Genomic DNA, 54,153 nt, shown 5'->3' on the forward strand with positions numbered 1-54,153 from the left:
TGACGGGGTCGAGGGACGGCTGGAGTTGACCCAGCGCGACCGCGACGGCTGGCGGGGGGTAAGCGGCGCGCAATATTTCCGCCGAGACTTCGAAGCGGTCGGCGCCGAAGCCTTCCTGCCGCCGAACAAGACCAACCAACTGGGCCTCTTCACCTTGCAGGAATTCGCGGTTGGGCGGTTGGGATTGGAAGCGGCGGCGCGGTACGAGCGCACCCACGTCCGCTCCAACGAGATCGGCGTCGAGCGGCGGTTCAACACCTTTTCAGCGGCGCTCGGTGGCAACGTCGAGGTGGCGCCACGCACCAAGATCGGGGTCAACATCTCGCGCACCACGCGCGCACCATCCGCCGAGGAACTGTTCTCCAACGGTCCGCACATCGCGACGCAGGCGTTTGAAATCGGAGATCCTTTTCTGAAGGTCGAACGAAGCCTGGGTGGAGAAGCTTATGTGCGGGTCGACCGGGGCGCGTTCAGCCTTGGTCTGACCGGCTTCGTCAACCGCTTCAACGATTTCATCTTCGAAACCGCGACCGGCGAGGAAGAGGATGAATTGCCGGTGTTCCGCTACTTCCAGCAAGACGCGACCTATAAGGGTGTCGAGCTGGAAGCATCGGCGCGGCTGTTCGAGATGGCTGGCTATCGGATCGTCGCCGACGTGGTGGCCGATTACGTCCGCGCGGGGATCAAGGGAGGCGGACCGGTTCCCCGCATTCCGCCGCTGCGGCTGCTCGCCGGGCTGGAAGCGCAGTCCGGCAAGCTGGACGGCCGGGTCGAGGCGGAGTGGGTCGACGATCAGGACCGGGTCGCGGCATTCGAGACGCCCACCGACGGGCACACCCTGGTCAATGCGTCCCTGGCGTGGCGTCCCTGGGGCCGCGGTAACGAGACCAGCGTGGTTCTGGCCGCCAACAACATCTTCGACGTGGACGCGCGGCGGCATGCGAGCTTCACCAAGGATTTCGTGCCGCTCGGCGGACGCGACATCCGGCTGTCGGCGCGCTTCAGCTTCTGACCAATGCGGGCTAGGGGTGGGTGATGTTTGTCACCCACCTCGAATGTTCGCTGACCGGCGAGCGCTACGACGCCGGTCAGGTCCACAATCTCTCGCGCGCCGGGCGGCCGCTGCTGGTGCGCTATGACCTGGATGCTGTTCGTGCGGCACTATCCCGGGAGACGATCGCCGGACGTCCGGCTGGCATGTGGAAGTGGCGCGAGCTGCTTCCACTGCCACCCGGATCCGAGCCGGTCAGCCTGGGCGAGATCGAGACGCCGCTTATACCGCTGACGGGACTGGCGGCGCGTGAAGGTTCTGCAGCACCGCTGGTCAAGGACGAAGGGCGGCTTCCGACCGGATCGTTCAAGGCGCGCGGGCTGGCGATGGCGGTCAGCATGGCGAAGCATTTCGGAATCGAGCGGATCGCGCTGCCCACCAATGGCAATGCTGGGGCGGCGCTGGCGGCGTATGCCGCGGCGGCCGGGATGAGGACCACGGTGATCTGTCCAGCCGAAACCCCGCTGCTCAACGTCACGGAGACTGCGGCTTACGGGGCAGACGTCTATGTCGCGGACGGGCAGATCGACGAATGCGGCCGGCTGATCGGGGAAGGGGCCGTGGCTGGCAAGTGGTTCGACTGCTCGACGCTCAAGGAGCCCTATCGTGCCGAAGGCAAGAAGGTCATGGGGCTGGAGCTAGCCGAACAGCTCGGCTGGACGTTGCCGGATGCCATCTTCTACCCGACGGGCGGCGGGACCGGCCTCATCGGCATGTGGAAGGCGTTCGACGAGCTTGAGAAAGCGGGGCTGATCGGGCCGGAGCGGCCGCGGATGATCGCGGTCCAGGCCACCGGTTGCGCGCCGATGGTCCGGGCGTGGGAGAATGGCGACGAGTTCGCGGAGCGGTGGGAAGGCGCGGCGACGATGGCCACGGGGATCCGGGTGCCCAAGGCGGTGGGCGACTTCCTGATCCTGCGCGCGGTGCGGGAAAGCGGCGGTGCTGCAGTTGCGGTGGAGGAGGAAGCGATCGCGGCGGCGGTCGAGGACGCGGCGCGCCACGACGGCATGCTGCTGTGCCCCGAAGGAGGTGCCGTGCTGGCCGGCTGGCGGGCGGCGCTGGAGCGCGGGCTGGTCGGACGCAACGAGCGGGTCGTGCTGTTCAACTGCGCGGCGGGCAACAAATATCCGCTGCCGGACCGCTCCAAGCGGATCGCGCTGGCAACCGCCAACGCCGCTGAGCTCTAGGGCCCACATATGGTAAGACCCGCCAACCTGAGTTGGCGGGTCCCCATACTTCCTCTCGATCTCTCAATCGGAAGTACAGACGCACTATAGCCCCACGCTGCCTGAAGACCAAGCAGGACGGGGGGCTATAACTTTGTGACTATGAGGCAGACGGCGATGGCGCCGAGCCGCGAGGGGCTTCATCTGATTGATGGTGCCGGCTGAGGGATTTGAACCCCCGACCTTCGGTTTACAAAACCGCTGCACTACCACTGTGCTAAGCCGGCTCGAGGCGCCTCATGCGTCAGACGATGCCGAAGGTCCAGCCCTCGGTTTGCGCCAGGGTGGGAGTGAGCCCTTGCGGCGCGAAGGCGCTCGGATGCACGCAATGGGCGCGCATTCCGGCGGCGGTGACCAGCGCATCGGTCTGATGGTCGCTCGGTTCGAACCGAAGCCGCGCCGGGGGGCTGCCGAGGCCTTGCAAGGCGCGGTTGAGGTCGGCGCGGGTGCGGAGCTTGGTACCGCTCATTCCCCCATTGCGCAGGTAGATGCGGGTGTAGATTTCGACCACCGCGCTTCCCTCTCCCGTCAGCGGGTCCATCGGCCAGATCGCGACCTGGCCATCGATCCGGTGGAGCAGGCGCATGCCTGAAAAGCTCGCCTTGGCGACCTGCGCGGCCCCAATTGCGTCGTACGCGCTGGCGGTCTTGCGGCCGCCCTGCGCGTTCAGCCGAGCGTCGCACTGCCGGAAGCGGACGAAGTCGGCTTTCACCCCGTCGGCGATGCCAAAATAAAAGTGACGGCGGTGGACCCGCTCGAGGAAGCTGGCCGCGCCTAGGTCCTCGTCAGGCGCCATGCGATCCACGTAGGCCCAGAACTCTCGGGCGGTGTCGGGGACGTCCGGCTCGCCGGGCAGGTAGGCGCCGCGCTCGGCGTGTGGCGGGGCGAAGCTGAAGTCGAAGCCGAACAGCGTCGGCTCGCGCGCGGCTCTGGCGAGCAGCCAGTCGGCGACCTCCTCCCGGGACCAGACGTGACCCGGTCGCACAAGGCGCGGGGCGGATGTGCCCCGTGCCTCGGCGATGGCGATCCCCTTGTGCCTGCATCCCTTCGCCCCCGACCAGTCGATCGCGACGAAGGAGGTGAACCGGCTCACACCAGGGGAGGCTGGCGGTCATCCGGCTTGGGCGGGCTGATACCTTCGAGCCGCGGGGGCGCCGGGGGAACCCGGGGACCGGAGCCGAGCCGATCTGCATAGTGGCTGAGGATCCGCCCAGCGGCCTCACGCCCGCCGAGGCCGAATGCAAGCGCTGTCGCAACTGCGGCAGACCCCAGGATCAGGCCGAATGCCAGGATCACGATCTCGTTTGCCAGGCCCATGAAGGTAAGGCCGATGGCCGTGAAAAGCGCGATGATCGCGTAGCGGATGATGGTCTGGGCATAGCCGCCCTCACCCGTCGAACTGCCGACGAGATTGGCAATGATGCGCGCCAGGAAGATGCCGGCGACGATGATCAGGGTGCCGAAGATCACCTTGCTGCCAAGCTCGGTGACCTGGACAAGGAAGATGGCCACGGTATCGCCGCCCAGCTGCTTGGCCGCTTCGATCGCGGCCGCGAGCATGATTGCGATAAAGCCGACGTTGGCGACAATGCGGCTGGGGGCAGTGGTCGCCGGGACGATCCCCGTGGAGCGGATGGCATCGTCGAAGCCGGTCGGTGGCAGGATGCCCTCGATGATCGTCTTCAGGAATTTGGCGGCGACGAACGCAATTCCGAGCCACAGGGCCGCGGTCAGGATGCGCGGGATGGCAGCGCTGATCTGGTTCAGCATGTTGATCGCCGGCCCCGAGATCGCCTCGATGCCGAGCACCTGCAGAGCGGCGATCGCGACGGGGATGATGATCAGGGCGAAGACCAGGATGCCGGCGGCCCGTGCCAGGGTGGCGCGGGTCGGAGCGGGCGCTGCGCCCGGCGGAACGGCCGCGGCGTCGGTCCGAACGGTGCTGGGGTGATCGCCAAGTCCGGCCTTGGCCATCCACCCATCGACGTTGGCGGCGCTGAGCAGGCTTTCGACCAGCCGTCGGGCGATCCGCGCCACGATCAGGCCGACAAAGAAGATCAGCCCGGCACCGAGCAGGCGCGGCAGGAAATGGAAGATGTCGTTGGTCAGCGTGTTGATCGGCTGAAGGATCTGGCCGACGCCGAGATATTGCAGGGCGGCCATGATGCCCACCAGCCAGATGATCAGCTTGGCGATGGTGCCGATCTGCTGGCCGACCGTTTCATGCTGGTTGCCGGGCGTATGCTTCTGCAGGGCGGGGGTACGCGAGACGGCCTTGGCCAGCGCCCATTTGACGGCACGGGCGACGACCCATGTGACCAGCAGGATGGCAACTGCGATGAGAACCCGAGGCCCCCACAAGGTCATCTGGTCCTGCCAATATTCGGCCGGTGGTGCCTGGTACATAAAGGTCCCCTCCTGTTCACTCGCGCGGGATCAACTGCCGTTCGCGCTCCTAGTTTCGCGCATTTCCTGCCAGAAGCGAAGCCTCTCGCGCACCTTGGCCTCGAAGCCGCGTTCCACGGGCTCGTAGAAGGTCTGCGGGGTTAGTTCATCGGGCCAATAGTCCTGCCCGGAAAAGCCGCTCTCCTGATCATGGTCATAGGCGTAGCCGCGGCCGTAACCAATGTCCTTCATCAGCCGGGTCGGTGCGTTGAGGATGTGAGCCGGCGGCAGGAGCGATCCGGTCTCCTTGGCCGAGCGCCAGGCGGCTTTCTGGGCCTTGTAGACGGCGTTCGATTTGGGTGCGACCGCCAGGTAGAGGCATGCCTGGACGAGCGCCAACTCGCCCTCCGGGGAGCCGAGGAAGTCATAGGCGTCCTTGGCAGCAAGGCACTGGACCAGGGCCTGCGGGTCGGCGAGGCCGATGTCCTCAACCGCAGCGCGGGTAAGCCGGCGGAGGAGGAACAGGGGCTCCTCGCCGGCGGTGAGCATCCGCGCCAGGTAGTAGAGCGCCGCCTGCGGGTCGGAGCCTCGGATGCTTTTGTGAAGGGCGGAGATGAGGTTGTAATGGCCCTCGCGGTCCTTGTCGTAGACGGCCATGCGGCGCTGAAGGAAAGCGGCGAGGGCGGCCGGGTCGAGATCATCCGGGACTGCGACGTCGAACAGGGTTTCTGCCTGATTGAGCAGGAACCGGCCGTCTCCATCGGCGCTTGCAACCAGGGCGTCGCGGGCTTCCCGCGTGAGCGGAAGCTTTCGGTCGAGCAATTCCTCGGCCCGGCTGAGCAGCTTGCACAGTGCCTGATGGTCCAGCCGGTGGAGGATCAGCACCTGGCAGCGGGACAGCAAGGCGGCGTTGAGTTCGAAACTCGGGTTCTCGGTGGTTGCACCGACGAGTGTGACGGTGCCGTCCTCGACGAACGGAAGAAAGCCATCCTGTTGGCTGCGATTGAAGCGGTGGATCTCGTCCACGAACAGCAGGGTGCGCTGGCCCGCGCGGGCAGCGGTCTTCGCTTCCGCGAAGATCCTCTTCAGATCGGCGACTCCGGAGAAGACGGCGGACAAGGCCACAAAACGAAGCCCCACCGCATCAGCTAGCAGGCGGGCGATGCTTGTCTTGCCGGTTCCGGGCGGGCCCCACAGGATCAGCGACGACAGCTTTCCCGCCGCAACCATTCGCCCGATCGCTCCGTCTGGACCGGTGAGATGGTCCTGGCCCACGACCTCGTCCAGCGCGGCTGGACGTAGGCGGTCGGCAAGCGGCGCGGAGTTCGCCGGCGGCACAGCCTCTGGCAGGTCGGCTTCAAACAGGTCGGCCATGACCGCAGCATAAGCAGGGCAATCACTGCCCGCCAGCCGCCTTGCACTCGCGGTATGTCTAAGATATATCTGAAGCGTTCTGAGAAGGAGCATGACGATGGGCTGGCATGGGCGTTGCGGTTCGCACTCCGGGGGGCCGGGGATGTTCTTCATGGGGCGGCGCGGCTTCGGGGCGTTCCGACCCGGGCACTTCCATTTCGATTTCGGAGATGGACCTGGCGGCTGGGGCGGGGGGCCGAACGGACGCGGTCGTCGCCGGATGTTCGGCTCGGGCGAGCTGCGTCTGGTCCTGCTGAAGTTGATCGCCGATGAGCCGCGGCATGGCTACGACCTCATCCGGGCAATCGAGGAGATGACCCACGGCGACTACGCGCCCAGCCCGGGGGTGATTTATCCGACCCTGACCATGCTGGGCGACATGGCACTGATCGAGGAGCAGGCGGCGGAAGGATCGCGCAAGAAGTTCGCGGTGACCGACGAGGGCCGCAAGCACCTCGAGGAGAATGCCGACGAAGTAGAGGCCCTGTTCGAGCGGCTCGAAGAGCATGGCTCGTCGCGGCGGCGGTCCAGCCGACCGGAGATCGGCCGGGCGATTGGCAACCTCATGACCGCGCTACGCAACCGGGTGGCGCACGAGGGGTGGAACGAGGACCTGCTGAACGAGGTGACGGATATTCTCGACGATGCGGCCAAGCGGATCGAGCGGCTCCGCTCGGCCTAGCCCTTGATGCGGGCCAGCCGGGCGCGGCGCTCGATCGCGCGGAAATAGGTCCGCACCACCGCCGAATTGATGTGATCCCAGCTCTGCGTGATCGCGAACTCAAGGCCCGCCTCGCCATGTCTGCGGCGCAGATCGGGATCGCTGGCGTAGGATTGGAGGGCATCGGCAAAGGCCTGGAAGTCTCCTGGCTCGGCGAGCACGCCGGTATGTCCGTCGCGCACCAGATTGGTCGCGCCAGTCGCCTCGGCGGCAACGACCGGCAGGCTGCAGGCCATCGCTTCCAGCGTGACGTTGCCGAAAGTCTCCGTGACCGACGGATTGAGGAAGACGTCGGCGGAGGCGAGGGCCCGGGCAAGCTCTGGGCCTTCCTGGTGACCGACGAAGATGCCGGACGGAAGCCGCTCTTCGAACCACGGGCGTGCCGGTCCTTCGCCGATGACGATCACGCGATGGCGGACCTTGCGGCGGGCAAGCTCGTCGATCGTGTCGGCGAACACATCGAGACCCTTTTCCATGACGATGCGACCAAGAAAGGCCACCAGCAGTTCGTCGTCGGCAACTCCCAAGCTGCGGCGGAAGTCCATGTCACGCCGTTCCGGATTGAACTGCTCGCGATCGACGCCGCGCGCCCAGATCGCGATATTGCGGTTCATCCGCTGCGCCCGGAGCACGGCCGCGGTGGACTCGGCGGGCACAAGCAGCCCGTCACAGCGCCGGTAGAGACGCCGGAGGAGCGCTCGCACGGCGGGTTCCAGCAATTCCAGATGATAGTAGGTGAGGTAGGTCTCGAACCGGGTGTGGACCGAGGCGATCGCCGGGATCTGCCTGCGGCGCGCCCAGGTGACCGCGCGATGTGAGGAGATGTCAGGACTGGCGATGTGGAGGATGTTGGGCGCGAATGCGTCCATGTCCCGCCGGACCTTCGCCGGAAGGCCGAGTGGAACCCGATATTCCTTCCGCCCCGGGGCGGCGATCGAGGGCAGTGAGACCAGCTCGCCGGTCGGCTCGAACGCGGGCTGTTCGACGGTGGGCGAGTAGATGCGCACCTCCGCTCCCTGGCGGAGCAGATAGGCGACAAGGCGGTTCAGGGCCTGGTTCGCCCCGTCACGCACATAATTGTAGTTGCCCGAGACGAGGGCGATCCGCAGGTCACTGGCATCCATGCGGGCGGCTTTAGCGACGGCCCGGCGGGAGGTCCAACGTCAGGGTCGGCGTTTGCCCGGGTCGTTGCTGCTCCCCCGGAGCAGCACTGCCAGGCCGACTACCAGGACTATTCCGATCAGCCGAGCAATGGCACGAAGCCTAGGATGCCGATCGCCGAGCCGCAATCCAGGAGCTGCCTTCCGCCAGTGGTTGCGCCGACTTCGCGCCTGCTGGTGCTCGGCAGCCTGCCGGGCGAAGCCTCGCTCGCGGCCGAGCGCTACTATGCGCACTCCCGCAACCAGTTCTGGCGTCTGATGGAGGGCGTTCTGGGCGAGCCACTCACCACGCTTTGCTATGAGGAGCGGCTGGCGGTTCTCGGACGCCGCGGGGTGGGCTTGTGGGACACGGTCGGCTCCGCCCGCCGTCGGGGGAGCCTCGACGGCGCCATGCGCGAGATCGCCGCCAACCCGCTGCCCGACCTGCTTGCCGCCTTGCCGGAGCTCCGGGCGGTGGCGTTCAACGGCGGGACGGCGGCGCGGATCGGCCGCCGGCAGCTGCCCGGAGCGGAGGTCGCGCTCATCGATCTGCCGTCCTCCAGTCCGGCGTTGACGCTTCCTTTTGCCGCAAAAGCAGAGCGCTGGGCGGTGCTTCGCGATTATCTGTGACCGGAGCAATTGACAGCTATGCCCGCGCTGCGGAAGGCAGGCGCATGGCAGACGAAGACGCACCCAAGGACGCCAGCCTCTCCATGGTCGATGAGGCCCTCGTCGCAGGCACCATCGCCAATACCAACGGTCTGTTGGTCATCGTGGCCAAGCTGGTCGCCCGCGGCGTATTCAGCGCGGAAGACCTCAAGGCCTTTTCCGACAGCTACTCCAAGCCGCTCGACCACGAAGGCATGCGCGAAAACGAACTGGTCAGCCAGATGCAGGACCAGATGGAATCGACGCTGGCCGAATTGATGCGGTTTCTGAGCGAAAAGCACTGACTCGAGCCCAGCGTGAGCCTATATCAGGCTCATGCCCGTGATTTCCGGCATCTTCCTGTTCCTGGTGACCGTCGCGCTGATGGAAGGCTTCGCCTACGTCATGCATCGTTGGGTAATGCACGGGCGGCTCGGCTGGGTGCTGCACGAGAGCCATCATCGCGAACGCACCGGACGCTTCGAGTTCAATGACCTGTATGCGGTGATCTTCGCCGTTCCGTCGATCCTGCTGATCTACCTCGGAACACTTGGTTCGTGGGGCGACTGGGCAGTGTGGGTCGGCGCGGGGATCGCCGCTTACGGGGCGATCTACTTCGGCTTCCACGACGTGATCGTACATAGCCGCGTGGCCCATCGGATCGTGCCTCGCTCGCCTTATTTCAAACGCATCGTCCAGGCGCACCGGATCCACCATGCGGTGGAGACCCGCGAAGGCACCGTCAGCTTCGGCTTCCTCTACGCGCCGCCTGTGGATCGACTGAAGGCAGTGCTCGGTGAACGCGGCCGGGCCGGCGTCAGGGCGCCGAAGGGGAGCGGGGCCGCGTCCACAGGCCGGCACGGGACATCGGCCTGACCGGCATCAGCGCTTCCCAGAACGCCTCCATCACCAGCGCCGCTTTCTCCGCCTTGGAGGTGGACACACGCTGATCCCAGGCGCGGGGGCCGAGCGCCGTGACCCGGGTGGCGATCTCGCCATAGATACCGCTGGCGGAAAGGACCGCCCAACGACTTCGGAAGGGGAGCCGGGCGGCCCCAGTCTTCGCCGAATGGCGGTAACGATCCGCCAGCTCCGAAAGCCGCCGCGCGATCCGGGCGAGGGCGGGGCGGTTTCGTGGATGAGCGAGTGAGTTGCGCTGGAGCCCTTCGGCTTCGAGCCAGTCCCAGGGCAGGTACAAACGTCCGACTGCCGCATCGTCGACGATGTCGCGGGCGATATTCGCCAGCTGAAAGGCGATGCCCAGGTCCGCGGCCCGGTCGAGCGTGTCGGTATCGTCGCCCGCCACGCCCATGACGTGCGCCATCATGACTCCGACTGCCCCGGCCACCTGGTAGCAGTAGGACAGCAATTCTTCTTCGTCGGCCGGCTGCCAGCCGGTGGCGTCGCGCCCGAAGCCGGCAAGATGATCGCGCGTCAGCGCGGATGGAATGCGGCACTCTTCCGCCACCAGCCGCAGGGCGTCGAAAGCGACGAGCCCGGTCGGCTCCCCGGCCAGGGCGCGGGCGGTCTTCTCATGCAGGAAGGCAATCCTCGCCCCCGGATCGACAGGTGCAGCGGCGTCATGGCCCAGCGTCTGCCCGTCGGTGACGTCGTCGCACGCGCGGCACCAGGCGTAGAGCAGCCAGCTTCGTTCGCGCGTGGGCTGGTCGAACAGCTGGCTGGCGAAGCGGAAGCTTTTGGACCCGACGGAAATGCTGGCGAGCGCAGCTTCGACCAGCCTCGCGCGTTCGGCGTCGCTCGTCATGCAAGCATCAGTCCCGCAGTCGCCTCCGCGCTTCCGACCACGCCGGGGATGCCCGCTCCCGGGTGGGTCCCAGCCCCCACGAAATACAGGTTGCGGATCTTGTCGTCACGGTTGTGCGTGCGGAACCAGGCGCTTTGCCACAGCACCGGCTCCAGGCTGAAGGCGGAACCCAGGTGCGCGCCCAAGTCGCGCCCGAAGTCAGTGGGGGTATAGTGAAAACGGGTGCGGATGCGCTGGCGAACGTCGGGGATCATCCGCTCGGCGATCGTGTCCAGGATGACTTCCGCATAACGCTCGCCCTCGCGGTCCCAGTCGACCTTGGCCTTGCCCATGTGCGGCACCGGGGCGAGCGCGTAAAAGGTCGAGCAGCCGGCCGGCGCCATCGCCGGATCGGTCGCGGTCGGGTGATGGACGTACAAGGCGGGGTCGGTGGCCAGCTTGCCGTGATTGTAGATGTCGCCGAGCAGTCCGCGATAACGGGGTCCGAACAGGATGCTGTGGTGCTGAATGTCAGAGAAGGTGCCCTCCAGCCCGAAGTGCAGCACGAACAAGCCGGGGGAGTAGCGCTTGCGCTGGAGGGCGCGCACCTGGGCCGGGCCTCGCGGAGAGCCTTCGATGAGGCCGTAGCTGTGGACCACGTCGCCATTGCTTGCGACCGCGTCCGCCTCGCCCCGCCATCCAGAGCGGCAGCGGACGGCGCGCGCGCGGTCGTTCTCCACCTCGATCTTGACCACCGGATCGTCCAGCCGGAGCGCGCCGCCCAGCCGCTCGAACAGCCGCACCATTCCCGCGATCAGCCGGTTGGTCCCGCCCTTGGCGAACCACACGCCGCCGTCGCGCTCCAGCTTGTGAATCAGGGCATAGATGGACGAGCAGGTCATCGGATTGCCGCCGACAAGCAGAGTGTGAAAGCTCAGCGCCTGGCGCAGATGTTCGTCTTCGACGTATCCCGAGACGATGGAATAGACCGAGCGCCACGCCTGATATTTCGCAAGCGCCGGCGCGGCCTTGAGCATGTCGACCGGCGACTGGAAGGCCTTGGTGCCAAGCTTCAGATAGCCTTCGCGAAACACGCCTGCCGAATAGCGCAGGAAATGTTGGTATCCCTCCCAATCCCGGGGGTTCAGCCGCTCGATCGAGGCCCGGAGTTGCTCGTCGTTATTGGTGTAATCGAACACCGTGCCGTCGGGCCAATCGAGGCGGTAGAAGGGCGTCACCGGGACCAGTTGGACGTCCCGAGCCATGTCCTGGCCCGACAGGCCCCACAGGCGCTGCAGGCAGTCGGGATCGGTGATGACCGTCGGACCGCCGTCGAACACATGGCCGTCCCGCTCCCATACGTAGGCCCGTCCGCCCGGCTTGTCGCGGGCCTCGACGATCGTGGTCTGGATGCCGGCCGATTGCAGGCGGATGGCGAGCGCAAGCCCGCCAAACCCTGCGCCGATCACGATTGCAGTCTTCACACCCTCTCCAACATCACCCGAAAAGCGCGTGTAACTGATACGGGCGGCCTGCCGGCAAGGATGCGGACCCGGTCCGCCATTGTGCTCCGGCCCGAGTAGAACCGCGCGATCAGCGGCGCAGGGAGCCGATAGAAACGCTGCAATACGCGATAACGCTCCGGCGGATCCGCGGCCCGGAACAGCATTCGCGCGAGCAGCCGATCGAACGTGCTGTTTCGCCAATGCCGCTGCGCGCGGCGGCGGGTCTCGGCGGCAAGATCGTCGAGGGGCGCCTCGTTCGCCAGCCAGCTTGCGAAGCGCACCGCCTCAGGCAGGGAATAGCTGGTCAGCGGATGGAAGAACCCCCCGCGCACGCCGGCGCGCGCCACTGGGTCACCGACCGGCCAGAACCGCTCGAAGTCTCCGCCGGTGACGACCGGCAGTTGCCCGAACTCCTCGCGGCTGACGAGCCCCACGGTCCACCCTTGCGCAGAGGAATAAGCGGCGATGCGCTCTTGCAGGCTGGCGGGGTCGAGGTCCGGCGTGTCGCTGTAGTAGGTGTCTTCGACAAACACGTGGTCGGCGTCGAACGGTAGGGCATAGATGAAGCGATAACCGTCCGCCTGGTCGACCGTTGCGTCCATCACGATCGGCTCGCGCAACCCGTGGCCGCGGCGCACCTCGAGCAATTGGCCGGCGAACTTCTGCCAACCGCAGGTCAGCCCCTCCGCCTTCCCTCCGCGGCAGTCGAGAACGGCCAAGGCGGTGAGCGCTTCGCCGCTGTCCAGCGTGGCGCTCGTCGCGGTAGCGGAAACCGCGCTTGCCCGGACGATGCACTCGAGCGGCAGGGTAGTGCGTACGACCCGGTCGAGGCTTTCGCTTTCGATCGTGCGGTAGGGCTCCGCGATGCGGCGCTGGTAGTCGGGAAAGGTGACGCCATAGGCGGGCCAGCGATGGCTCACCAGCGGTTCGATCAGCGGGCGATCGGAGGCTGCAATGTCGCTCTCGAAGAAGGACCACAGGTGATTGCCGCCGATCCGCTCGCCCGGCTCGACCAGGCCGACGCGAAGGTCCGGCCGGCGCTGTCGCAGCGCCAACGCGCACAGTCCGCCCGCCAGCCCGCCGCCAAGGATCAGCAGGTCGAAGCGCGGGCTCGGCATGACAGGGCTCCTTGCATGTTCGCCCGGGCAGCGGAAGCGGAAACGGCGGTTTGCCTCGTGACCCGGCCGGCGAAGCGGGCTAGGTCGATGACGTGACCGGACTTCTCCTTGCCGCGGCTGCGATGACGCTGATCGTCGCGGCGCGCTATCTGGTGACCAGCGGCCTGTTTGCGGCCTGGACCGCGCGGCGTTTCCCGGGGCGGCTTGCCGGCCAAGGCGCGCAGGTCCGCCGCGAGATCGGCTGGAGTCTGGCCGCGGCAGCGATTTACGGCGTGCCAGCGGGCGTGGTGGCGTGGCTGTGGCAGGAGCGCGGCTGGACCCGCATCTACACGGAGGTTGCGGACTACCCACTATGGTGGCTGCCGCTGTCGGTGCTGCTGGTCCTGCTGGCGCACGACACGTGGTTTTACTGGACCCACCGGGCGATGCATTGGCCACCCTTGTTCCGGCGGGTTCATGCCGTGCATCATGCCAGCCGGCCGCCCACTGCCTGGGCCGCGATGAGTTTCCATCCGTGGGAAGCACTGACCGGCGCGGTGGTCATCCCGGCGCTGGTGTTCCTGATCCCGATCCACGTCGCGGCACTCGGGCTGGTGCTTGCGATCATGACGGTGATGGGGGTCACAAACCACATGGGCTGGGAGCTGTTCCCGCGCCGGATGGTGCATGGGAGCGCCGGCCGCTGGCTGATCACCGCCAGCCACCACGAGCTGCACCACCAGAAGTACCGCTGCAATTACGGCCTTTATTTCCGTATCTGGGACCGGCTGTGCGGCACCGACCGCGGTCTGGGTGACTTCGCGGTTCCGCGGGTGAGGGCCAAACACCAGGGCCCGGAGCAAGCCGAGCTGGCCGCCTGACTTGCGCGGTCAGAGCATCGCCGAGGGGCGATTCTCGACAGCGCGACTCCGGCTTTGAGCTGCGCCCGGCGCTGGGTCAGGTGAGGCCCATCGAGATAGACGGGCAGGAAGTCAGGAGCTTGTCGGCGGCCTTGCCTTGCTCTCGGTCTTCAGCCCTCGAAGGAGGGTCGGGCTGCCGCTCCTGCCAGTAGGCCCGACGTGGCGAGGCTGGCGACTTGTCGGTTGCCGACCGTTCTGCTGACGATCGGATCAAGCGTTGCGCGAAGTGCCGGAGCCGCCGCCTCGATTGCAGCCTCGGGAAAGCCCGCGAAGCCGAGCAGCAGGGCATTCGGAACCCGAGCCCGGATTGCCAAGTCCCGCAGGGAAACGGAGGCGATCCCGACCGCTCGCAATCGGCGCACGAGATGGTCTGCGTTCTCGTGCACCGGGTTCAACACCAGGTGCAGGCTGCCGCGGTTCACCGGCGGGTTGAGCACCGTGCCGAGGTACGGCCGGAGGATGGCCAGCAGGGCGTCCCGGCGTTCGCGTAGGAGTGATTGCAACCGCCGGAGGTGCGCGCTGTAGCCGCCTTCATCGATGAACTCGCGCGGGACGATCTGGTTGGGCAGGCAGCCCGCGCTTACGGTGTCTTCGTAGCGCCGGAGCAGGCGTTCGCGAAGCGGGGGGCTGGCCACCAAAAACGCCAGGCGCAGCGAAGGGAACAAGGTCCGGTTGAAGCTGCTGATATAGACCACGGAAGCAGAGCGTCCATCGGCCTTGAGCGGCCTTCGTGGCGTTTGCCCGTCGAAGCGGAAATGCGCGTCATGATCATTTTCGATGATAGGCCCGCCATGCTCCGCGGCCCAGTCGAGCAGCATGTCCCGGCGCTCGCCGCGCAGCTTCGCACCGGTCGGAAACTGAACGGTGGGTGTCAGGTAGAATGAGGATCGCTCCACCGCGCGCGAAAGGCACCAGGGGACATCCAGACCGCACTCGTCCACTGGCGAAGGCACGACGGTCAGCCCCGATGATTGCAGGTTGGTAATCGCACGGGGACTCCGATCGGACTCATTGTAAATCAGGTCGCGACCTTCTTTGCCACCGACGAGAGTAGGGTCGGCCGTAGATTGCCTCCCTTGCGGCGTCTGTCCGCAACTCCTCGCCCGACCCGACAGACGCTTCCTCGATTCGGTTGGAAAGGTAGTTCCGGCAAAAACCGGCTAGACCCATAAGATCGACGTTCTGCGCGTCCGTGCGATCCTGAAGGTACGGAACAGTCGCCAGAAGGCCGCGGCCGGGACCGCGTCCGAGATCTTGGCTGGTTCATCGTCCCCTTCGTCCGACTAGGTCCTTCCCCTTATTGAGAGTCGTTTGCGGAAGCTACACATGCCGACTTGACCAGAGCGACAGGAACCAAGTGCAAGCCGGATCACCTCACGCCCTAGCCGCCCGCCAAGCCATAAGGGCGGAAGCAGAGGCCATGGGCATCGACGGATTGTTCGTCTCCGAACTGGTGGAGCGCTTCTACGAGCGGATCCGGGGCGATGCCCTGCTCGGTCCGATCTTCGCGGATCGCATTTCGGACTGGCCGGTTCATCTGGAGCAGATGAAGCGTTTCTGGCGCTCCGTGCTGTTCAGCAGTGGCGAGTTCTTCGGCAGCCCCATGGCCAAGCACGTCACCATCGCGGGACTGGACCGCAGCCACTTCGTGCATTGGCTCAACCTGTTCCGCCAGACACTGCGCGAACTCGGCGGCGAGGATGCCCGCGAGCATGTTGAGGCGAAAGCGCGGATAATCGCCACGAGCCTTCTGAATGGGATTATCATCCACCGGGGGGGTGGCCTCGGCCTAAGGGCGGAGGAAAGTTTGAGCTGATAAGGAGGAGATGGTGACATGTTCTGCCCCGAATGTGGCCTGGTCGCCGAACCGGGCCCGCTAGACGCCAGGAAATGGAATCACGAGGAAAGCCGGCCTGTGGCGAGCAGGTGGCACAAGAGGCTCTTCATGTTCTTCTGGCCGCCCGGAGCGCACATCCGGCTGCCACGAGTGACACGGAGGCGACCTCCTGATGGCGCTTGAACATGCTCGAGCAGGTGAAAAAGTCCATATGGGACCGCTTGGGACGGCGCTTGCCGGTGCAAGGACGAGCGCCGTCGTGAAGACGGACCGCTTCGAACTCGTGAGGATCGTGTTGAAAGCGGGGGCCAGCATCCCTTCATGCGGTGGACAGTTACATCAGCCTTCAATGCCTCTAGGGAGCGGTCGTGGTGGATGCAGGCGAGTCGGTCAGCCTTCGACCCGACGACTGGATCTATCTGGATCTATCTGGATCGTAGGGAGCCCCACGCGTTACGCGGACTCGAGGATAGCTCGCTTCTGCTGACCATCTACTTCGACTGACATCGGCTGCAGCGCCGCTCTCGATCGCCTCACACGTAAGCCGGAGGGCTTGCCAGTCCGGCAGTTCTGGCTGCGAGCGGATGGCTTGGTTAAGCGCTCAGATGAAGCGAAGACGATAGCTATGAGCTCAACGCACGTAAGACACCAGGTGCGCACCGCGAAGGGTTCAGATCAGGAAATAGATAGCAGCTAGGACACACAAGATCGTCACCACCAACCATGCAATGGGCCATCCTTCACCTTCTCCCTCTCTGGCGGAGGTGGTATCAATCGGGGCGGGAGAACTCTCGCCGGTGGGGTAAACCGTCTCCGTTTCGGACCTAAGAGCTGGGTTCAGAGGCGGGCCATTTGGCATCGGCTGGTTCGGGTCGCTCATGGATGAGTTCCTGGTGCGTGGTGGTGACGGTGGGAATGGGCTTCGCAACCTTTGGCGGTCAAGCGCCAGTGGACCATTGCAAGCAGGCACACGGTGCCGGGATCGTCGCTGTCGCGCAGGCTTGAGGTCAGGGTGGCCCAGTCCTCTTCCGGCGCGAAGCGGCTGAAGTCCGCCACGGCAGCTCGGATGTAGCCGATGGAAGTAATACTTTCCGAGCCCGCGGCGACATCAACCTGGGCAGCGAGACCCGGGTCCGCGGCCTGCAGCCATGCCGTGAAGCTGCCCGTCCGCTGCCGCGCGGCGGCGAGGAGATCGCCGAGCATCGGCATCAGCCGGCGGCCCCCTCGATCCGCACACCCTCCACCGTGCCGCGACGAGCAAGGTCGGCGACGTAGCGGGCGGCCGCGACCGACCAGCTGCGGGCCTCCAGCATGTCGGCGATTTTATGTTTCATGTGCTCAAAGGGGAGCAACTGGCCCTCGATGCGGCGGTGCAGGCGCAGCACATGCCAGCCGAAGCGGGAGCGGATTGGCTCGCTTCCGGTCTCGCCGTCGCCAAGCGCTTCAAGCCCCGCCTGAACCGCGGGCACCAGTTCGCCGCGCCGGATCTGGCCGAGCGAGCCGTCCTGCTGGCTCGATGCGCAACCGGAGTGAGCGCGGGCCGCGGCGGCGAACAGGGCAGGGTCGTCGCCGACCTCCGCGATGATCCGGCGAGCGTGCTGCTCGGCCGCCGTCCACGCATCGTCATCCTTGCCTTCCGGCTCGATCAAAATGTGGGCGGCGTCGAACAGGGTAGGCGTCCGGAACCGGTCGCGCTGGGCGTCGTAATAGCGGCGGCATTCCTCGTCGCCGGGAAGTGCGGGCTGAACCTGATCCTCCAGGACCGCCCGCACCGTGGCATCGTCGTCCGCTTCCGAACGGCCGGCCTCGTCGGCTTCCGGGGAGGCAGCCAGACCAAGACGGCGCGCCTCCTGCAGCAGTAGTTCACGAACCGCCAGTGCTCGCGCCGCTTCGACCCAGGCGGTCTCGGCATCGGGCGCAGGATGGTGCTGGATCTCCTCCGCGATCGCTTCGGGCGTGATCTCCACGCCGTTGACAAACACCTCGCTGAAGGTCGGTGGCGGTGGGATCATTGGCTCCGGTCCGCCGCAACCGCTCGTCTCGCAGGCGCTTGGCATCACCGGCTGGGGCCGGCTCTGCAGGGGATCGCCCAGGTTGATGACGTCGAGCTTCCGGCTCATGCTCCTGCCTGACCTTCTTCCGAATGCTGCCGCATGACCGTGGTGCCGCCATAGCTCGGCGCCACTCCGGCCGGGCCGTGGGTTGGCGAATAGTCTGGCCGCTTGACCCGCCGGGACCGGACGATCTGATAGCCCGGACGCAGCAGGAACCAGATCGGCGCGCTCCAGATGTGAACCAGCCGGGTGAAAGGGGTGATCAGGAACAGGGTCAGGCCCAAGATGATGTGCAGCTTGTAGACCAGCGCCACGTCCTTGATCGATTCGGGCGCACCTGGATTGAGGGTGAGAACACCGTTAGCCCAGTTCATGAACTTGAGCATCTCGCTCCCGTCCAGATGCTCCAGCGTCCACCAGGTGGTGAGCAGACCCAGGGTGATCTGCACCCAGATCAGCACCAGCACGCCGATGTCGCCGTAGGATGAGCTGCGGCGAATGCGGGAATCGAACAAGCGGCGATGCAGAAGCAACGTCGCCCCGACATAGGCGCCCACGCCCGCGATGCCGCCGACGACGAGCGCCGCGGTCTGCTTGAAGCCATGACCGATGCCCAGCCGATCGATCACGGTCACTGGCGTCAGCAGGCCGACGAAGTGCCCGACCAGAAGAACCAATATGCCCATGTGGAACAAGTTGGAGCCGATAACCATCTGGCGTCGGCGGAGGAACTGGCTGGACTGGGAGCGCCAGCTATACTGATCCTTATCGAAGCGGAGAATGCTTCCGACCACCAGCACGGTGACACAAAGGTAGGGATACCAGCCAAAGGCGAGCTGGTTGATGAAGTCGTTCATGCGTCTGCCCCTTTGGTTACCGGCCGATTGGAAGCGCGAATCTTGGCGACCACCCCCGTCGGGCCGCCCATGTCATATGCTGCGCCCGCGCTGAACGTGATGGGCGCTTCCTCCCACTCGCCATCCACGTCCGGAGCATCCTGGGCTGGGGTGTTGTGGTCGACGCCCGCCACCGCCTCCGCATCGGGCCGCGCGCCGGCCAGGCTGACCAATGCGTGAAAGATCGCTGCGTAATCCGCACCACGCTTGTCGAGCCGTTCAGCAAGGGCCGCGAAAACATGCGCCGGCTGGGCCAGCATCTCGCGACTCTTTTCGATGGGCAGGCAAGAGGCGAACTCCAGGAACACCGGAACAAAGTCCGGAAGCTCAGACGAATCCATGAAGAAGCCGCTCTGCATATATTGCTCGCCAAGATCGATCATGGCCTGCCCACGCTCGCGGCTGTCGCCGTGGACATGCTCGAACAGGTGCAGTGACAGGGATCGGGATCGGTCGAACAACTCGCTGTAGGTCGACTGCAGGTCGAGCAGTTCCTGTTCGCGGAATCTCTGCAGCAGAGGTTCTAGGCGGCGGCGTTCCGCGCGCCCTAGGGCGTGCTCGCTGCGAAACGCGTTCTCCAGCTCGCCGATGTTCGCCTGCAGCTCCGCCGACGGATAGCCGAGCAGGACCGAAAGGGCGCGAAGGGTCATCTTCATGTCGGGATGTCCGTCTTGGGCCGGCGGGTGGCCGAGCGGCCGCCCCCGCCGAACAGGTTGACCTTGCTCTTGCCGTCAGTCCCTTCGCGGAACCCGAAGCCGGATGCGCCGCGCAGCACGTAGGCGTCCTCGTCGATTTCGCGCCGGGCGGTGGGGATGACGTAACGGTCTTCATAGGCGGCAAGCGCCATGATCTTGTACATCTCTTCCATCAGGTCGCGGGTCAGGCCGACCTTGGCCGGGATACTCTCATCAATCCGGCCTTCGACGGTCTTAGCCCGCATATAGGCCCGCATGGCCAGCATCCGCTCAAGCGCGGCCGCAATCGGCTCCTCGTCGCCGGCGGTGAGCAGGTTGGCGAGATACTTGAGCGGAATACGCAGCGAGCGCACGTCCGGCATGCCGTTCTTCGCGGACAGCTTGCCCGCCTCCGCGGCCGACTGGATCGGCGACAAGGGTGGCACGTACCAGACCATCGGCAGGGTGCGGTATTCGGGGTGCAGCGGGAAGGCGATCTTCCACTCCACCGCCATCTTGTAGACGGGCGAGCGGGTTGCGGCTTCCAGCCATTGCTCGGGAATGCCCTCGCGCCGGGCGGCTTCCTGCACCGCGATGTCGTGCGGGTCGAGGAACACGCCGAGTTGGGCGGGGTAGAGGTCTTTAGGATCCTCGACCGACGCGGCTTCCTCGATCCGGTCGGCATCGTACAGCACCACGCCGAGATAGCGGATGCGCCCGACGCAGGTTTCGGAGCAGACCGTGGGCTGGCCCGTCTCGATCCGGGGATAGCAGAAGATGCACTTTTCCGATTTGCCGGTGGACCAGTTGTAGTAGATCTTTTTGTACGGGCAGCCCGACACGCACATCCGCCAACCGCGGCACTTCTCCTGGTCGATCAGGACGATGCCGTCTTCCGCCCGCTTGTAGATCGCGCCCGACGGACACGACGCAAGGCAGGTCGGATTGAGGCAGTGCTCGCACAGCCTCGGCAGGTACATCATGAACGTCTTCTCGAACTGGCCGTAAATTTCCTTCTCGACCACGTCCTGGAAGTTGTAGTCAGCCGAGCGCTTGGAGAATTCTCCGCCGAGCATGTCCTCCCAGTTGCCGGACCATTCGATCTTGTCGAGCCGCTCACCGGTGAGCAGGCTGCGAGGCCGGGCGGTTGGCTGCGCCTGGAGCTCCGGCGCTGACTGCAGCCACTCATATTCGAAGGTGTAAGGTTCGTAGAAGTCGTCGATCTCGGGCAGGTGGGGGTTGGCGAAGATCTTCGACAAGATGCGCCACTTGGCACCCTGCCGCGGCTGGATCTTGCCGTTCTTCTTGCGAACCCAGCCGCCCTTCCACCGCTCCTGGTTCTCCCAATCCTTGGGATAGCCGATGCCCGGCTTGGTTTCGACGTTGTTGAACCAGGCGTATTCGACGCCCTCCCGGTTGGTCCAGACGTTCTTGCAGGTGATCGAGCAGGTATGACAGCCGATGCACTTGTCGAGGTTCAGGACCATCGCGATCTGTGCACGGACCTTCATTCTGCGGCCTCCTTTGTGCCGGTTCGCGTTCCGGTACCCCAGTCCGCAGTGCCTCCAGACACGCTCGCGCTATCGTCCGCGGCCTTGTCGAACCAATTGATCTCGCTCATCTTTCGAACAATCACGAACTCGTCGCGGTTGGCTCCAACCGTGCCATAGTAATTGAAGCCGTAGGCGAGCTGGGCGTAGCCGCCGATCATGTGCGTCGGCTTCATGTTGATACGGGTGACGCTGTTGTGGATGCCCCCGCGCTGGCCGGTGATCTCCGACCCCACTGTGTTGGTCAGCTTCTCCTGCGCGTGGTACATCAGCGCGGAGCCTGGCATGATCCGCTGCGACACGATCGCGCGGGCTGTCAGTGCGCCGTTGACGTTGAAAACCTCGATCCAGTCGTTGTCCTCGATCCCGGCCGCCTTGGCATCGTCCTCGCTGATCCACACCGTCGGCCCGCCGCGATTGAGGCTGAGCATGATCAGGTTTTCGGTATAGGTCGAATGGATTCCCCACTTCTGGTGCGGCGTCAGGATGTTGAGCAGGATTTCTTGGTTGCCGTTGGGCAACTTGCCGATCACCTGCATCACCGTCTTGGTGTCGATCGGGGGCCGCCAAGTGACGAAGCCCTCACCAAAGGCGCGCATCCAATGATGATCCTGATAGAGCTGCTGCCGCCCGGTGAGCGTGCGCCACGGGATCAGTTCATGCACATTGGTGTAGCCCGCGTTGTAGCAAACGTGCTCGCTTTCCAGCCCGGACCAAATGGGCGACGAGATGATCTTGCGCGGCTGGGCAGCAACGTCGCGGAAGCGGATCTTCTCTTCTTCCTTGCCTTCGGCCAGGTGCCCGTGATCGCGGCCGGTCGCCTTGGACAAAGACTCCCAAGCCTTGACCGCGACCTCGCCGTTGGTCTCCGGGGCCAGCATCAGGATCGTTTCGCACGCGTCGATGTCGGTATCGATCTTAGGCCGTCCCGCAGTGGTGCCGTCGAGCACCCGCCCGTTGAGGTCCCCGAGCAGCTCGATCTCGTGGTTCGTGTCCCAGTTGAGCCCCTTGGCCCCGTTGCCGAGCTTCTCCAGCAGTGGCCCCATCGAAGTGAAGCGGGCAAAAGTTTCGGGATAGTTGCGCTCGACCAGAACCACGTTGGGCATGGTCTTGCCCGGGATCGGCTCACACTCGCCCTTCAGCCAGTCTTTGGGTTCGTAAGGCTGCGCAAGTTCCGCCGGCGTGTCGTGAAGGATTGGGCTGAGCACCACGTCATGCTCGACGCCGAGCACCTCGGGAGCCACATCGGAAAACTTCTTGGCGATCGCCCGGAAGATGTTCCAGTCGCTTTTGGTCTCCCATGCCGGGTCCACGGCCGCTGACAGCGGGTGGATGAACGGGTGCATGTCGGACGTGTTGAGGTCGTGCTTCTCGTACCAGGTGGCCGTCGGCAGGACGATGTCGGAAAAGATGCTGGTGGTCGACATACGGAAGTCGATGTTGACCATCAGGTCGAGCTTCCCGACCGGCGCATCCTCGTGCCAGACGATGTCCTGCGGGCGGTCGAGGCCGGGGTCTTCGTCGGTTCCGACAACCCCGTGCATGGAGCCGACGAGGTGCTTGAGGAAATATTCGTGGCCCTTGCCCGACGCGCCGAGCACGTTGGAGCGCCAGAAGAACATGTTGCGCGGCCAGTTCACCGGATTGTCCGGATCAAGGCACGACGGCCGGATGTCGCCGGCCTTCCACCCGTCGGCGATCACCGTCGCGGGGTCGGCCCCTGTTTGATGAAGATGACGGCCGAGCTCCAGCGGGTTAAGCTCCAGCTGCGGCGCGGAGGGCAGCCAGCCCATCCGCTCTGCCTTGGCGTTGTAGTCGATGAGGCTTCCCGACCAATCTCCCTCGGGTGCTAGCGGCGAAAGTATGTCGCTCATCTTCAGCGACTCATAGCGCCACTGATCGGTGTGCGCGTAGAAGAAGCTGGTGCCGTTCATCTGCCGGGGGGGGCGCACCCAGTCGGACGCGAACGCGAGCGGGAGCCAGCCGGTTGCGGGACGGAGTTTTTCCTGGCCGACATAATGCGACCAGCCGCCTCCGGACTGGCCGATGCAGCCGCACATCACGAGCAGCGCGATGATCCCCCGGTAGCTCATGTCCATGTGGTACCAGTGGTTGAGCCCGGCCCCGAGGATCACCATTGAGCGGCCCTTGGTCTTTTCGGCCGTGTCGGCGAATTCGCGCGCGACCTGGATGATGGACGCGCGCGGAACACCAGTGATCTTCTCCGCCCACGCGGGGGTAAAGGGTACGTCGTCATCATAACTGCTCGCGACGTTCTCGCCGCCGAAGCCGCGATCCACGCCATAATTGGCGCAGAACAGGTCGAACACGGTGGCGACATAGCCGCTGGTTCCATCGGCGAAGTCGAGCTTCTTTACTGGCAGGTTGCGCAGCAGCACTTCGTCATGCGCGGTAGCCACGAAGTCGTGCGGAGCCACCGCCCCAAAGTAGGGGAAGGCCACCGGCTCGATACCGTCCTCGACCCCGGCCAGCGAGTTGCGCAGGCGAACGTCGCGGCCTTGACCGTCCTTTTCCTCCAGGTTCCACTTGCCTGCGTCGCCCCAGCGGTGGCCGACCGAGCCGGTAGGCACCACCAGCTCGCCGCTGAGTTCGTCAAAGGCGACCGCTTTCCAGTCAGGATTGTTCGCCTCGCCCATCTGGCCCGGCATGTCGGCAGCGCGGATCATCCGATCCGGCACCAGCCGGCCATTACGCTCGACCAGCTTCACCAGCAGTGGGAAATCCGAATATTTGCGGGTGTAGTCGGAGAAGTATTCCGCCTGCCGATCGACATGGAACTCCCTCAGGACGACATGGCCAAGCGCCAGCGCCAATGCCGCGTCGGTGCCCTGCTTGGGATGCAGCCACATGTCCGAGAACTTCGCCGCTTCGTTGAAGTCCGGCGCGATGACGACACTCTTGGCCCCGCGATAGCGCACCTCCGAGTAGAAGTGCGCATCGGGCGCGCGCGTCATTGGGATGTTGGAGCCCCACACGAGCAGAAAGCCCGCATTGTACCAATCGGCGCTTTCCGGGACGTCCGTCTGCTCGCCCCAGGTCTGTGGGGATGACGGCGGCAGGTCGCAATACCAGTCGTAGAAGGATAGGAGGTTGGCGCCGATGAGGGACAGGTAGCGGCTGCCCGCGGCATAGCTGATCATCGACATGGCCGGGATTGGCGAGAAGCCGGCGATCCGGTCGGGACCATATTCCTTGATCGTGTAGGCGTTGGCGGCCGCGATGATCTCCGTCACCTCGTCCCAGCCGACCCGGACGAAGCCGCCCCGCCCGCGCCGGGAGACCCAGTCCAGGCGCTTGTCGGTGTCCTGGACGATGGACTTCCAGGCAGCGACCGGAGTCATGGTCTTGCGCGCTTCGCGCCAGTGATTGACTAGCCGCGCACGGACCAGCGGATATTTGATGCGCGTTCCGGAATAGAGATACCAGCTGTAGCTAGCCCCGCGGGGACAGCCACGCGGCTCGTGGTTCGGCAGGTCGGGCCGGGTGCGGGGATAGTCGGTCTGCTGCGTTTCCCAGGTGACAATCCCGCCCTTGACGTAGATCTTCCATGAGCAGGAACCAGTGCAATTCACGCCGTGGGTGGAGCGCACGATCTTGTCCGCAGCCCAGCGCTTCCGATAGGCATCTTCCCACTCGCGCGGCTCGTCCGTGGTGATGCCGTGACCGTCGGAGAACTTCTCCTGCTCCCTGCGGAAGTAGGTTAGCCGGTCGAGGAATTGACTCATGTTCTTGTCGCTCCTTGGATCACGCCGGAATTGCGGCCGAGGGGGCATGGCGTCCCCGTTCGATGTCGTGGAGAACGCCGCGTGGACCGCTGTAGACACGCCAGGTTAGCGCCGCACAGCTAATGTAGAAGAGGAGAAATCCCCACAGCGCCGCGTTCGCTGTTCCGGTCATCGCAATCGACGAGCCATATGCCTTGGGGATGTAGAAGGCGCCGTAGGCTGCAATCGCCGACGTGAAGCCGATTACCGCCGCCGACTCCCGCACCGCCTGGTTGCGGCGCTGCTCGACCGACAGACCGGGCTCGGCCTGGTCGATCGCCTGCCGCATGATGCCGGGCACCATCTGGAAGGTGGAAGCATTGCCGATCCCGCTGAAGAAGAACAAGGCAACCACCATCGCGAAGAAACCGGGGAAGCTGCCCGCGTTGAGGAACCAGATCATCCCAAGGATGGACGCGATCTGCGCGGCGAATACCCAGAAGCTGACCCTCGCCCCGCCGAACTTGTCCGCCACCCAGCCGGTGCCAGCCCGCGACAAGGCGCCGACCAGCGGCCCGAGAAAGGCGTATTTCAGGGCATTCACCTCCGGGAAGGCGAGTTTGCTCAGCAGCGGGAAACCCGCAGACATGCCGATGAAGGTGCCGAAGGTCCCCGTGTAGAGCCAGCACATAATCCAAGTGTGAGCGCGGCCGAAGATGCTCGCCTGATCGGCAAAGGAGGATTTTGCGGCAAGGATGTCGTTCATGCCAAACCAAGCCGCGAATACCCCGGCGATGATCAGCGGGATCCACACAAAGCCGGCGTTCTGCATCCACAGCTGGGTGCCGTCCAATCCGACCTGCGCCTGTCCTCCGAGCAATCCGAAAAGCCCCATGGTGACAACCACGGGTACCAGGAACTGCATCACGCTGACGCCCAAGTTCCCAATGCCGGCATTGAGCGCCAGCGCATTGCCCTTCTCGGCCTTGGGGAAGAAGTAGCTGATGTTGGCCATAGATGAAGCGAAGTTGCCGCCCCCCAGGCCGCACAGCAGCGCCAGCACCATGAAGATCAGGTAGGGCGTTTCTGGGTTCTGCACCGCGTAACCGATGCCAAAGGCCGGGATTAACAGCGATCCGGTAGACAGGGTGGTCCACAGGCGGCCGCCGAAGATCGGCACCAGGAAGGCGTAGAAGATTCGCAGCGTCGCTCCTGACAGGCCGGGCAAGGCGGCTAGCCAGAATAGTTGGTCGGTGGTGAAGTCGAAACCGATGCCTGGCAACCTTGCGACCACCACGCTCCAAACCATCCACACGGCGAAGGAGAGCATCAGGCAATAGGTGGATACCCACAGGTTGCGCCGGGCAACAGCCTTGCCGCCGGTCTGCCAGAATTCGGGATCTTCCGGCCTCCAGTCGGCGATGGGGCCAGCACGGCGCGGCGGCGGCGCGACGCCCGCTTCCCCCAGGCCCTGCATTTCGGGCAATTCGGGCACCAGTACCGTCTCGCCCCTGCGGGCAGCGCTCCGTTCCATGTTGCGGATCGCGACGTGCATCCAAACCAGCGCCACGGAGACTAGGACGAACAGGAGAGCGAAGGTGCTAGTCCACACCCCGGTCAGGTCGAGCAGCGCACCGAACGCGAGCGGAAGCGCGAAGCCGCCGAGCCCGCCGATCATACCGACAAGACCCCCCACCGCGCCGACATGGTTGGGGTAGTAAACGGGAATGTGCTTGAATACTGCGGCCTTGCCCAGGCTCATGAAGAACCCGAGCACGAAGATGGTGACCAGGAATGGGACCAGCCCCATGGAAGTGCTGAACTGGATCGGGCCCTTCACACCCTGGATGATGTAGGTGGTCGGCGGGTATGAAAGCATGAAAGTGCACAGCACCGACACGGCGAAGGTTGTGTACATGACCGCGCGCGCACCATAGCGGTCCGACATCTTGCCGCCGTAGATGCGGAAGATGCTCGCCGGGACCGAGTAAAAGGCGGCAAGCATGCCGGCCGTCTTTACGTCGAGCCCGTAGACCCCGATCAGATAGCGAGGCAGCCACAGGGCCAGCGCGACGAACGCACCGAACACGAAGAAATAGTAAAGTGCGAACCGCCAGACCTGCACGTTCTTGAGCACAAGCAGTTGCTTGCTCATCGGCTCCGCTTTGGCGGCGCCCGCCTTGCGTGCCACCTGGTCCGGATCCTCGCGGGTTAGCGCCAGGAAGATTACCGCCATGATCAACAGCGCGGCCGCCCAGACCTGCGCCACCGCTTCCCAGCCCATCGCAACCATTACGAAGGGGGCGACGAACTTGGTTACCGCCGCGCCGACGTTGCCGGCGCCGAAGATGCCGAGCGCCGTACCCTGCTGATCCTTGGGGTAGAATTTGGAGACATAGGCGACGCCAACGGAAAAGGCTCCGCCCGCCATTCCGACGCCCAGCGCAGCAATCAGCAGCTGTCCATAGGTATGCGCGTAGGAGGTCAGAAAGGTGGCGATGGCGGCCAGCACCATCACCGCGGCGAAAACCCGCCGGCCGCCATATTGGTCGGCCCACACGCCGAGGAACACGCGGGTAAGGGAGCCGGTGAGGATAGGCGTCCCAACGAGCAGGCCGAACTCGGTTTCGCTCAGGCCGAGCTCGTCCTTCACCCCGAGACCGATTATGGAAAAGATCGTCCACACTGCAAAGCAGGCGGTGAACGCTACCGTGCTGGTCCACAGCGCGGTGCGGGCGCCGGGTGCCGGAGTATCGGTCAGGGTAGCGGACATGTCATCATTCCCCCACGCGAGGTTTTTCGCGGTGCGCACTGGCAGGAGTCAAGCGGGGCCGAGTTGACCGAGATCATTCCCGTTGCCGGTGCGGCACGGAGCTTGTTAATCCCGACCTGGCCGCGTTGCGCTCGTGGAGATTACCTAGTTGACCCGAAGGCTGCTCTCGGTGAGGCGGTGCACACTTCAGGAGGCCTGCGATGGACGTAATCTTTTATGGCCGACTCGCCGATCGTGCGGGACCGCGCGTCAATGTCCACGTCCCGGACAACGGTTGCTGCGTGGCTGCACTCCGCGCGCTAATCGCCGACCAGCATCCCGACATCTCGGCCGAAATCTCCAGTCCGCGCGTGCGGGCCTGCATCGACGACATGATCGTGGGCGAGGGACAGCCAGTCGGCGGGGCACACAGCGTCGAGTTCTTCCCGCCGGTGTCGGGCGGCTGAGGGCATGATCCGCGCCCGGCTCCTGCATGAACGCTTCGCCCCCGATCGGCTGCTTGCGGAGTTTCTGGCGGCGATCGGCGAAGAGCACGGTGCGGTGGTGACCTTCACCGGCCTTACCCGGGGGCGGAGCAAGCAGGGGGATCCGATCGATCAGTTGTTCCTGCAACATCATCCGCGGCTGACGGAACGATCCCTGTGCGAGATCGCGAATTCCGGTGCGGAACGCTTCGGCGTGAGCGCGGTACACGTGGGGCATCGCTGCGGTGCGCTGGCCCCCGGCGAGCCGATCGTGTGGGTGGCGACCGCTGCCCCGCACCGCCGTGCCGCCTTTGATGCCGCGGACTATCTGATGGACCGTTTGAAGACCGAAGTGCTTTTCTGGAAACGCGAGGACGGCGCTCAAGGATCGAGCTGGATCGAACCAACCGCCGACGATTACGGCGCACGCGCACGGTGGGAGTGAGAAGTTGCCCGGACGGATTGACAACAAGCTGCCCTTCTACCCGCTCCGGATCGCGGTCCTGACCGTATCCGACACGCGCACTGAAGAGTCCGATACGTCCGGTGGCACGCTGATCGAGCGGCTTTGTTTCGCCGGGCACGAACTTGCCGGCCGCGCGATCGTCACCGACGATGTCGAGGCGATCCGCGCGCAGGTGCGGGAGTGGGTTGCGGATGAGAAAGTCGACCTCATTCTTTCCACCGGCGGCACCGGCTTCGCCCCGCGCGATGTCACGCCCGAGGCGGTGAAGCCGCTGTTCCGGCGTGAGATGGATGGCTTTTCCATCGTCTTTCACCAGGCGAGCCTCGGCACGGTGGGGGTCTCCACCCTCCAGTCGCGCGCGTTCGCCGGGCAGATCGGGGACACGTTCATCTTCTGCCTGCCGGGCTCCACCGGAGCCTGCCGCGATGCGTGGGATCATGTGCTCGGGCTAGAGCTCGACAGTCGTTATCGGCCGTGCTCGCTCGCTGGGCAGATCCCACGGCTTCGGCACGTCTGCGCATGACGAACCTCACGCACCTGGACGACGAAGGCCGTGCGCGCATGGTCGACGTCTCGGCCAAGTCGCCGACTGAGCGCGCGGCAATCGCGCGTGGGCGATTGCGCTGTCTCCCTGAAACACTCGCGCAGGTGCTGGCAGGAACGGCGCCCAAAGGGTCGGTGATTCGCACCGCCGAACTTGCCGGAATCATGGCCGCCAAACGCACCGCCGAACTCATTCCCTTGTGCCACCCCCTGCCGCTCAGCAAGATCGCGGTGCGGATCGAGCCGGACGAGGCGCTGCCCGGCTTCCAAATCGAGGCCGAAGCGAAAACCGTCGGCGTGACCGGCGTGGAGATGGAGGCTCTGACCGCTGCGTCGGTGGCCTGCCTCACGCTGTTCGACATGCTCAAGGCAGTAGATCGGACAATGCTGGTCGAGGGCCTCCAGGTGGTCGCCAAGTTCGGCGGCCAATCCGGCAGCTGGCAGCGATGATCTCGTTCGACGAAGCGGTCGCCACTGTCCGGGAGGCCGCCACCTCGCTCGGCGCCGAGCGGGTGCCGCTGCGGGAAGCGCACCGTCGGGTTCTGGCTGATGCGGTCGTGGCCCGAGTCAGCGCACCCCCGGCGGACGTGTCGGCGATGGACGGCTATGCCGTGCGCGACGCCGACCTCCAGAGCCTACCAGCGCGGCTGCCGATCGCGGGCGAATCCTTTGCCGGCCAAGGTTTCAAGGGCCAACTGCCCCCCGCGCAATGTGTCCGCATCTTCACGGGCGCAGCGGTCCCCGCCGGAGCCGACCGCGTCGTGGTGCAGGAGGTTGTGCGCCGCGAAGGCGACGAGGCCATTTTCTCGGAGATGCCCGGCGCGGGGCGGCACATCCGCCGTGCCGGATCCGATTTCCGCCGCGGGGAGACCCTGCTCGACGTGGGCGTGCTGCTGCGGCCTGGCGCGCTGGTCACGGCCGCCGGGGCCGACGTCGCCGAACTGACGGTCTGGCGCCGGCCTCGTGTCGCCATTCTCGGCACCGGCGACGAGCTCGTGGAGCCGGGCACCGCTTGCGAACGGGAGGGGTGCATCCCCGAAAGCGTGTCCTTCGGTGTTGCCGCACTTGCCGCGGAAGTGGGGGCGGAGGTCGTCGAGACCCTCCGCTTACCCGACGACTTGTCTCGCATGCGCTCCGCCGCGGCACGCAGCCTTGATGGGGCGGACGTGGTGGTGGTCACCGGCGGCGCGTCCGTGGGCGAGCGCGATTTCGCCAAGACGATGTGGGACGCACTGGGCCTTGAGCTGCTGTTCTCAAAGGTCGCGATCAAGCCGGGCAAACCGGTCTGGCTCGGCCGCGTGAACGACAAGCTGGTCATCGGCCTGCCCGGAAATCCCACCTCTGCGCTGGTCACCAGCCGGCTGTTAATGGTCCCCTTGCTCCACGGGCTTGCCGGTCGGTCGCCATCGGATGCACTGGTCTGGAAGCGCTTGCCGCTGGCCGCCCCGCTTGGTCCGACTGGCTCTCGCGAAACCTTTTCGAGGGCGTTCGTTGAAGCGGGCAAGGTGCGGCTGTTCGACCATCAGGACAGCAGCTCGCAAAAGGTGCTGGCCGCCGCGACCCTGCTGGTTCGCCGCCCGCCGGGCGAGGAGCCGGTGCCCGCAGGCGCGCTACTCGAGGTTCTCGACTTCTGACTCGATCCGGCGCTCGGCCTCGGCCAGTTCCTCGGGCGTGTTGACGTTGGCGAATGCGCCTTGCGGCCACGCTACCGCGATGATCCCGACGCGTTTCGCTAACCCCTTGAGCGAGCGCCGCCCTTCCTGCCGGTAAGCGCCGATTTCCCGCAGCGCTTCGACGCTCCACAGCGCGCAGACCGGATGCGGCTGGCCGCCGCTCGCAGCAACGGCTACCCCCGCATCACCGATGCTTCCGGCCAGCCGCTCAAGGAGATCGCCGGGAAGGAACGGCATGTCGCAGGGCAGGCTCAGCAGGTGCGAGCATCCGTCCGCCTCCGCCGCCCGCGCGGCCGCCGCGAGGCCGGCGAGAGGTCCACCGATCTCCGGATCGTCCAGCAGCACCGGGGCTCCGGGCTCCGGCACCTGACCCGGCGAGCGAAGCGCCAGCCGCACATTGCCGGACCAGCCGCACGCCCGGCGAAGCGCGCGGGCAACCAGAGTCTCGCTGCCCAGCATCCGCAGCGGCTTCCCGCCGCCCATCCGCCGGCTCTCGCCCCCGGCAAGGATCACGATCATCAGGCGCATCGGCGGCATACTCCAGCGGCGGCTTGCATCAGCATTGCGATAGATCATCCGCTCCACCGCTGACCCTGCTTACAGCCGCTGCCAACACAAGCGACAGGTGATGAGGGGCAGGTAAGATGATCAACAGGTTTCTACTTGCCGGCCCTGCGGCACTGGCGCCCCTGCTGATCCTCTCGGCACCGGCCGCGGCGCAACAAGGGGCGGAGATCAAGCCGATCATCGACGCTCGCCTGCGCTATGAGGCCGTCGACCAGAAAGCAGTTGATGCCGACGCGGTGACCTTCCGCCTTCGCGCCGGCGCGGAAGCGAAAATAGGCAAGCTGTCCATCCTGGCTGAGGGTGAGGGCACCTGGGCGCCGGTGAACGACTATAACGCTTTCGCCTTCCCGATCCTGGATGAGCAGCGCCGTCCCCAATACGCGGTCGTGGCTGATCCCGAGAACATCGAGCTCAACCGCCTGCAACTCCAGTACCGCGACGGCGACAATGCCCTGACGGTCGGTCGCCAGCGCATCAACCTGGACGACCAGCGTTGGGTGGGCTCCGTCGGCTGGCGGCAGAACGAGCAGACCTTCGGTGCGGTGCGCGGCGAGGCCAAGCTGGGTCCGGTCAGCGCCGATGTGACCTACGCCATCAATCAGCGGACCATCTTCGGCACGGACGCGGGCCCGCGCACGGCTTTCGATGGCGACTTCGTCTTCGCGGGCCTCGGAAGTAAGCTCGGCCCGGTCCATGCCAAGCTGTTCGCCTACCTGCTGGACTATGAGGAAGATTTCTTCCTCGCCAACAGCAGCAAGACGTTCGGCGGCTTCCTCACCGGCGCCCTGCCGATTGGGGGCAAGAACAAGCTCAACCTTCGCCTCAGCTATGCCCGCCAGTCGGACTACAAGAACAACCCGTTTAACTATGCGGCGGACTATTGGGCGCTTGAAGCGGGCACCGCGCTCGCCGGGGTCAATCTTGCCGCGGGGTGGGAGAAGCTGGGCAGCGACAATGGTCGCGCGGTCCAAACGCCGATGGCGACCCTGCACAAGTTCAACGGCTGGGCCGATGTCTTCCTCACCACCCCTGCCGCGGGGCTGGAAGATGCTTACCTGACGGTCAGTCGCAAGTTCGACGGGGTAAAAGCGCTTCCCGGCCTCCACGCCAACCTTACCTTCCACCGCTTCGACAGCGACGTCGGGGACATCCGCTACGGCAATGAATGGGACGCGTCGGCCGGCTTCAACCTGGGCAAGACCGGGCTGTTGCTGAAATATGCGCGCTACAACGCCAAGAACTTCGCGGTCGACACCAACAAGCTCTGGCTGCAGGCGGAATGGGCTTTCTGAGCGAAGATCAGGCCTCGCTGTATCCCTCGGCAACGTCGGCGAGGCCGTGGCGGTCGAGCACCTCCACTCGCGTCAGCGCGGCGAGGCGGATCAGCCGCCGATTCTTCAGCTCGGCGAACACCCGGCTGACCGTCTCCTTGGTGAGCCCAAGATAGTCGGCGATCTCCGACCGGCTCATCGGCAGGTCGATGATTTTGTGCGGCTTGCCGTCGAACCTCTCCTCCCGGTCCAGCAGGCTCATGAAAAAGGAAGCCACGCGTTCCACTGCCGACTTGCGGCCCAGCAGCACCATCTGGGCTTGGGCGGCGGCGAGTTCGTGACCGGCCAGGCGGTAAAGCTCGCGTTCCAGCGCGGGATGCTCCTCGCCGAAGTCGGCGAAGCGAGCCCGGCCGAAGCGGCACAGACGGGTGGGCTCAAGCGCTTCGGCGGTGAAGGCGTGCTCGCCCCCGATCGATGCGCCAAGGAAATCGCCCGGCATCATGAACCCCATGATCTGCCGCCGGCCGTCGGGCAGCAGCTTGTAGAGACGAAGCGTCCCTTGTGTGACGTTATAGACTTGGCTCGCAGGATCGCCCTCATGGAACAGCGGCTGCCCTTCCTGAAGCTGGAGATTGCTGCCGCAGTCCTTGAGCTCGGCCAGCTCCAGCGGCGGCAGGACTCCGCACACCGCGACCTTGCGCGCTTCGCAGCCATAGCAGGGGTGGCCGTGCGGAAGTGGGGAAAGCTCGCGGACCGGAAGCGTGGCCATGAACTGGCTCCCTTAAGCTGAAATGCCGATGCAAGAGGCGAGCTAAATGATCTGGCTCAAATCGGACATACGCAGTCTTCCCTATTCTCAAGGCCCCAGATCACAGCCCCGCGAGTCTGCCCCATGCCCGAGTTCCGCATTACCGAGCTTGCGGGCGAGCGGATCGAAGAAGCCTTCGCGCTGGTCCGGCTGGGAACGTCGCTGAGCCGATCGGAATGGCGCGACCTGACCGCCCGACTGTCGGCGCAGTTAGGCGGTGTGCTGGGAATCTCGGCCGGCGGGGTCATGCTTGGCCTCGCCGGTTACTGCATAGAGGATCGGGCGGAGGAGGGGCGTTGGCTGCGGGTGGACCCGTTCATCGTCTTTGAACTGAGTTCGTCCGCCCCGGTCCGCACCACCTTGGTCGATGAGCTGCGCGCCGTTGCCGACCGTCTCGACAGCGATTTCCTCGCGATCAACGCCGTGCGGCGCGGACTGCTGGACGCTTATTCGGCGGCGAGCGGGGCCTCCTCGACACAGTCCACCGTTGCCCAGCTGCCTGTGGAGGGATCGAGCATGCGCAGCAGCCCGTCGCCGATGTCGAAGTAAGTGCCGTGGATTTCCAGATTGCCGGTCGCTTCGGCCTCGCAGAAGCTGCCGGAAAGCTGCGCAGATTGTCATGCTGACCCGGATGGAGGCCAGCTCCAGGGCCCCGCTGCGCATCGACGTCGGGGCTGATCGCGGCTGCCGCCATCACCTTTTGACGGGCCGGTTCGATGATCTCCATCCAGTGGTGGATGAAGCCGCGGTCGCACTCGGGTGAGTGGGCGAACTGGCCCGACAGCGATGCCTGGATGCCACCGCAGCGTCCGTGGCCGAAGATCACGATGTGCCCGATGCCAAGCTGGGTGACGGCATATTCGATCGCCGCGCTTGCGCTGTCGCGCTTGCCGTCGCGCTCGCATGGCGGGACCAGCGCGGCGATGTGGCGGAGGACGAAGATCTGGCCGGGCGCGGCATCGAACACGACAGTGGGATCGACCCGGCTGTCGCAGCAGGCGATCACCATCACCGGCGGCGTCTGCCCCAGCGCAGCCAGCGCGTCATAGCGTGCCTGCTGCTCCTGGTAGCGCCCCCGGCGGAAGCTTCGATAGCCTTCGAGAAGTGCGTTGCCGTCGGAATAGCAACGCACGGCGGCCGCGCGGCATAGGTAATCTCCGCAAGGCCCCTCAATATAGACCAAGCAGCTTCACTCCCGCCACGATCAGCACCATCCCCAACGCCTTGAGAATGATTGGCGCTGGCAGCCGAATGCCGAGCGTCGTTCCCACCAGGGCTCCCGCGAGCACCGACCCGGCAAACAGCGGCAGGTTGGCCGGCAACTGCTGCACGGACGCGAGATTGCCGAGCAGCCCCGCGGCCGAATTGAACAGGATGAACAAAGACGCGACGCCCGAGGTCGGTTTGGGAGCGGACCAAGCCATGAACAGCAGCAGCGGCGACAGGAAGATGCCCCCGCCGGTGCCGGTCAGACCGGACAGAAGCCCGATGCCCGCACCGAGCAGGATCGCCAGCCAGACGGGGGGATCGTGCGTTTCTCGCAACGCCTTGATCTCGCGCGGCCAGAGCAGGCGGGCCGCGGAAAGTAGCAGCACGATCCCGACCAGCGGCCGGTAAACCTCCCCCGGCAGCTGCAGCACCCCGCCGATGAACGCGAAGGGTAGGGCGCCAAGCAGGAACGGCCACAGGGTGCGCCAGCGGAACAGCCCGGCCTTGATGAACCGGGCCGATCCGAAGGCCGCGACGATGATGTTCAGCACCAGCGCAGTGGGCTTCATGCTCGCGGGTGGTACGCTCCATAGTGCCATCAAGGCGAGGTACGCTGACGCCCCCGCATGGCCGACGCTTGAATAGAGCGCCGCGCCGATCCCCATGCAGAGGGCGAGCAGCAGGTCGCCTTCCAGTCCCCCCATCAGGCCCGACCGTCAGCCGCCGGTCACGCTCATGTGGCGTTGCACCGCCGGCGCGGCTGCAGCGATCCGGAAGTCATGGCCCTTGGGCTTCCCGGCCAGCAGTTCGTCTAGCGCGCGGTCGACGAGTTCCGGCCCGCCCGCGCGCAGCAGGTCCCGCAACTCGACCTTCTGGTCGTGCCCGAGGCAGCCGTAGACCGTTCCCGTCGCCGCCACCCGGATGCGGTTGCAGCCTTCGCAGAAGTTCCTCGTCATCGGCGTGATCAGGCCCAGGCGAGCGCACAGCCCTTCCACCTCGAAATAACGCGCCGGCCCACCGGTGCGCCGGAATGACGGCTTCAGCCGGAAGCGCTGCTCCAGCCGACCGCGGACTGCGTCGAGCGGCAGGTAATGGTCGGTGCGGTCCTCCTCCACTTCGCCCAGCGGCATGGTTTCGATCAGCGTCAGGTCGTGGCCCTCGCGATCGCACCACAGTAGCATGTCCTCGAGCTCGTCCTCGTTGAGGCCCTTGAGACCAACCATGTTGATCTTGACCTGCAGTCCGGCGTCGCGGGCCGCCGCGATGCCGCGGAGCACCTGGCCGAGGTCACCGAGGCGGGTGATAAAGCGGAAGCGCTCCGGATTGCGCGTATCCAGACTGACGTTCACTCGCCGCACTCCGGCCGACTGAAGCGCGGCGGCGGTCTTTTCCAGCTGAGTGCCGTTGGTGGTGAGGGTGATCTCCTCTAGCCCATGTCCGATCCGCTCGCCCAGGGCGCGGACCAGCTCCATGATCCCGCGGCGGACCAGCGGCTCGCCGCCGGTCAGGCGGATACGGTTCACGCCGCGCGCGATGAAGATGTCGGCCAGGGCGATCAGCTCCTCGATGGTCAGGATCTCCGACTTGGGCAGGAACACCATCCGCTCCGCCATGCAATAACGGCAGCGCAGGTCGCAGCGGTCGGTGACGGACAGGCGGACATAGCTGATTCGGCGGCCGAAACTGTCGATCATGTCGCCGCCGCCGTGCATGTTCTCTCCCATGGGCTGGCCTCGCCCTAAGCCGCTTCATTGCCCTCCCGAATGATCCAGCGCAAATAGGGGATTGCCGCAAGCTGCTATCGGGCAACGATGACCGCGACCATCGACCCCGACGTGCTGGCCCGCTATGGTAGCCGCAACATTCCCCGTTATACCAGCTACCCCACGGCCCCACATTTCAGGCCCGCGCCGGATATCGGTCTCTATCGCGAATGGCTAGCGGCGGTCCCCGCCGACGAGCCCGTGTCGCTCTATGTCCATGTGCCCTTCTGCCGCGCCATGTGCTGGTACTGCGGATGCCACACCAGCGTCACCCACCGCGACGCTCCGATCGATCGCTATCTTCATGCGCTCCGATCCGAACTCGCCGCTGTTGCGGCTGCGCTGCCCGGACGAGTGCCGGTTCAGCACCTGCATTTTGGTGGCGGAACGCCCACCCTGATGGAGCCGGACGGATTCAGGCGGTTGATGGGGCAGCTCAGGGCCGCATTCAACTTCCGGACGGACGCCGAGGTGGCGATCGAGATCGACCCGCGCACGCTGGAGCAGCCGATGATCGAGGCGCTCGCGGCGGGCGGAGTGAACCGCGCTAGCCTGGGTGTGCAGAGCTTTGACCTTAAGGTCCAGCAGGCAATCAATCGGGTCCAGAGTTTCGAGATCACCAGGGACGCGGTGAAAGGGCTGCGGCGACATGGCATCGACCAGCTCAATTTCGACCTGATCTATGGCCTGCCTCACCAGAGCGTGGAATCCTGCATCGACACCCTGCGGCAGGCCGTGTCGCTGCGGCCGGACCGGCTGGCGGTCTTCGGCTATGCCCATGTGCCCGGCTTCAAGCCGCACCAGCGCAAGATCGACGAGAGCACTCTTGGCCGGGCCGCCGAGCGGCTGGCGCAGGCGGAGGCGATCGCGCGTGCCCTGATCTATGCGGGTTATGTCCCGATCGGTCTCGACCACTTCGCCTTGCCCGGCGATCCGCTGACGCTGGCAGCCGCTCGCGGCCAGCTGCGCCGCAATTTCCAAGGCTACACCACCGACGCATGCACTACCCTGCTTGGGTTCGGCGCGTCGGCGATCGGACGGGTGCCGGACGGGTTCGTCCAGAACGCAGTGCTCATTCCCGATTACGAAAAGCGCATCCGGGACAGTGGCCTGGCGCTCGCCCGGCATTGCCCGACCGACGGCGAGGACCGCCGCCGGGGCGCTCTGATCGAGCAACTGATGTGCCAGTATCGTGCGGACCTTTCCGGCGCCGGGGACCTGGTTGACGAAACAAAGCTCGAGCCGCTGGTCAGCGACGGGATCATCCGCCGCAAAGGATCGGTTATCGAGGTGCGACCCGAGGCACGGCCGTTGGTCAGGGCCGTGGCGGCGGCATTCGACGCCTATCTGGACGAAGGCGCGGGCCGCCACGCCAGCGCCGTGTGAGCCTGTCCGTTCAGCCGCACTTCGAGTAGCCGCACTCCAGGCAGTTGTTGCACCCTTCGACCTTGACCATGCTGGCCGAACCGCACTGCGGACAGGCGACGCGGGGAGCCGCCGCCGCGACTTCCGGCTCGGGCTGCGGACTGGCCGTCACTCCCGCCGAGGGCAATCCGGCAAGGTGCCGTTCGATGATGTCGCCGATCGCCGCCAGCAGCGAGGGCACATATTTGCCCTGCATCCACGCGCCCCCTCGCGGGTCGAAAACGGCCTTCAGTTCCTCCGCCACGAACGCCACGTCGGGCGAGCGGCGGAACACGGCGGAGATCATCCGGGTCAGCCCCAGCGTCCAGGCATAATGCTCCATGTTCTTGGAGTTGATGAAGATCTCGAACGGCCGCCGCTCGTCGCCTTCGCCGATGTCGTTGAGGGTGACATAGACCGCATGCGCGCTGTCGGGCCATTTCAGCTTGTAGGTAGCGCCGTGCAGCGCCTCGGCCCGTGGCTCGAGCGGCGGATGGGTGGGCGCTGCCGCCTTCTTCTCCTCGCCGGTGGACAGCACCGAACCGGTGATGGCGTTCGGCCGGTAGGTGGTCAGCCCCTTGCAGCCGAGCCGGTAGCCCTCGAGGTAGATGTCGGCGAACTCGTCAAAGCCAATGTTCTCCGGGCAGTTCACCGTTTTGGAGATGCCGCTGTCCACCACTTCCTGCGCGGCGGCCTGCATTGCCAGGTGGTCGGCGGGCTTCAGCGTTTGTGCACTGACGAATAGATCGGCCCGGGGGATGGCGTCGCCCTTCAGCTTGCGCCAGACGTGCATGGCATAATCCTCGACCCGCTCCGTGCGGGTGGAGCCATCCGGCTGCCGGATCTTGCGGTCGTAGCTGTAGGCGAACACCGGCTCGATGCCCGACGAGACGTTGCCGGCCAGCAGCGAGGTCGTGCCGGTCGGCGCGATGGAGGTCAGGCAGCCGTTGCGCAGCCCATGCTCGGCGATCAGCACCCGCGTCTCTTCATCCAGCGCCCGGACGCTCGGCCGGTCCAGCATCGCCGGATCGTAGAGCGGAAACGCGCCCTTCTCCTTGGCCAACAGCGCGGATGCCCGGTAAGCGGCGCGCTTGATCACGCCCAGCCAGCGCTTGGTCAGCGCCACCGCCTGTGAACTGCCGTAAGTGGCACCGCAGAACAGCAGGGCGTCGGCAAGTCCCGTGACGCCAAGACCGATCCGCCGCTTGGCCTTGGCTTCCGCCTCCTGGGCGGGGAGCGGATAGCGCGAGATGTCGATCACATTGTCGAGCATGCGCACCGCCGTTTCGGTGAGCTCGGCCAGGTGCTGCTCGTCCAGCTCCGCCTCCGGCTCGAACGGCCTATCCACCAGTCTTGCGAGGTTCAGCGAACCAAGCAGGCAGGCGCCATAGGGCGGCAGCATCTGCTCCCCGCACGGATTGGAGGCGCTAATCGCCTCGCAATGCGCCAGGTTGTTGAGCGCGTTCACCCGGTCGATGAAGATCACGCCGGGCTCCGCGCAATCATAGGTGGAGCGCATCAGTCGCTCCCACAGTTCCCTTGCGCGAACCGTGCGGTAGGTCTTGCCCCCGAAGCGCAGCGCCCAGTCCTCGTCGGCGGCAAGCGCCGCCATGAAAGCGTCGCTGACCAGCACCGAGATGTTGAAGTTGCGGAACCGCCCGGCGTCGCGCTTGCTGTCGATGAATGCCTCGATGTCTGGATGGTCGATCGCCAGGCAGCCCATCATCGCCCCGCGCCGCTGGCCGGCCGAGATCACCGTCCGGCACATCGAATCCCAGCAGTCCATGAAGGTCAGCGGGCCCGACGCCTCCGCCCCTACCCCAAGCACGGGCGCGCCGCTCGGGCGAACGGTGGAAAAGTCCATGCCGATCCCGCCGCCCTGCTGCATGGTGACGGCAGCTTCCTTCAGATGCTCGAAGATGCCGTCCAAGCTGTCCGGCACCGTGCCCATCACGAAGCAGTTGAACAAGGTGACGGAACGCTCCGTGCCCGCACCGGCAAGCACCCGACCGGCCGGGAGGAAGTGGAAGTCCCGGATGGCTTCCTCGAATCGGGCCTGCCATTGCGGGCGCAACTCCGTGTCCTCGGCCTGCGCGACTGCTTTCGCGACCCGGGCCGCAGTCGCGCCGAAGCTCGAATCGCCAGCGCCTTGCGCCGGCAGGAAGCGATACTTGGCCGACCAGATTTCCTCGGCGATGGCGATCTCGAAACTCATGGCTACTTCCCCGATGTTGTGGGGCTGGATGCTACGTTCCACCATATATAGTAAATTGATGTGGATCATTGCAGGGGTGAGGAGCAGAGATTCGTCCACAGATGCTTGTTCCCCATCGCCGCCGCGTTACGAGCGGCGATGATTGAGTTTCTTCTCGCACTACTCGTATTCCTCGCCGCTCACAGCATTCCGGCCCGGCCCGCCGTCCGCTCGAGGTTCGTCGCGGCGCTCGGCGAGCGGCCCTACCTAGTCCTGTATTCGCTGCTGTCGATCGGGCTGCTCGCCTGGCTGATCAGCGCGGCGGTGCGCGCGCCCGTCACCCCGCTCTGGCCCACCAGCCTCTTCACCTATTACCTCGCACTGGCGTTGATGCTGCCCGCCAATTGGCTGTTGATCGGCGGCCTGCTGACCCCCAACCCGGTGTCGATCAGCTTCAGGCGGAGATCCTTCGATCCAACTCGGCCCGGGCTGGTCGCGGTCACTCGTCATCCCGTCCTGTGGGGCTTCGCGCTATGGGCCCTGCTGCACACGATTGCCAACGGGGACCTGGTCTCTCTGATCATGTTCGGTGGGCTGCTGCTGTTTTCCCTCGCCGGCATGAGGCTGCTCGATCGCCGGCGCAGGCGTCAACTGGGCGAGGGGGAATGGCGCCGGCTGCGTGAGAGCGGGCGGCGATGGTCGGCAGCGCAACTCCTCACAACCTTTGGCGGTGGCACCCTGTTCTACTTTGCCGCACTCCATTTGCACCCGCTGTGGGGTCCGGACGTCGGCGCGCTGCTATTCTGACTCGCCGAGCCTCCGCCCAAAGAGGATCGGTCCGTAGCGCAGGAGGAACAGGAGAAAGGCTGCTCCCCACAACAGCCCGCTCGTCCGGATCAGCTCGGCGTAGTGACCGGCCTCGATCGGTGCGGCAACGCGGGTCACGGCCCCGGCGGTGATCAGGAGGTACAGGAGCTGGGTCGCGCCATCCGCGCGGAGCTCACGCCCGGTATGGCCCAGGCTGGCACGCGTCATCACCGCCAGGATCATCGACGCCATCGCGCCGGCGGTCAGCGCGTGGATAGCAGCGGTCTGGGGGATCGCGGCGCCCAATTGGGCGGCACCAAGCAGCAGCAGTCCGACCGGGATCCAGAGGAAGGCGACATGAAGGATCAACACCAGCGGGTCGGCAAATGTCCTGTAGCCCTGCCAGCGCAGCAGGCGCACTAGCTGTAGCAGCCCGGCCGTGGTCAGCAGCACGCCTGCCAGCCCCATCCCGGGCACAGTCAGCCAAGCGAGAAACGCGACCGCGGTCACTGCGTTGGTGAGGATGTCGAACCGGCTCGGCTGGCTCGGCAGGCTGTCCCGCAGGCCTCGCTTCATCAGCCAGTTGCGGGTGAAGCTCGGGATGATCCGTCCACCGATCAATGCGATAAGAAGGGTTACAACGGCAATGCCGACGCCCATGCCAAGCAGCGGGTCTGCAGTCAGTCCGGCCATGGCAAGGTGATCGAGGGCATTGGCCAGCGCCAGCAACAGCACCATGCCGACCACCGGCAGGTTGCGGTTCTTGGCCGACAGCACTTCCTGTGCTCCTATCCAGGCAAGCAGGAGCAGGAATCCGACGTCGATCGCGGCCGCGGGAACCAGCCCAAACGTTCCGGAGAACAGCACCGCAGCTCGCCCAGCCAGCCAGAACCCGAAGAACAAGGCAAGCGGAGGACCCGCGATCGGCAATCGGCCGGTCCAGTTGGGAATGGCTGTCAGCAGGAAGCCTGCAACCACTGCTCCCACGAAGCCGAACAGCATTTCGTGACGATGCCATGCCAGGGCGTCCATCCCTGTCGGCAACTGGATTATCCCGGCGAGACTGCACAGCCACAAGGTCAGCGCAAGGATCGCCCAGCCGGCGCCTCCGAAGAAGAACGGGCGGAAGCCGCCGCGCAGGAAAGGCGGAGAGGACGCCATTCGTGCCCGGCGGAGCGCAAGCATCTGTTCACCGCGAGTCAGCATGCCATGGTCTCTGCGCCCTGATTGAACGATTGCCCAATCCGCAAAGCTACCTAGCTCGTCCGTAGATACCCTTATTTCGCGCCGCATCCCAGAACGGCAGATCGGGTGGGATGAGCTGGACATCCATCCGTCTGGAACTCGGGGAGACGGGCGAGTTCCCGAACGGCTCGGCGAGCCGTGCCTATCTGCTGCGCCTGCCACTGGCGGACGACGGCACCCTTGATGCTCGCGCTCTGGAGAGCGCCCCTGAGCAGGCCACCGTCCGGCGCCTGTGGCCGAGCGAACCCGACATTAGCGGGCAGATCGTCGCTGCCGGTGACAAATGGGTCATCATGGCCGGTCGCAGCGGCCGAAATCGCTGCCCCTTTTCGGAAATCGATCCCCGGCCCATCAGCGAAGGCGCCTTGCTGACCCTTCGGGAGAAAGGGCGGAAATTGCTGTTCCGGGTCGCAAAGCTGCGTCCCTTATCGTGATCCTCAGGCCGCGCCTTGCTCCGGCTCCTGGTCGAGCTCCGCCGCGAACGCAATTCGAAGCGCCTCGCTGAGGCTGCGAACGCTAAGCTTGTCCATCAGGTTGGCACGATGGATTTCCACGGTCCGCGGGCTGATGCCGAGGTCGTAGGCAATCGTCTTGTTGGGCAAACCGCGCACCAGCCCGGCAAGCACTTCGCGCTCACGCCCGGTCAGGACTTTCAGCCGGTCGCGCGCCTCTTCCCGGCGACATCCGCTGGCGGCCGATTGCTCCAGCCGGCCTTGGCCTTCGTCCAGGGCGGACAGCAACGTCGCCTTTTCGAACGGCTTCTCAATGAAGTCCACCGCACCAGCCTTCATCGCCTGCACGGCCAGCGCGACGTCGCCATGACCGGTCATGATGATCACGGGCAGCATGCACCCGGCTTCGCGCAAAGCCTTTTGCACCTCCAGCCCGTCCATTTCCGGCATGCGGATATCGAGCAGGATGCAGCCGGGTTCCAGAGCGCGGACTTCACGAAGAAGGGCAGCACCGCTGTTGTAGACCGCCACCCCAAAACCGGAAGTCTTCAGCAGAAAGGCGGCCGAACGCCGGATCGCCTCGTCATCGTCGACGAGGTGGACCAGCGGCCTGCCTTCCTCATTCATCGACAAACCCTCCGTCCGGGATGGTGAAGTGGAAGATCGTGCCGCCTGCCGGTCCCGGCTCGAACCAGATCCGGCCACTATGCGCTTCAATAATTGTTCGGCAGATCGACAGGCCTATTCCCATGCCCTTTTCCTTCGTCGTGACAAATGGTTGGAACATCTGCTCGGCCATCTTCGGCACGATCCCCGTGCCGGTGTCGGCAACGCTGACCCTGATAAGTCCGTCCACGTCTGCAGCGGCCGAAATGGTAAGCTGTCGGACCGGAGTTTGGAGCATTGCGTCGATGCCGTTGCGGATGAGGTTCAGCAGTACTTGCTGGATCTGGATGCGGTCCACCAGCACCGATTGTGCTGAAGGATCGATCTCCACATCCACTTCGATGCCATGTTCGCGCGAGCCGACCAACCCAAGGGCATTGGCTTCGGCTATCAGCCTTGGCAGGTGTTCGACTTTTCGCTCGGTCTGGCCGTAGGTTATGAAATCGCGCAAGCGACGAAGGATTTGACCGGCTCGAACAGATTGCCCCGCGGCTTCGTCGAGCGCTTCGCGGATCGTGTCGAGGGGCTCGCCCGCGGGCATCTCGGCGAGCATGTCCCGGGCCGCCTCGCAGTAGTTGGCAATGGCGGTCAGCGGCTGGTTTAATTCATGGGCGAGCGCCGACGCGAGCATCCCCACCTCGCTGACCCGGCCGACATGGGCCAGTTCGCTCTGCAGGTCCTGAAGGCGCATCTCGGTGTGCTGTCGCTCCGTGAGGTCACGGATGAACCCGGTGAAGATCCGATGCTCACCGACCTTGGCTTCACCCACGGACAACTCGATGGGAAAGGTGTAGCCGTCACGATGTCTGGCAGTGGTCACCCGCCCGACACCGATGATCTTGCGCTCGCCCGTGCGGAGGTAGCCGTCCAGGTAGCTGTCGTGCCGCTCCCGGTCGGGCGACGGCATCAGCATGCTCACGTTCTCGCCCAGAACCTCCGGCTCGGAGAAGCCGAACATGGCCTCGGCCGCAGCGCTGAAGGACAGGATTCTCCCCCGTTCGTCGATCACCACCATCGCGTCCGGCACCGTCGCAAGTATCGAGCGCAGGTGCGTCTCGCCAGAAACGAGAATGGGCAAAAACTGTAGGTCCGTATGCTGCAGCAAGCTCATGCCATTGGTGCTTAGCCTCCAAAGATCGCTTCAGGAATGCGTCTTTGTACCCCCGTCATTTCGAGCAATGACGCTTGAGCTTGCGCGCGAGCGTACGACGATGCATGTCTAGGCGGCGTGCGGCTTCGGAAATGTTAAAGCCGGATTGGGCCAGAGTCTCCGAAATTCGCTCCCACTCCCAGGACTTAAGCGATGCAGGCCGGTCCCCAATCGGAACGGCCGCGTTACCCTCCACCTGTTCAAACGCTTGCTCGATCACATCGGCGCCAACGGGTTTGGTCAGGTATTGGAGCGCGCCTAGCTTAATGGCTTCAACGGCGGTAGCCACGCTTGTGTAGCCGGTCACCACCACGATGCGCATTGCGGGGTTGATCCGGTGAAGCGCTTGAATGCAAGGCAAACCAGACTCCGAACCTAGCTTCAGATCGACAACCGCGAAGTCGGGGCGGAACTGCTTAAGCACCGTACTCAGATGACCGGGGGTGCCGGCAGCCGCAACTACATAGCCGCGTCGCTTAAACGACCGGGTGAGCGTCTTCGTCAGGGCGGGATCATCCTCCACGATTACCAAGCAGCCCTTGCAGCCTGAGCGCAACGACGTTGATGTACGACTTGAACGTTGCACAAGAGGGCTCGGCGACAGACGGCGGCGACCTCGAGAGTGTGCCACGCTCCGATACGCTAAAATTGATTCAGGTCATTCGTGGGCAGGAACAGGAGCAAGTAGCGTGTGCTAATGTCCGCGTTGAATCGACAGCAGACATTTGCGGCCGAGTTGGAGGCCGACCTCGCGCGCATCCTCGAGGCCGCCAAGAAGGAAGCGATTAATCGGGACGCGCTGCCCGACCGTGCCCGCAAGCAGGCGCCGGCCTATGGTGGCAAAGAGCAGCACCATCACGATCAGGATGATGGTGAGCAGCAGTTTCCTGCCGTTCTCCGGCGTAGCTCCGACCAGCGTGATGCCGAACAGCCGTAGCGCCTCGCTTGCTTGCATCGTCGCTCCCTTGTCGGAAGAGATACGGTTCACGCACCGCTTGGTTTCCGTGGCGCAGGGAACGTCATGCGACCAATAGACCTTCACTCCTGGAACAATTGTCGGGAGATGGTCATGGCATCGGCCGCTGAGCGCTGGAGCGTGCTGGAGGACATGGATGATTGGCTGCGGCTGCCGATGGCATTGCTCGGCCTTGCCTGGCTGCTGATCGTCGTAGCCGAACTGCTCTGGGGCGAGAACGCCCTGCTGTCATTGGCGAGTACGGCGGTCTGGGTGATCTTCATTGCTGAGTTCGCGCTACGCTTGCTCCTCGCCCCCGCACGTACACGGGCGGGATCAGCCGGACCTCGTGGCCGCGCTTGGTCAGCTCCCGACCCCAATGGTGAGCGCCGGCGCACGCCTCCAGCGCCACCACGCAGCGCGGCTGAGCGGCGAAGAACTGGATCAGCTTCTGGCGAGTGCCGCGACGCCGATCGCGACGGACGCTCAGTCTCGATGACCGCGAGGAGATCTCGAGAGGCCTGGCGTGCGGATTGTCGCTGCGTTCGATCGCCAGCGCTCTTGGGCGAGCACCATCGACGGTCAGTCGCGAGCTGCGGCGTAACGGCGGTTATCGCCGGTATCGTGCGGCAGCTGCGGACAAGCGTGCGTGGGATCGCGCCTTGCGACCCAAGCTGTGCAAGCTGGCGCGGCATGAAGAGTTGAGGCAGCTGGTCGCTGCCAGGTTGCATGATAACTGGTCGCCCGAGCAGATTGCCGGCTGGTTGAAGCACACCTATCCGGATGACGAGGCCCACCAGGTGTCGCACGAGACGATCTATCGCAGCCTGTTCGTCCAGGCTCGCGGCGTCCTCAAGAAGGACCTGCAGGCGCATCTACGCTCGGGCCGGGTGATCCGGCGATCGCGTCACGCCACCGGCAAGGGCGATGCTCGCGACAGCCTTGCCGACATGATCTCGATCCGCGAGCGTCCGGCCTCCGTCGAGGATCGCGCGGTGCCTGGTCACTGGGAGGGCGATCTGCTGTGCGGAGCGTCAAACAGCTATATCGTCACGCTGGTCGAGCGGCACTCGCGCTACGTGCTCTTGGCCAAGGTCCCGAACCGCGACAGCCAGTCGGTGATCACCGCGCTGATCGACCAGGCGCACCGCCTTCCCGGCGAGCTGGTCAAGTCGCTGACCTGGGATCGCGGCAAGGAGATGGCGCAGCACAAGCGGTTCACGCTGGCGACCGACGCTGCGGTCTACTTCTGCGATCCACAGAGCCCGTGGCAGCGCGGCTCGAACGAGAACACCAACGGCCTGCTGCGGCAATACTTCCCGAAGGGCACCAACCTCAGCGTCCACTCACAGGAGCGCTTGGATGAAGTGGCACGGCAGCTTAATGGACGCCCACGCAAGACGCTCGGGTTCGAAACACCGGCGGAGCGTTTTGCAGCGTGTGTTGCAATGACCGACTGAAACGGCAATCGAAACCGGACATTAGCAACTTAGCTCCGGAACAGCCGCTTCCGCGCTTCGGGCACGCAATCCCGACGGTCTCCTGACGGCCAGGTGCAGCCATCCAGCTAAGCGCCCGTCTCGGTCGTTACGAGGGTCGCCGCCCGCACCCGTAATCGGACCCTCGTTCAGCTAAGTTGCTAAGGTCCGGTTTCGAACCCAGGGTAAAGCCGCCGAGAGGAACGTTTCTTAGTGGATGACGTTCATGTCTTTGCTCATCTGCTATAGGGAGCTCGAGATGCGCGGTACCGTCGGACTGATAGTATTGATCGTGCTGGTGGTCATCGCTCTAGCTTATTTTGGGGTCGTCTAAGTCCCAGCGGCGCTTCTGGGTTCGTCGTCACCTAAGCTACTTTGCCGAGGCTTCCGCGCGATGTCCGCATCTTCCGCTCGTCGATCAAACCCTGATTGCTGGAGGTCACGGCGCTGGAGCTGTGAAGCCGAGCTGGCTTCCCCCAAACGCCGCTGTTCGCGTAGCCGGCGATGGGCCCACCTGTTTTGCACGAGACCGGCCTTTACTCGGCTACGGTTGTGGCTGTTGCGAGCCAGCCAGGACGGGCGCAGCCTCGAATAGCTCGCCTAAGACGCGCTGAACAGCAGCCCTGACTACTGAGACTTCCGGCTGCGAAGCGCGCTTACTTGCTTGCCAAGTTCAACCGTGCCCTCATGATGCTCTCGATCTGGGCTCCCGAAGAGTCCCTGATGCTGGAGCGTCTGCTCCGATTCGGCACGACAAACTCCTGTCGTGGAAATGGGCCAACGACCGCCACTCGGCGATGCCCAGACCATACCTCAGCCGAGATGTCAGGCTATGTCCAGATGCCCTATCGATCCCCTCCAGCACATCTCTGGCCTGAAAGGTTTCTGATTCAGTAAGCACATTATTGCGCAGGTAGAGGACGCGGAACTCTTCCATCTGCGATCAACCAGCTAAGGCGCGGCTCAGTCGCTCAGGTTATAGCTGATTTCCCGCACCCCACCGCATCGTGCAAGAACTGTATAGTGGTCAAAAAGTCCGCCTGCTGGCAGGTCGGCGCAGAGCGGCGCGACTATAAGCCGCACAGAAGGAGGGGCTCGCCCCGAGTAGACCGGGCGAGCCCCTCCTCGTAATCGCTGACCAGCTTAGCGGTTCTGGCTCAGCAGCTGGCGATTGACGATGTCTGCCAAGGCACGCGAACCGCTGGTTGCCGTGCAGGCCGCATCGCCAGCCTTGCGGGCATCGGCGAGCAGTGCCACCGTGGTGCCGCAGACGTTGGCTGCGACGCTGATTGGCGCCTGTACGGTAATCGGCACATTGAGGTTGTTCAGGGCCGCAATCTGCGCGTTGTTAAGGAAGTTCTGGAGGATCGTAACGTCCTGAACATTAACGGTGACAAGACCCTGCGAGTTGTTCTGGGCAGCGGCCGGGACTGCTACAGTACCAGCTGCCGAAGCGGCGAACATCAGGGCTGCAATAAGGGGCTTACGCATAAAATCTGCTCCAAGTGGAAAAGGTTCGGCAGGATTGTGTCCCTGCTCGACTTAGTTGCGCATCAACCTGTAAGACCTTGAAAGGACCCTAGAATTACACCTCCGGAACGATGTAACGACCAGAACTCGGGGCGACACGCCGGTGGATTTCTGCAACGGTCGCCTCGCGGCAAATGTCACATTTCCACCCAAACCAAGGTATTGGGCGCAACGGAATGAATGTCTCGTCCGGAACGCTATTGGGCGTATAGCTCCCCGATCCTCGAACCCGGACCAGTGGCAGGTGTGCTCTGTGCTCCTGGAGCCACACCATCCGCCTAGGTTGATTGCGCCCGGCGCCAGAACGGCCCGGCAAGGAAACCTGTCGCCCTAGTCGCGTTTCGTGACTGAATGAGCTTTGTCCCTCAAGCCTCATTCTCGAAGGGTTGATGGTCCAGCTCTCTTGTCCCGAGGGCTCGGCCATCAGCTTCCGCCTACTAGGTAGGCTGCTGAGCGCTCTTTCCTGACCCAAGGCTGAAATCCAGCTCTATGCACGCCTAAGCGGGCAGAGCCGTCAATGAGGCCCGTCTCTTATGGGCGAGACGGGCCTCTACTCTCGGTCACGTTGTGGCTGGTGTAAGCCAGCCGGGAAGCACTTGGTTGCCTTTTGGCCGCATTAACGCCAAGGCCATTCATTGGTGTCGATTACACCGTCCCGGTTGGTATCATACTGCGCCCAAGCGGACGCGCTCCAATATTCTTCACTGCTCAACCAACCGTCGCCATTTGCATCAAAGGCTCGGTAACTTGGTTCCCACGTCGCGCGATTATAAGTCGGGTAAAAGCCGCCGCCATACCAGCAGTTCGCGTATTCAGCTCGGCTGATGCGACCGTCGCGGTTCGCGTCCCAATATACGTAGCCGCTTGTCCGGTAGTTGTTCCATTCGGAAGTTGAAATGCGGCCATCAGCGTTCGCATCGATGACGACTGAGCCGCAGGGGGCATATGTAGCATTCGGGTCGAATGCCGCTACCACTGAATTAACGTCGCTTGCAACGCCGCGAACAGTGTTGCACCCGGCAAGTAACATTGCGGAGGTGAGCAGACAGGCTGCCGTCGTGATACGCATCTTGAAGTCTCCTTTGTACTCGGAAAATGACTTCTAGCCTCTCGACGCCGAGAGGGTGCTCTGCTCAACCATCAAGGCACTAACGGCGTTCCGCTGCCATTGAGTCTGGAAACGATGTCACCTGAGGCGAGCGGCGTCGCTTACAGTCTCAACAGCAGTGACTGCTCATCCGGATACCACCCATTCGGCCGTCCAGGCTGAAGGACGGAGTGCGCAAAAAAGGAAGGGGCGCCTGCATGCAGGCGCCCCTTCGACCAGGCGTGCTCAGCTGGCCGATCTCGTTACAGGTTAGAGTCGCTATTCCTTGTTATCATCCTTGGGAGCATCGACGTCCACCGTCGGCACCTCGATTGTCTTGTTCTCGGTTCCGACGTTCACCTGAGGAGCGTCCACATCGAATTCTGGAAGTTGCCCACCGCTTGCGTTTACGTCCACGTCCGGCAGCTCGCCTTCCTTAGTCTGATCAACGTCGCAGGCCGTCAGCGCAAAGCATCCAACCAGCGCAAGAGGCGTGAATTTCCGGAACATGGTTACCTCGCAGAATGATGGTGCTGCTTCTTTAACGTGCTCTTGGCGGGGAAGGTTCCGGCGGTGGAACGAATGCAATCAGTCGGATTTTCCGGCGTTCGCTTCGGCTAACTGACTGCGCTAAGAACCACGCGATGATGAGGTCTGCAGCTGTCGAACGTGCCTTGTCAGGGGATGCCGCAGTATTGCTGAGATTGTCGGACGAATGCCCGATGAGGATAGAGCGGACGTCGAAGCTCACCTAAAGTGCACCATCAGCAGGCGAGAACTCATCCTGATCTGCAGTAATGTCTGCCTCGCGTCGCGCTAGCACCCAGCGGCCGCGGCCCACCTGGACGCCTGATCAGAAGTGAGGTTCAGACATGCGCCCGGCCGGCACGCCAATCTCCGGAATCACGCACCACGAACATCAGGTCAGGCGATTGCTCGTCAGGAGCAGGCCCGGTTACTACAACTCTGGAAACCCCAGCACCGAAGTCTGCGGTCGCGTTGCCAGAGCTCCGTCTTAGAATCCTCCCGGCGAGCTTCGGCGAACATAATTGCTGCGACGTCATCCTTGGCGAGGAACTCGTGAGGAGCCCTATTGAGGCGACCGTCACTGTCGAAGAAAAACAGGCGATATTCGTGCATTAACCCCACCCCAACGCAAGCAGCTCGAATACAACAGATTTCTGTATGTGCCATTTACATCGCTGAAGACGTCAGCGCCGCTGCCGGTGCCGAACGACATGAGGTGGCGAAATCTGAAGCCTTCCATTCAAAGGGAAGCCCATCCGGGAGGCGGCAGCTGGTGGGAAGCGGAACGGCCGCTTTCGGGTCCGAGCCGGCAGAAAGCAGACGTTCGCCCGTGGGTAGCCCGGGCGACGGCTTTGCGCCCATTCCGGACTCTCCCCGGCGTAGCCAGCGATGCCGTAAGCCAGACGTTTAACCAGGCAGTTGAGGCACGACAGCTTTCAGTCGATGCGCCGAAAAGCGCACCAGTTGAACGACTGCCTGGCTCCCCAGGGAGTAGCATGCTCCTCTGGCCAGCCGTCAATCAGCTGGAAGCCGTCACCCAGCTCTGCGGCAAGACTGACTGGGTCGTATCGCTGTACAGGAAGCCCGCTGCATTTTTCGGGCCCGTCGAGAGCGAAGGTCGCGATGATGACCAGCCCGCCGTCCGTAACTCCGCGCGACAGAGCAGTACGATACGCCTCGCGTTGCTCGGGTTCGGTAAGGAAATGGAAGACGGCACGGTCGTGCCACGCATCAAACTTGCGGGGTGGGCGCCAATTAGTGATGTCGGCTACCTCCCAGCGGACCTTATCGGCCATGGCACCAAGTCGCCCCTTTGACGCCTCGAGAGCGGGCGCGGCGATGTCCAACACGGTGAGATCCTGCCAGCCTCGCGCCAGTAGGGCATCGACGAGGTTAGATGCTCCACCTCCGACGTCGATCAGCGACGAGGTTGCCGACGCTCCGAAGCGATCAAGGGCACGGAGCGACGGCTCGGGAGTCTCCTGGTACCAGCTAACCGTATTAGGAGGCTTGGCCTCGTAGACATGAGTCCAGTGCCCGTCATCGTCCGGTTGTGTCATGGGAATCAGCCTACACCAGCCTCGGGCGGTTTCACACGTTGCTCCCAGTGCGGCGGCTCGCCGGCTTTGAGACCTCGGCCGGAGAAGCCCGAACTCTGATGGGGTGCTGAAGCCGCCCACGTGACTCCGCGCGTCGCTGCAAAAGGGCAGAAAAATCAGGTGCGCCAGCGCTGACCCAAGTGATTCAGAGCCTGCGACACGAGGCTGTCTCCACGCAATCTCGCAACCCTTGCATTCCTATTAGAGAATTCTAAATTAATGTCATCTAATGGAGAATGTGATGCAGCCTGATCTCGTCAACCAGTTCAGCCGTAACGCCGCTCAGGCGGTGGGCCTGCTGAAGGCGTTGGCCAGCGAGCCCCGCCTTCTCGTGCTTTGCTATCTCGCGGAGGAAGGGGAGATGTCTGCCGGCGATCTCACCGAACAGGTAGGCCTTAGCCAGTCTGCCCTGTCTCAGCACCTCGCCAAGCTGCGAGAGGAGGGCCTCGTCGCGACCCGCAAGGAGGCCCAGATGGTCTTCTACCGCGTCTGCGATCCCAAGGCCGAGCAGTTGCTCGTGCTTCTCCACGATCTCTTCTGCCCGGAGCTGGGCCAGGAGAGCGCCACCGGAACCAAGGGAAAATGATCATGCATCAGGACATCAATCTCGAGCGTGCTGCTGCGCAGGTGCAAGCCGTGCTGCAGGGAAAGATCCGCACGCCGCATGTGAAGGCGTTCTTCGATGAGCCGACCTTCACGGCGAGCTACGTCGTGCATGACCCCGCGACCAAGGTCGCGGCGATCATCGACAGCGTGCTCGACTTCGACCAGCCATCGGGACGGACCAGCTTCGACTCCGCCGACGCCATGATCGCCTATGTCGAGGAGGAAGGCCTGAGGGTCGAGTGGCTGCTCGAGACCCACGCCCATGCCGATCATCTGTCGGCCGCACCCTATCTCCAGGAGAAGCTGGGCGGGAAGCTCGTGATCGGCGCCGAGATCGTCACCGTCCAGAATGTGTTCGGCAAGATCTTCAACGAAGGCACGCGCTTCACCCGCGATGGCTCACAGTTCGACCGCCTGCTAGTCGATGGCGACAAGCTGATGATCGGCGAGATCCCCCTGATCGCGCTTCACGTCCCCGGCCACACGCCGGCGGACATGGCCTACATCATCGGCGACGCCGTGTTCACCGGCGATACCATGTTCATGCCGGATTACGGTTCGGCACGGGCGGATTTCCCCGGCGGCGACGCGCGTCAGCTCTACCGCTCGGTCCGCCGTCTGATGAAGCTCCCGGACCAGAGCCGCGTGTTCCTCTGCCACGACTACAAGGCGCCGAACCGCGACGAATATGTCTGGGAAACGACGATGCTCGCCGAGCGCACCGGCAATGTTCACGTCCACGAGGGCGTTAGCGAGGAGGATTTTGTCGAGATGCGGACGCAGCGCGACGCGACCCTCTCGATGCCGAAGCTCATCTTGCCGTCGATCCAGGTCAACATGCGCGGCGGCCGGATGCCGGAGCCCGAGGAAAACGGCGTCAGCTACCTCAAGCTCCCGCTCAACCAGCTCTAAGCGGAGACGAAAGTCATGGAAACGATGACGCCATTGATGGCGATCGGCGGCGGCTTGCTGATCGGCACTGCCGCCGCACTCCTCCTGCTCCTGACCGGCCGCATCGCCGGCGTCAGCGGAATGGTGGCCACCGCGACGAGGATGGGCGCGGGCGGTACGCCTTGGTCAGCGGCCACGGCCTTTCTCGTCGGTCTGCCGATTGGCGCAGTGCTGATCGCGTTGCTCGTGCGGACACCGGAGGTGATGGTCACCTCGTCGGTGCCGCTCCTCATTGTTGCCGGCCTTCTGGTCGGCTTTGGAACCCGGCTGGGCAACGGCTGCACCAGCGGACACGGCGTTTGCGGAATGGCGCGGCTGTCGCCTCGATCGATTGCCGCCACTGCGACCTTCATGGCGAGTGCCGCCTCCACCGTCTTCATTCTGCGCCACGTGATCGGAGGCTGACATGCGCAATCTCTTCCCTGGCCTGATCGTAGGCGTCATCTTTGGCGCCGGTCTCGCTCTGTCCGACATGGTTAACCCGGCGCGGGTGCAGGCCTTCCTCGACGTCGCTGGTGCCTGGGATCCGACTTTGATGTTCGTAATGGGGGCGGCGCTGGTGCCGTCCGGGATCGCTTACCTGATCCGACGCCGAATGACCCGGCCGCTGCTCGGCGAGCGCTTCTTCATACCCGAGAGCCGCACGCTCGACCGCCAGCTTCTTGTTGGTGCCGGCATGTTCGGCATCGGCTGGGGTCTCGTGGGCTTCTGCCCCGGGCCCGCCGTCGCCGGGCTGGTGCTGGGCGCATGGCAACCGTGGCTGTTCGTCGTCGCGATGCTCGCCGGCATGGCGCTGCACCACCTCTTCACTGCAACTCGGGCCCCTACGCCCGCATATGAAGGATAATCACGATGGAACTCGCACGACTTTCCGATCAACTCGCAACGGGGCCGCAGGTGCGGCCGGAGGATCTCCGCGAGATTGCCGCCTCAGGCTTTGTCGGCGTCATTAATTACCGCCCGGATGCGGAAGCGCCGGACCAGCCGAGCTCGCTCGAGCTCGAGGCGGAAGCGAAGCGGGTCGGTCTTGCCTACTGGCATGTCCCCGTGGTGCCCGGAGCCATGACCGACAAGGACGTGCGCGACTTTGCCGCCGCCCTCAGCGAAGCGGACGGGCCGGTGCTCGCCTTCTGTCGCACCGGCAACCGGTCCACGGCCCTATGGAAGGCTTCACAGGCGGTCTCCTGACCCGTCGTCCGATTGGATAACCAGTCATGCTCGACACCATTCAATATCTGCTTGGAGCCGGATCGGGCGTGCTGGTCGGCTTCGTTCTAGGCTTGGTCGGCGGCGGGGGCTCGATCCTCGCCGTCCCGCTCATGGTCTATCTGGTGGGCGTCCCCAGTCCGCATGTCGCGATCGGCACCAGCGCGCTCGCGG

Annotated in this window: 56 protein-coding genes, 1 tRNA gene and 2 pseudogenes (2 of these 59 cut by a window edge); 25 read left to right on the forward strand and 34 right to left on the reverse strand. The window is 64.6% G+C overall.

Features of this window, described 5'->3' with window-relative positions:
• Positions 1-1,012, forward strand: partial view of a TonB-dependent receptor gene (locus tag ACFQPG_RS11910; RefSeq protein WP_380813583.1) — the final stretch only. Its footprint begins 1,148 nt before the window's first position; only the last 1,012 of its 2,160 coding nucleotides appear in the window; its start codon lies off the left edge, out of view; it ends in the stop codon at positions 1,010-1,012.
• Between the two features lie 23 nt (positions 1,013-1,035).
• Entirely contained in the window at positions 1,036-2,238 is a 1,203-nt protein-coding gene (locus ACFQPG_RS11915; RefSeq protein WP_380813586.1) for a threonine synthase, read from the forward strand.
• Between the two features lie 191 nt (positions 2,239-2,429).
• On the opposite strand, the gene ACFQPG_RS11920 is transcribed toward ACFQPG_RS11915, so the two are convergent.
• From ACFQPG_RS11920 to ACFQPG_RS11935, 4 genes are all read right to left on the reverse strand, one after another.
• Positions 2,430-2,504, reverse strand: a tRNA-Thr gene (locus ACFQPG_RS11920).
• Between the two features lie 17 nt (positions 2,505-2,521).
• Complete coding sequence (locus ACFQPG_RS11925; RefSeq protein WP_380813589.1) at positions 2,522-3,370, reverse strand: hypothetical protein; 849 nt, start codon at positions 3,368-3,370, stop codon at positions 2,522-2,524.
• A complete protein-coding gene (locus ACFQPG_RS11930) occupies positions 3,367-4,683 on the reverse strand; it encodes a mechanosensitive ion channel (protein ID WP_380813593.1) in 1,317 nt (438 codons plus the stop codon). The genes ACFQPG_RS11925 and ACFQPG_RS11930 overlap by 4 nt, the downstream gene beginning before the upstream one ends.
• A 30-nt stretch (positions 4,684-4,713) precedes the next feature.
• Complete coding sequence (locus ACFQPG_RS11935; protein WP_380813596.1) at positions 4,714-6,036, reverse strand: replication-associated recombination protein A; 1,323 nt, start codon at positions 6,034-6,036, stop codon at positions 4,714-4,716.
• A gap of 91 nt (positions 6,037-6,127) precedes the next feature.
• On the opposite strand from ACFQPG_RS11935, the gene ACFQPG_RS11940 reads away from it, so the two are divergent.
• Positions 6,128-6,757: a PadR family transcriptional regulator gene (locus tag ACFQPG_RS11940; protein ID WP_380813599.1), complete on the forward strand. Its 630-nt coding sequence runs from the start codon at positions 6,128-6,130 to the stop codon at positions 6,755-6,757.
• Here the strand turns inward: ACFQPG_RS11940 and ACFQPG_RS11945 are convergent.
• The gene (locus ACFQPG_RS11945; protein ID WP_380813602.1) at positions 6,754-7,920 is read right to left on the reverse strand and encodes a glycosyltransferase family 4 protein; all 1,167 of its coding nucleotides are present in this window, start codon (positions 7,918-7,920) and stop codon (positions 6,754-6,756) included. The genes ACFQPG_RS11940 and ACFQPG_RS11945 overlap by 4 nt on opposite strands.
• 186 nt (positions 7,921-8,106) lie before the next feature.
• Here ACFQPG_RS11945 and ACFQPG_RS11950 point away from each other — a divergent pair, with 186 nt between their 5' ends.
• Genes ACFQPG_RS11950 through ACFQPG_RS11960 form a run of 3 tightly spaced genes read left to right on the forward strand, consistent with a single transcriptional unit; the run spans position 8,107 to position 9,459 of the window.
• A complete protein-coding gene (locus ACFQPG_RS11950) occupies positions 8,107-8,565 on the forward strand; it encodes a DNA-deoxyinosine glycosylase (RefSeq protein ID WP_380813604.1) in 459 nt (152 codons plus the stop codon).
• A 44-nt stretch (positions 8,566-8,609) separates the two neighbouring features.
• Positions 8,610-8,888, forward strand: a complete 279-nt coding sequence (locus ACFQPG_RS11955; protein ID WP_380813607.1) for a hypothetical protein — start codon at positions 8,610-8,612, stop codon at positions 8,886-8,888.
• A 31-nt stretch (positions 8,889-8,919) separates the two neighbouring features.
• Positions 8,920-9,459 (forward strand): sterol desaturase family protein, encoded by a 540-nt coding sequence (locus ACFQPG_RS11960; RefSeq protein WP_380813610.1) that lies wholly within the window; start codon positions 8,920-8,922, stop codon positions 9,457-9,459.
• Here ACFQPG_RS11960 and ACFQPG_RS11965 read toward each other — a convergent pair.
• Genes ACFQPG_RS11965 through crtY form a run of 3 tightly spaced genes read right to left on the reverse strand, consistent with a single transcriptional unit; the run spans position 9,401 to position 12,950 of the window.
• Positions 9,401-10,348, reverse strand: a complete 948-nt coding sequence (locus ACFQPG_RS11965) for a phytoene/squalene synthase family protein (RefSeq protein ID WP_380813613.1) — start codon at positions 10,346-10,348, stop codon at positions 9,401-9,403. The two genes, ACFQPG_RS11960 and ACFQPG_RS11965, sit on opposite strands and share 59 nt — an antisense overlap.
• Positions 10,345-11,811 carry a phytoene desaturase gene (locus ACFQPG_RS11970; protein WP_380813616.1) on the reverse strand — a complete coding sequence of 489 codons (1,467 nt, stop codon included), beginning with the start codon at positions 11,809-11,811 and terminating at the stop codon, positions 10,345-10,347. Before ACFQPG_RS11970 ends, ACFQPG_RS11965 begins: the two co-directional genes overlap by 4 nt.
• The gene (crtY, locus tag ACFQPG_RS11975) at positions 11,808-12,950 is read right to left on the reverse strand and encodes a lycopene beta-cyclase CrtY (RefSeq protein WP_380813619.1); all 1,143 of its coding nucleotides are present in this window, start codon (positions 12,948-12,950) and stop codon (positions 11,808-11,810) included. The genes ACFQPG_RS11970 and crtY overlap by 4 nt, the downstream gene beginning before the upstream one ends.
• Positions 12,951-13,072: 122 nt before the next feature.
• Between crtY and ACFQPG_RS11980 the strand changes: the two genes are divergently transcribed.
• Positions 13,073-13,810 (forward strand): sterol desaturase family protein, encoded by a 738-nt coding sequence (locus ACFQPG_RS11980; protein WP_380813784.1) that lies wholly within the window; start codon positions 13,073-13,075, stop codon positions 13,808-13,810.
• A gap of 149 nt (positions 13,811-13,959) precedes the next feature.
• Here the strand turns inward: ACFQPG_RS11980 and ACFQPG_RS11985 are convergent, their stop codons facing one another.
• A complete protein-coding gene (locus tag ACFQPG_RS11985) occupies positions 13,960-14,802 on the reverse strand; it encodes a hypothetical protein (protein ID WP_380813622.1) in 843 nt (280 codons plus the stop codon).
• A gap of 55 nt (positions 14,803-14,857) precedes the next feature.
• Positions 14,858-15,019, reverse strand: a complete 162-nt coding sequence (locus ACFQPG_RS11990) for a DUF1244 domain-containing protein (RefSeq protein WP_380813625.1) — start codon at positions 15,017-15,019, stop codon at positions 14,858-14,860.
• A gap of 250 nt (positions 15,020-15,269) precedes the next feature.
• Between ACFQPG_RS11990 and ACFQPG_RS11995 the strand changes: the two genes are divergently transcribed.
• On the forward strand, positions 15,270-15,665 hold the full coding sequence (locus ACFQPG_RS11995; protein ID WP_380813627.1) for a group III truncated hemoglobin: 396 nt from the start codon (positions 15,270-15,272) through the stop codon (positions 15,663-15,665).
• Between the two features lie 897 nt (positions 15,666-16,562).
• On the opposite strand, the gene ACFQPG_RS12000 is transcribed toward ACFQPG_RS11995, so the two are convergent.
• Genes ACFQPG_RS12000 through ACFQPG_RS12030 form a run of 7 tightly spaced genes read right to left on the reverse strand, consistent with a single transcriptional unit; the run spans position 16,563 to position 27,358 of the window.
• On the reverse strand, positions 16,563-16,895 hold the full coding sequence (locus ACFQPG_RS12000; protein ID WP_380813630.1) for a hypothetical protein: 333 nt from the start codon (positions 16,893-16,895) through the stop codon (positions 16,563-16,565).
• Positions 16,895-17,806, reverse strand: coding sequence for a peptidylprolyl isomerase (locus ACFQPG_RS12005; protein WP_380813633.1), 912 nt, complete (start codon positions 17,804-17,806; stop codon positions 16,895-16,897). The genes ACFQPG_RS12000 and ACFQPG_RS12005 overlap by 1 nt, the downstream gene beginning before the upstream one ends.
• Positions 17,803-18,597 (reverse strand): respiratory nitrate reductase subunit gamma, encoded by a 795-nt coding sequence (gene narI, locus ACFQPG_RS12010; RefSeq protein WP_380813636.1) that lies wholly within the window; start codon positions 18,595-18,597, stop codon positions 17,803-17,805. Before narI ends, ACFQPG_RS12005 begins: the two co-directional genes overlap by 4 nt.
• A complete protein-coding gene (gene narJ, locus ACFQPG_RS12015) occupies positions 18,594-19,292 on the reverse strand; it encodes a nitrate reductase molybdenum cofactor assembly chaperone (protein ID WP_380813639.1) in 699 nt (232 codons plus the stop codon). The genes narI and narJ overlap by 4 nt, the downstream gene beginning before the upstream one ends.
• A complete protein-coding gene (gene narH, locus ACFQPG_RS12020; protein WP_380813642.1) occupies positions 19,289-20,821 on the reverse strand; it encodes a nitrate reductase subunit beta in 1,533 nt (510 codons plus the stop codon). Before narH ends, narJ begins: the two co-directional genes overlap by 4 nt.
• A complete protein-coding gene (locus ACFQPG_RS12025) occupies positions 20,818-24,606 on the reverse strand; it encodes a nitrate reductase subunit alpha (RefSeq protein ID WP_380813645.1) in 3,789 nt (1,262 codons plus the stop codon). The genes narH and ACFQPG_RS12025 overlap by 4 nt, the downstream gene beginning before the upstream one ends.
• 19 nt (positions 24,607-24,625) lie before the next feature.
• Positions 24,626-27,358, reverse strand: a complete 2,733-nt coding sequence (locus ACFQPG_RS12030) for a nitrate/nitrite transporter (protein ID WP_380813648.1) — start codon at positions 27,356-27,358, stop codon at positions 24,626-24,628.
• A 200-nt stretch (positions 27,359-27,558) separates the two neighbouring features.
• On the opposite strand from ACFQPG_RS12030, the gene ACFQPG_RS12035 reads away from it, so the two are divergent.
• From ACFQPG_RS12035 to ACFQPG_RS12055, 5 genes are read left to right on the forward strand one after another with little or no spacing between them, the layout of a single operon-like run.
• Entirely contained in the window at positions 27,559-27,804 is a 246-nt protein-coding gene (locus tag ACFQPG_RS12035) for a MoaD/ThiS family protein (protein WP_380813650.1), read from the forward strand.
• Positions 27,805-27,808: 4 nt separating this feature from the next.
• The gene (locus ACFQPG_RS12040; RefSeq protein WP_380813652.1) at positions 27,809-28,267 is read left to right on the forward strand and encodes a molybdenum cofactor biosynthesis protein MoaE; all 459 of its coding nucleotides are present in this window, start codon (positions 27,809-27,811) and stop codon (positions 28,265-28,267) included.
• Between the two features lie 4 nt (positions 28,268-28,271).
• Positions 28,272-28,811 carry a molybdenum cofactor biosynthesis protein B gene (moaB, locus tag ACFQPG_RS12045; RefSeq protein WP_380813654.1) on the forward strand — a complete coding sequence of 180 codons (540 nt, stop codon included), beginning with the start codon at positions 28,272-28,274 and terminating at the stop codon, positions 28,809-28,811.
• Positions 28,808-29,281, forward strand: a complete 474-nt coding sequence (gene moaC, locus ACFQPG_RS12050) for a cyclic pyranopterin monophosphate synthase MoaC (RefSeq protein ID WP_380813657.1) — start codon at positions 28,808-28,810, stop codon at positions 29,279-29,281. The genes moaB and moaC overlap by 4 nt, the downstream gene beginning before the upstream one ends.
• Positions 29,278-30,465 (forward strand): molybdopterin molybdotransferase MoeA, encoded by a 1,188-nt coding sequence (locus ACFQPG_RS12055; protein WP_380813658.1) that lies wholly within the window; start codon positions 29,278-29,280, stop codon positions 30,463-30,465. The genes moaC and ACFQPG_RS12055 overlap by 4 nt, the downstream gene beginning before the upstream one ends.
• Here the strand turns inward: ACFQPG_RS12055 and ACFQPG_RS12060 are convergent.
• Positions 30,442-31,080 carry a molybdenum cofactor guanylyltransferase gene (locus ACFQPG_RS12060; RefSeq protein ID WP_380813661.1) on the reverse strand — a complete coding sequence of 213 codons (639 nt, stop codon included), beginning with the start codon at positions 31,078-31,080 and terminating at the stop codon, positions 30,442-30,444. The genes ACFQPG_RS12055 and ACFQPG_RS12060 overlap by 24 nt on opposite strands.
• A gap of 68 nt (positions 31,081-31,148) precedes the next feature.
• On the opposite strand from ACFQPG_RS12060, the gene ACFQPG_RS12065 reads away from it, so the two are divergent.
• On the forward strand, positions 31,149-32,363 hold the full coding sequence (locus tag ACFQPG_RS12065) for an alginate export family protein (RefSeq protein ID WP_380813662.1): 1,215 nt from the start codon (positions 31,149-31,151) through the stop codon (positions 32,361-32,363).
• A 7-nt stretch (positions 32,364-32,370) separates the two neighbouring features.
• On the opposite strand, the gene ACFQPG_RS12070 is transcribed toward ACFQPG_RS12065, so the two are convergent.
• Complete coding sequence (locus tag ACFQPG_RS12070; protein ID WP_380813664.1) at positions 32,371-33,111, reverse strand: Crp/Fnr family transcriptional regulator; 741 nt, start codon at positions 33,109-33,111, stop codon at positions 32,371-32,373.
• 123 nt (positions 33,112-33,234) lie between these two features.
• Here ACFQPG_RS12070 and ACFQPG_RS12075 point away from each other — a divergent pair, with 123 nt between their 5' ends.
• The gene (locus ACFQPG_RS12075; protein WP_380813667.1) at positions 33,235-33,699 is read left to right on the forward strand and encodes a hypothetical protein; all 465 of its coding nucleotides are present in this window, start codon (positions 33,235-33,237) and stop codon (positions 33,697-33,699) included.
• 196 nt (positions 33,700-33,895) lie between these two features.
• On the opposite strand, the pseudogene ACFQPG_RS12080 reads toward ACFQPG_RS12075, so the two are convergent.
• The 3 genes and pseudogenes from ACFQPG_RS12080 to moaA form a co-directional block, all read right to left on the reverse strand.
• Positions 33,896-34,159: pseudogene (locus tag ACFQPG_RS12080) on the reverse strand (carbonic anhydrase); the annotation flags it as partial.
• 160 nt (positions 34,160-34,319) lie between these two features.
• Positions 34,320-35,063 carry a sulfite exporter TauE/SafE family protein gene (locus tag ACFQPG_RS12085; RefSeq protein ID WP_380813670.1) on the reverse strand — a complete coding sequence of 248 codons (744 nt, stop codon included), beginning with the start codon at positions 35,061-35,063 and terminating at the stop codon, positions 34,320-34,322.
• A 12-nt stretch (positions 35,064-35,075) separates the two neighbouring features.
• Positions 35,076-36,083, reverse strand: a complete 1,008-nt coding sequence (gene moaA / locus ACFQPG_RS12090) for a GTP 3',8-cyclase MoaA (protein ID WP_380813673.1) — start codon at positions 36,081-36,083, stop codon at positions 35,076-35,078.
• An 87-nt stretch (positions 36,084-36,170) separates the two neighbouring features.
• Between moaA and hemN the strand changes: the two genes are divergently transcribed.
• Positions 36,171-37,508: an oxygen-independent coproporphyrinogen III oxidase gene (gene hemN / locus ACFQPG_RS12095; protein WP_380813676.1), complete on the forward strand. Its 1,338-nt coding sequence runs from the start codon at positions 36,171-36,173 to the stop codon at positions 37,506-37,508.
• Between the two features lie 10 nt (positions 37,509-37,518).
• On the opposite strand, the gene ACFQPG_RS12100 is transcribed toward hemN, so the two are convergent.
• Positions 37,519-39,741: an adenosylcobalamin-dependent ribonucleoside-diphosphate reductase gene (locus ACFQPG_RS12100; protein WP_380813679.1), complete on the reverse strand. Its 2,223-nt coding sequence runs from the start codon at positions 39,739-39,741 to the stop codon at positions 37,519-37,521.
• Between the two features lie 138 nt (positions 39,742-39,879).
• Here ACFQPG_RS12100 and ACFQPG_RS12105 point away from each other — a divergent pair, with 138 nt between their 5' ends.
• Positions 39,880-40,527 carry an NnrU family protein gene (locus ACFQPG_RS12105; RefSeq protein WP_380813682.1) on the forward strand — a complete coding sequence of 216 codons (648 nt, stop codon included), beginning with the start codon at positions 39,880-39,882 and terminating at the stop codon, positions 40,525-40,527.
• On the opposite strand, the gene ACFQPG_RS12110 is transcribed toward ACFQPG_RS12105, so the two are convergent.
• Positions 40,519-41,733: an NnrS family protein gene (locus ACFQPG_RS12110; protein WP_380813685.1), complete on the reverse strand. Its 1,215-nt coding sequence runs from the start codon at positions 41,731-41,733 to the stop codon at positions 40,519-40,521. The genes ACFQPG_RS12105 and ACFQPG_RS12110 overlap by 9 nt on opposite strands.
• Positions 41,734-41,843: 110 nt before the next feature.
• Between ACFQPG_RS12110 and ACFQPG_RS12115 the strand changes: the two genes are divergently transcribed.
• Positions 41,844-42,206 (forward strand): hypothetical protein, encoded by a 363-nt coding sequence (locus ACFQPG_RS12115; protein ID WP_380813687.1) that lies wholly within the window; start codon positions 41,844-41,846, stop codon positions 42,204-42,206.
• Positions 42,207-42,209: 3 nt separating this feature from the next.
• Here ACFQPG_RS12115 and ACFQPG_RS12120 read toward each other — a convergent pair whose 3' ends face one another.
• From ACFQPG_RS12120 to ACFQPG_RS12145, 6 genes and pseudogenes are all read right to left on the reverse strand, one after another.
• Complete coding sequence (locus ACFQPG_RS12120; RefSeq protein WP_380813689.1) at positions 42,210-42,851, reverse strand: response regulator transcription factor; 642 nt, start codon at positions 42,849-42,851, stop codon at positions 42,210-42,212.
• Complete coding sequence (locus ACFQPG_RS12125) at positions 42,844-44,001, reverse strand: sensor histidine kinase (protein ID WP_380813691.1); 1,158 nt, start codon at positions 43,999-44,001, stop codon at positions 42,844-42,846. The genes ACFQPG_RS12120 and ACFQPG_RS12125 overlap by 8 nt, the downstream gene beginning before the upstream one ends.
• Before the next feature lie 55 nt (positions 44,002-44,056).
• Positions 44,057-44,572: a response regulator transcription factor gene (locus ACFQPG_RS12130; protein ID WP_380813693.1), complete on the reverse strand. Its 516-nt coding sequence runs from the start codon at positions 44,570-44,572 to the stop codon at positions 44,057-44,059.
• A 162-nt stretch (positions 44,573-44,734) separates the two neighbouring features.
• Complete coding sequence (locus tag ACFQPG_RS12135; RefSeq protein WP_380813696.1) at positions 44,735-45,082, reverse strand: hypothetical protein; 348 nt, start codon at positions 45,080-45,082, stop codon at positions 44,735-44,737.
• Complete coding sequence (locus ACFQPG_RS12140) at positions 45,079-45,279, reverse strand: hypothetical protein (protein ID WP_380813698.1); 201 nt, start codon at positions 45,277-45,279, stop codon at positions 45,079-45,081. Before ACFQPG_RS12140 ends, ACFQPG_RS12135 begins: the two co-directional genes overlap by 4 nt.
• A 32-nt stretch (positions 45,280-45,311) precedes the next feature.
• Positions 45,312-45,437 (reverse strand): annotated as a pseudogene (locus tag ACFQPG_RS12145) (IS110 family transposase); the annotation flags it as partial.
• Position 45,438: 1 nt separating this feature from the next.
• Between ACFQPG_RS12145 and ACFQPG_RS12150 the strand changes: the two are divergent.
• The gene (locus tag ACFQPG_RS12150; RefSeq protein WP_380813787.1) at positions 45,439-46,455 is read left to right on the forward strand and encodes an IS30 family transposase; all 1,017 of its coding nucleotides are present in this window, start codon (positions 45,439-45,441) and stop codon (positions 46,453-46,455) included.
• Positions 46,456-47,616: 1,161 nt separating this feature from the next.
• Here ACFQPG_RS12150 and ACFQPG_RS12155 read toward each other — a convergent pair.
• The 4 genes from ACFQPG_RS12155 to ACFQPG_RS12170 form a co-directional block, all read right to left on the reverse strand.
• Entirely contained in the window at positions 47,617-47,964 is a 348-nt protein-coding gene (locus tag ACFQPG_RS12155) for a hypothetical protein (RefSeq protein ID WP_380813701.1), read from the reverse strand.
• A gap of 655 nt (positions 47,965-48,619) precedes the next feature.
• The gene (locus tag ACFQPG_RS12160; protein WP_380813703.1) at positions 48,620-49,072 is read right to left on the reverse strand and encodes a hypothetical protein; all 453 of its coding nucleotides are present in this window, start codon (positions 49,070-49,072) and stop codon (positions 48,620-48,622) included.
• A gap of 297 nt (positions 49,073-49,369) precedes the next feature.
• Positions 49,370-49,600, reverse strand: a complete 231-nt coding sequence (locus ACFQPG_RS12165) for a hypothetical protein (protein WP_380812817.1) — start codon at positions 49,598-49,600, stop codon at positions 49,370-49,372.
• 953 nt (positions 49,601-50,553) lie between these two features.
• Entirely contained in the window at positions 50,554-51,177 is a 624-nt protein-coding gene (locus ACFQPG_RS12170) for a class I SAM-dependent methyltransferase (protein WP_380813706.1), read from the reverse strand.
• A gap of 280 nt (positions 51,178-51,457) precedes the next feature.
• Here ACFQPG_RS12170 and ACFQPG_RS12175 point away from each other — a divergent pair, with 280 nt between their 5' ends.
• The 6 genes in view from ACFQPG_RS12175 to ACFQPG_RS12200 are tightly spaced (at most 26 nt apart) and all read left to right on the forward strand, a layout consistent with a single transcriptional unit that may run on beyond the window.
• A complete protein-coding gene (locus ACFQPG_RS12175) occupies positions 51,458-51,802 on the forward strand; it encodes an ArsR/SmtB family transcription factor (RefSeq protein WP_380813709.1) in 345 nt (114 codons plus the stop codon).
• Positions 51,799-52,734 (forward strand): MBL fold metallo-hydrolase, encoded by a 936-nt coding sequence (locus tag ACFQPG_RS12180; protein ID WP_380813711.1) that lies wholly within the window; start codon positions 51,799-51,801, stop codon positions 52,732-52,734. Before ACFQPG_RS12175 ends, ACFQPG_RS12180 begins: the two co-directional genes overlap by 4 nt.
• 15 nt (positions 52,735-52,749) lie before the next feature.
• Positions 52,750-53,178 carry a YeeE/YedE family protein gene (locus tag ACFQPG_RS12185; protein WP_380813714.1) on the forward strand — a complete coding sequence of 143 codons (429 nt, stop codon included), beginning with the start codon at positions 52,750-52,752 and terminating at the stop codon, positions 53,176-53,178.
• A gap of 1 nt (position 53,179) precedes the next feature.
• Positions 53,180-53,620, forward strand: a complete 441-nt coding sequence (locus ACFQPG_RS12190) for a DUF6691 family protein (RefSeq protein ID WP_380813717.1) — start codon at positions 53,180-53,182, stop codon at positions 53,618-53,620.
• A gap of 5 nt (positions 53,621-53,625) precedes the next feature.
• On the forward strand, positions 53,626-53,961 hold the full coding sequence (locus ACFQPG_RS12195) for a TIGR01244 family sulfur transferase (protein WP_380813720.1): 336 nt from the start codon (positions 53,626-53,628) through the stop codon (positions 53,959-53,961).
• 26 nt (positions 53,962-53,987) lie between these two features.
• A protein-coding gene (locus tag ACFQPG_RS12200) for a sulfite exporter TauE/SafE family protein (protein ID WP_380813723.1) crosses the window boundary here: on the forward strand, positions 53,988-54,153 show its 5' end (the start). The gene runs 614 nt beyond the window's last position; the window shows 166 of its 780 coding nt (coding positions 1-166); its start codon is at positions 53,988-53,990; the stop codon falls past the right edge of the window.

It is taken from the genome of Sphingomonas sp. GCM10030256 (assembly GCF_042666415.1).
Classification (GTDB): Bacteria; Pseudomonadota; Alphaproteobacteria; order Sphingomonadales; family Sphingomonadaceae; genus Sphingomicrobium.

Excerpts from the sequence above, each read along its gene's own strand:
- ACFQPG_RS11915 (WP_380813586.1), top strand. The coding sequence starts at position 1,036 with ATGTTTGTCACCCACCTCGAATGTTCGCTGACCGGCGAGCGCTACGAC.
- ACFQPG_RS11930 (WP_380813593.1), bottom strand. The coding sequence starts at position 4,683 with ATGTACCAGGCACCACCGGCCGAATATTGGCAGGACCAGATGACCTTG.
- ACFQPG_RS11935 (WP_380813596.1), bottom strand. The coding sequence starts at position 6,036 with ATGGCCGACCTGTTTGAAGCCGACCTGCCAGAGGCTGTGCCGCCGGCG.
- ACFQPG_RS11940 (WP_380813599.1), top strand. The coding sequence starts at position 6,128 with ATGACGATGGGCTGGCATGGGCGTTGCGGTTCGCACTCCGGGGGGCCG.
- ACFQPG_RS11945 (WP_380813602.1), bottom strand. The coding sequence starts at position 7,920 with ATGGATGCCAGTGACCTGCGGATCGCCCTCGTCTCGGGCAACTACAAT.
- ACFQPG_RS11955 (WP_380813607.1), top strand. The coding sequence starts at position 8,610 with ATGGCAGACGAAGACGCACCCAAGGACGCCAGCCTCTCCATGGTCGAT.
- ACFQPG_RS11960 (WP_380813610.1), top strand. The coding sequence starts at position 8,920 with ATGCCCGTGATTTCCGGCATCTTCCTGTTCCTGGTGACCGTCGCGCTG.
- ACFQPG_RS11965 (WP_380813613.1), bottom strand. The coding sequence starts at position 10,348 with ATGACGAGCGACGCCGAACGCGCGAGGCTGGTCGAAGCTGCGCTCGCC.
- crtY (WP_380813619.1), bottom strand. The coding sequence starts at position 12,950 with ATGCCGAGCCCGCGCTTCGACCTGCTGATCCTTGGCGGCGGGCTGGCG.
- ACFQPG_RS11980 (WP_380813784.1), top strand. The coding sequence starts at position 13,073 with ATGACGCTGATCGTCGCGGCGCGCTATCTGGTGACCAGCGGCCTGTTT.
- ACFQPG_RS11990 (WP_380813625.1), bottom strand. The coding sequence starts at position 15,019 with ATGGGTCTAGCCGGTTTTTGCCGGAACTACCTTTCCAACCGAATCGAG.
- ACFQPG_RS11995 (WP_380813627.1), top strand. The coding sequence starts at position 15,270 with ATGGGCATCGACGGATTGTTCGTCTCCGAACTGGTGGAGCGCTTCTAC.
- ACFQPG_RS12000 (WP_380813630.1), bottom strand. The coding sequence starts at position 16,895 with ATGCCGATGCTCGGCGATCTCCTCGCCGCCGCGCGGCAGCGGACGGGC.
- ACFQPG_RS12005 (WP_380813633.1), bottom strand. The coding sequence starts at position 17,806 with ATGAGCCGGAAGCTCGACGTCATCAACCTGGGCGATCCCCTGCAGAGC.
- narI (WP_380813636.1), bottom strand. The coding sequence starts at position 18,597 with ATGAACGACTTCATCAACCAGCTCGCCTTTGGCTGGTATCCCTACCTT.
- narJ (WP_380813639.1), bottom strand. The coding sequence starts at position 19,292 with ATGAAGATGACCCTTCGCGCCCTTTCGGTCCTGCTCGGCTATCCGTCG.
- narH (WP_380813642.1), bottom strand. The coding sequence starts at position 20,821 with ATGAAGGTCCGTGCACAGATCGCGATGGTCCTGAACCTCGACAAGTGC.
- ACFQPG_RS12025 (WP_380813645.1), bottom strand. The coding sequence starts at position 24,606 with ATGAGTCAATTCCTCGACCGGCTAACCTACTTCCGCAGGGAGCAGGAG.
- ACFQPG_RS12030 (WP_380813648.1), bottom strand. The coding sequence starts at position 27,358 with ATGTCCGCTACCCTGACCGATACTCCGGCACCCGGCGCCCGCACCGCG.
- ACFQPG_RS12035 (WP_380813650.1), top strand. The coding sequence starts at position 27,559 with ATGGACGTAATCTTTTATGGCCGACTCGCCGATCGTGCGGGACCGCGC.
- ACFQPG_RS12040 (WP_380813652.1), top strand. The coding sequence starts at position 27,809 with ATGATCCGCGCCCGGCTCCTGCATGAACGCTTCGCCCCCGATCGGCTG.
- moaC (WP_380813657.1), top strand. The coding sequence starts at position 28,808 with ATGACGAACCTCACGCACCTGGACGACGAAGGCCGTGCGCGCATGGTC.
- ACFQPG_RS12055 (WP_380813658.1), top strand. The coding sequence starts at position 29,278 with ATGATCTCGTTCGACGAAGCGGTCGCCACTGTCCGGGAGGCCGCCACC.
- ACFQPG_RS12060 (WP_380813661.1), bottom strand. The coding sequence starts at position 31,080 with ATGATCTATCGCAATGCTGATGCAAGCCGCCGCTGGAGTATGCCGCCG.
- ACFQPG_RS12065 (WP_380813662.1), top strand. The coding sequence starts at position 31,149 with ATGATCAACAGGTTTCTACTTGCCGGCCCTGCGGCACTGGCGCCCCTG.
- ACFQPG_RS12070 (WP_380813664.1), bottom strand. The coding sequence starts at position 33,111 with ATGGCCACGCTTCCGGTCCGCGAGCTTTCCCCACTTCCGCACGGCCAC.
- ACFQPG_RS12075 (WP_380813667.1), top strand. The coding sequence starts at position 33,235 with ATGCCCGAGTTCCGCATTACCGAGCTTGCGGGCGAGCGGATCGAAGAA.
- ACFQPG_RS12085 (WP_380813670.1), bottom strand. The coding sequence starts at position 35,063 with ATGGGGGGACTGGAAGGCGACCTGCTGCTCGCCCTCTGCATGGGGATC.
- moaA (WP_380813673.1), bottom strand. The coding sequence starts at position 36,083 with ATGGGAGAGAACATGCACGGCGGCGGCGACATGATCGACAGTTTCGGC.
- hemN (WP_380813676.1), top strand. The coding sequence starts at position 36,171 with ATGACCGCGACCATCGACCCCGACGTGCTGGCCCGCTATGGTAGCCGC.
- ACFQPG_RS12100 (WP_380813679.1), bottom strand. The coding sequence starts at position 39,741 with ATGAGTTTCGAGATCGCCATCGCCGAGGAAATCTGGTCGGCCAAGTAT.
- ACFQPG_RS12105 (WP_380813682.1), top strand. The coding sequence starts at position 39,880 with ATGATTGAGTTTCTTCTCGCACTACTCGTATTCCTCGCCGCTCACAGC.
- ACFQPG_RS12110 (WP_380813685.1), bottom strand. The coding sequence starts at position 41,733 with ATGCTGACTCGCGGTGAACAGATGCTTGCGCTCCGCCGGGCACGAATG.
- ACFQPG_RS12115 (WP_380813687.1), top strand. The coding sequence starts at position 41,844 with ATGAGCTGGACATCCATCCGTCTGGAACTCGGGGAGACGGGCGAGTTC.
- ACFQPG_RS12120 (WP_380813689.1), bottom strand. The coding sequence starts at position 42,851 with ATGAATGAGGAAGGCAGGCCGCTGGTCCACCTCGTCGACGATGACGAG.
- ACFQPG_RS12125 (WP_380813691.1), bottom strand. The coding sequence starts at position 44,001 with ATGAGCTTGCTGCAGCATACGGACCTACAGTTTTTGCCCATTCTCGTT.
- ACFQPG_RS12140 (WP_380813698.1), bottom strand. The coding sequence starts at position 45,279 with ATGAAGATCACCCAGACCGCCGTACTCGCCAATGACAGCAGGGCGTTC.
- ACFQPG_RS12155 (WP_380813701.1), bottom strand. The coding sequence starts at position 47,964 with ATGCGTAAGCCCCTTATTGCAGCCCTGATGTTCGCCGCTTCGGCAGCT.
- ACFQPG_RS12160 (WP_380813703.1), bottom strand. The coding sequence starts at position 49,072 with ATGCGTATCACGACGGCAGCCTGTCTGCTCACCTCCGCAATGTTACTT.
- ACFQPG_RS12165 (WP_380812817.1), bottom strand. The coding sequence starts at position 49,600 with ATGTTCCGGAAATTCACGCCTCTTGCGCTGGTTGGATGCTTTGCGCTG.
- ACFQPG_RS12170 (WP_380813706.1), bottom strand. The coding sequence starts at position 51,177 with ATGACACAACCGGACGATGACGGGCACTGGACTCATGTCTACGAGGCC.
- ACFQPG_RS12175 (WP_380813709.1), top strand. The coding sequence starts at position 51,458 with ATGCAGCCTGATCTCGTCAACCAGTTCAGCCGTAACGCCGCTCAGGCG.
- ACFQPG_RS12180 (WP_380813711.1), top strand. The coding sequence starts at position 51,799 with ATGATCATGCATCAGGACATCAATCTCGAGCGTGCTGCTGCGCAGGTG.
- ACFQPG_RS12185 (WP_380813714.1), top strand. The coding sequence starts at position 52,750 with ATGGAAACGATGACGCCATTGATGGCGATCGGCGGCGGCTTGCTGATC.
- ACFQPG_RS12190 (WP_380813717.1), top strand. The coding sequence starts at position 53,180 with ATGCGCAATCTCTTCCCTGGCCTGATCGTAGGCGTCATCTTTGGCGCC.
- ACFQPG_RS12195 (WP_380813720.1), top strand. The coding sequence starts at position 53,626 with ATGGAACTCGCACGACTTTCCGATCAACTCGCAACGGGGCCGCAGGTG.